Annotated in this window: 52 protein-coding genes and 1 tRNA gene; 30 read left to right on the forward strand and 23 right to left on the reverse strand. The window is 70.1% G+C overall.

The window, feature by feature from the left end; genetic code table 11:
- From CQ047_RS14755 to CQ047_RS14775, 5 genes are all read left to right on the forward strand, one after another.
- The coding region (locus tag CQ047_RS14755) for an ABC transporter ATP-binding protein (protein WP_105676498.1) at positions 1-748 on the forward strand (748 nt) is incomplete at its 5' end.
- Positions 745-1590 carry an ABC transporter ATP-binding protein gene (locus CQ047_RS14760; protein WP_105676499.1) on the forward strand — a complete coding sequence of 282 codons (846 nt, stop codon included), beginning with the start codon at positions 745-747 and terminating at the stop codon, positions 1588-1590. The genes CQ047_RS14755 and CQ047_RS14760, both read left to right, overlap by 4 nt.
- Positions 1591-1678: 88 nt before the next feature.
- Positions 1679-2824 (forward strand): ROK family transcriptional regulator, encoded by a 1146-nt coding sequence (locus CQ047_RS14765; RefSeq protein WP_105676500.1) that lies wholly within the window; start codon positions 1679-1681, stop codon positions 2822-2824.
- Positions 2825-2862: 38 nt separating this feature from the next.
- Complete coding sequence (locus CQ047_RS14770) at positions 2863-4119, forward strand: 6-phospho-beta-glucosidase (RefSeq protein WP_105676501.1); 1257 nt, start codon at positions 2863-2865, stop codon at positions 4117-4119.
- The gene (locus CQ047_RS14775) at positions 4116-5138 is read left to right on the forward strand and encodes an N-acetylglucosamine kinase (protein ID WP_258132697.1); all 1023 of its coding nucleotides are present in this window, start codon (positions 4116-4118) and stop codon (positions 5136-5138) included. The genes CQ047_RS14770 and CQ047_RS14775 overlap by 4 nt, the downstream gene beginning before the upstream one ends.
- Positions 5139-5197: 59 nt before the next feature.
- Here the strand turns inward: CQ047_RS14775 and CQ047_RS14780 are convergent, their stop codons facing one another.
- Complete coding sequence (locus CQ047_RS14780; protein WP_105676504.1) at positions 5198-8872, reverse strand: multifunctional oxoglutarate decarboxylase/oxoglutarate dehydrogenase thiamine pyrophosphate-binding subunit/dihydrolipoyllysine-residue succinyltransferase subunit; 3675 nt, start codon at positions 8870-8872, stop codon at positions 5198-5200.
- 161 nt (positions 8873-9033) lie between these two features.
- On the opposite strand from CQ047_RS14780, the gene CQ047_RS14785 reads away from it, so the two are divergent.
- The 3 genes from CQ047_RS14785 to CQ047_RS14795 all read left to right on the forward strand — a co-directional run bounded on the left by CQ047_RS14785 (position 9034) and on the right by CQ047_RS14795 (position 13058).
- Positions 9034-10488: a GuaB1 family IMP dehydrogenase-related protein gene (locus CQ047_RS14785; RefSeq protein WP_105676506.1), complete on the forward strand. Its 1455-nt coding sequence runs from the start codon at positions 9034-9036 to the stop codon at positions 10486-10488.
- Positions 10489-10683: 195 nt separating this feature from the next.
- Entirely contained in the window at positions 10684-12000 is a 1317-nt protein-coding gene (locus CQ047_RS14790; protein WP_105676507.1) for a hemolysin family protein, read from the forward strand.
- The gene (locus CQ047_RS14795) at positions 11997-13058 is read left to right on the forward strand and encodes a hemolysin family protein (RefSeq protein ID WP_105676509.1); all 1062 of its coding nucleotides are present in this window, start codon (positions 11997-11999) and stop codon (positions 13056-13058) included. The genes CQ047_RS14790 and CQ047_RS14795 overlap by 4 nt, the downstream gene beginning before the upstream one ends.
- A gap of 18 nt (positions 13059-13076) precedes the next feature.
- On the opposite strand, the gene CQ047_RS14800 is transcribed toward CQ047_RS14795, so the two are convergent.
- Positions 13077-14144 (reverse strand): NADH:flavin oxidoreductase/NADH oxidase, encoded by a 1068-nt coding sequence (locus CQ047_RS14800; RefSeq protein ID WP_105676511.1) that lies wholly within the window; start codon positions 14142-14144, stop codon positions 13077-13079.
- Between the two features lie 57 nt (positions 14145-14201).
- On the opposite strand from CQ047_RS14800, the gene CQ047_RS14805 reads away from it, so the two are divergent.
- Genes CQ047_RS14805 through CQ047_RS14815 form a run of 3 tightly spaced genes read left to right on the forward strand, consistent with a single transcriptional unit; the run spans position 14202 to position 16611 of the window.
- Entirely contained in the window at positions 14202-15044 is an 843-nt protein-coding gene (locus CQ047_RS14805; RefSeq protein WP_105676512.1) for an NAD(P)H-hydrate dehydratase, read from the forward strand.
- On the forward strand, positions 15041-16279 hold the full coding sequence (locus tag CQ047_RS14810; protein WP_223586668.1) for a hypothetical protein: 1239 nt from the start codon (positions 15041-15043) through the stop codon (positions 16277-16279). Before CQ047_RS14805 ends, CQ047_RS14810 begins: the two co-directional genes overlap by 4 nt.
- A 2-nt stretch (positions 16280-16281) precedes the next feature.
- The gene (locus tag CQ047_RS14815) at positions 16282-16611 is read left to right on the forward strand and encodes a thiamine-binding protein (protein WP_105676514.1); all 330 of its coding nucleotides are present in this window, start codon (positions 16282-16284) and stop codon (positions 16609-16611) included.
- Between the two features lie 39 nt (positions 16612-16650).
- Here the strand turns inward: CQ047_RS14815 and CQ047_RS14820 are convergent, their stop codons facing one another.
- Positions 16651-17673: a S9 family peptidase gene (locus CQ047_RS14820; protein WP_258132698.1), complete on the reverse strand. Its 1023-nt coding sequence runs from the start codon at positions 17671-17673 to the stop codon at positions 16651-16653.
- 29 nt (positions 17674-17702) lie between these two features.
- Between CQ047_RS14820 and CQ047_RS14825 the strand changes: the two genes are divergently transcribed.
- From CQ047_RS14825 to CQ047_RS14840, 4 genes are read left to right on the forward strand one after another with little or no spacing between them, the layout of a single operon-like run.
- Positions 17703-18293: a GNAT family N-acetyltransferase gene (locus CQ047_RS14825; RefSeq protein WP_105676516.1), complete on the forward strand. Its 591-nt coding sequence runs from the start codon at positions 17703-17705 to the stop codon at positions 18291-18293.
- On the forward strand, positions 18290-19078 hold the full coding sequence (locus tag CQ047_RS14830; protein ID WP_105676517.1) for a PaaX family transcriptional regulator: 789 nt from the start codon (positions 18290-18292) through the stop codon (positions 19076-19078). The genes CQ047_RS14825 and CQ047_RS14830 overlap by 4 nt, the downstream gene beginning before the upstream one ends.
- Before the next feature lie 26 nt (positions 19079-19104).
- On the forward strand, positions 19105-20325 hold the full coding sequence (locus CQ047_RS14835; RefSeq protein WP_105676518.1) for an MFS transporter: 1221 nt from the start codon (positions 19105-19107) through the stop codon (positions 20323-20325).
- A gap of 9 nt (positions 20326-20334) precedes the next feature.
- Positions 20335-20937: an NUDIX domain-containing protein gene (locus CQ047_RS14840; protein WP_105676519.1), complete on the forward strand. Its 603-nt coding sequence runs from the start codon at positions 20335-20337 to the stop codon at positions 20935-20937.
- Here CQ047_RS14840 and CQ047_RS14845 read toward each other — a convergent pair.
- The 3 genes from CQ047_RS14845 to CQ047_RS14855 form a co-directional block, all read right to left on the reverse strand.
- Positions 20914-22122 (reverse strand): homoserine O-acetyltransferase, encoded by a 1209-nt coding sequence (locus CQ047_RS14845; RefSeq protein WP_105676521.1) that lies wholly within the window; start codon positions 22120-22122, stop codon positions 20914-20916. The two genes, CQ047_RS14840 and CQ047_RS14845, sit on opposite strands and share 24 nt — an antisense overlap.
- A 59-nt stretch (positions 22123-22181) precedes the next feature.
- A complete protein-coding gene (locus CQ047_RS14850; protein WP_105676522.1) occupies positions 22182-23111 on the reverse strand; it encodes an endonuclease/exonuclease/phosphatase family protein in 930 nt (309 codons plus the stop codon).
- 135 nt (positions 23112-23246) lie between these two features.
- Complete coding sequence (locus CQ047_RS14855) at positions 23247-24569, reverse strand: bifunctional o-acetylhomoserine/o-acetylserine sulfhydrylase (RefSeq protein WP_105676523.1); 1323 nt, start codon at positions 24567-24569, stop codon at positions 23247-23249.
- A gap of 276 nt (positions 24570-24845) precedes the next feature.
- On the opposite strand from CQ047_RS14855, the gene CQ047_RS14860 reads away from it, so the two are divergent.
- Genes CQ047_RS14860 through CQ047_RS14870 form a run of 3 tightly spaced genes read left to right on the forward strand, consistent with a single transcriptional unit; the run spans position 24846 to position 26948 of the window.
- Complete coding sequence (locus CQ047_RS14860; protein ID WP_181155960.1) at positions 24846-25628, forward strand: SDR family oxidoreductase; 783 nt, start codon at positions 24846-24848, stop codon at positions 25626-25628.
- Positions 25628-26338 (forward strand): uracil-DNA glycosylase, encoded by a 711-nt coding sequence (locus CQ047_RS14865; protein WP_105676525.1) that lies wholly within the window; start codon positions 25628-25630, stop codon positions 26336-26338. The genes CQ047_RS14860 and CQ047_RS14865 overlap by 1 nt, the downstream gene beginning before the upstream one ends.
- Positions 26339-26342: 4 nt before the next feature.
- Positions 26343-26948, forward strand: a complete 606-nt coding sequence (locus CQ047_RS14870; RefSeq protein WP_105676526.1) for a GNAT family N-acetyltransferase — start codon at positions 26343-26345, stop codon at positions 26946-26948.
- A gap of 15 nt (positions 26949-26963) precedes the next feature.
- Here the strand turns inward: CQ047_RS14870 and CQ047_RS14875 are convergent, their stop codons facing one another.
- From CQ047_RS14875 to CQ047_RS14900, 6 genes are all read right to left on the reverse strand, one after another.
- Positions 26964-27758, reverse strand: coding sequence for an ABC transporter ATP-binding protein (locus tag CQ047_RS14875; protein ID WP_105676527.1), 795 nt, complete (start codon positions 27756-27758; stop codon positions 26964-26966).
- Positions 27755-28546: an ABC transporter ATP-binding protein gene (locus tag CQ047_RS14880; protein ID WP_105676528.1), complete on the reverse strand. Its 792-nt coding sequence runs from the start codon at positions 28544-28546 to the stop codon at positions 27755-27757. Before CQ047_RS14880 ends, CQ047_RS14875 begins: the two co-directional genes overlap by 4 nt.
- Entirely contained in the window at positions 28543-29412 is an 870-nt protein-coding gene (locus CQ047_RS14885; protein ID WP_105676530.1) for an ABC transporter permease, read from the reverse strand. The genes CQ047_RS14880 and CQ047_RS14885 overlap by 4 nt, the downstream gene beginning before the upstream one ends.
- The gene (locus CQ047_RS14890; RefSeq protein ID WP_105676531.1) at positions 29409-30359 is read right to left on the reverse strand and encodes an ABC transporter permease; all 951 of its coding nucleotides are present in this window, start codon (positions 30357-30359) and stop codon (positions 29409-29411) included. Before CQ047_RS14890 ends, CQ047_RS14885 begins: the two co-directional genes overlap by 4 nt.
- 16 nt (positions 30360-30375) lie before the next feature.
- On the reverse strand, positions 30376-31896 hold the full coding sequence (locus tag CQ047_RS14895; protein ID WP_105676532.1) for an ABC transporter substrate-binding protein: 1521 nt from the start codon (positions 31894-31896) through the stop codon (positions 30376-30378).
- 92 nt (positions 31897-31988) lie between these two features.
- Positions 31989-32900, reverse strand: coding sequence for an alpha/beta fold hydrolase (locus CQ047_RS14900; RefSeq protein WP_105676534.1), 912 nt, complete (start codon positions 32898-32900; stop codon positions 31989-31991).
- A 170-nt stretch (positions 32901-33070) separates the two neighbouring features.
- On the opposite strand from CQ047_RS14900, the gene CQ047_RS14905 reads away from it, so the two are divergent.
- From CQ047_RS14905 to CQ047_RS14915, 3 genes are read left to right on the forward strand one after another with little or no spacing between them, the layout of a single operon-like run.
- On the forward strand, positions 33071-33547 hold the full coding sequence (locus CQ047_RS14905) for a carboxymuconolactone decarboxylase family protein (RefSeq protein ID WP_105676535.1): 477 nt from the start codon (positions 33071-33073) through the stop codon (positions 33545-33547).
- A complete protein-coding gene (locus CQ047_RS14910) occupies positions 33544-34263 on the forward strand; it encodes a tyrosine-protein phosphatase (protein WP_105676537.1) in 720 nt (239 codons plus the stop codon). Before CQ047_RS14905 ends, CQ047_RS14910 begins: the two co-directional genes overlap by 4 nt.
- A gap of 34 nt (positions 34264-34297) precedes the next feature.
- Complete coding sequence (locus CQ047_RS14915) at positions 34298-34768, forward strand: SIP domain-containing protein (RefSeq protein WP_105676538.1); 471 nt, start codon at positions 34298-34300, stop codon at positions 34766-34768.
- Positions 34769-34831: 63 nt separating this feature from the next.
- Here CQ047_RS14915 and CQ047_RS14920 read toward each other — a convergent pair whose 3' ends face one another.
- The 4 genes from CQ047_RS14920 to CQ047_RS14935 all read right to left on the reverse strand — a co-directional run bounded on the left by CQ047_RS14920 (position 34832) and on the right by CQ047_RS14935 (position 39009).
- Positions 34832-35311, reverse strand: coding sequence for a Fe-S oxidoreductase (locus CQ047_RS14920; RefSeq protein WP_223586661.1), 480 nt, complete (start codon positions 35309-35311; stop codon positions 34832-34834).
- Positions 35308-36111: an arginase family protein gene (locus CQ047_RS14925; protein WP_105676540.1), complete on the reverse strand. Its 804-nt coding sequence runs from the start codon at positions 36109-36111 to the stop codon at positions 35308-35310. The genes CQ047_RS14920 and CQ047_RS14925 overlap by 4 nt, the downstream gene beginning before the upstream one ends.
- Positions 36112-36178: 67 nt before the next feature.
- The gene (locus tag CQ047_RS14930) at positions 36179-36922 is read right to left on the reverse strand and encodes a PspA/IM30 family protein (RefSeq protein WP_105676542.1); all 744 of its coding nucleotides are present in this window, start codon (positions 36920-36922) and stop codon (positions 36179-36181) included.
- Positions 36923-36978: 56 nt separating this feature from the next.
- Positions 36979-39009 carry a TPM domain-containing protein gene (locus CQ047_RS14935; RefSeq protein ID WP_105676543.1) on the reverse strand — a complete coding sequence of 677 codons (2031 nt, stop codon included), beginning with the start codon at positions 39007-39009 and terminating at the stop codon, positions 36979-36981.
- A 122-nt stretch (positions 39010-39131) separates the two neighbouring features.
- Between CQ047_RS14935 and CQ047_RS14940 the strand changes: the two genes are divergently transcribed.
- Genes CQ047_RS14940 through CQ047_RS14960 form a run of 5 tightly spaced genes read left to right on the forward strand, consistent with a single transcriptional unit; the run spans position 39132 to position 43197 of the window.
- Positions 39132-39974: a DUF3097 domain-containing protein gene (locus tag CQ047_RS14940; protein ID WP_105676544.1), complete on the forward strand. Its 843-nt coding sequence runs from the start codon at positions 39132-39134 to the stop codon at positions 39972-39974.
- A 49-nt stretch (positions 39975-40023) separates the two neighbouring features.
- Positions 40024-40749 (forward strand): tRNA (guanosine(46)-N7)-methyltransferase TrmB, encoded by a 726-nt coding sequence (gene trmB / locus CQ047_RS14945; RefSeq protein ID WP_105676546.1) that lies wholly within the window; start codon positions 40024-40026, stop codon positions 40747-40749.
- Entirely contained in the window at positions 40746-41636 is an 891-nt protein-coding gene (locus CQ047_RS14950) for a CPBP family intramembrane glutamic endopeptidase (protein WP_105676547.1), read from the forward strand. Before trmB ends, CQ047_RS14950 begins: the two co-directional genes overlap by 4 nt.
- Positions 41637-41673: 37 nt before the next feature.
- The gene (locus tag CQ047_RS14955; protein ID WP_105676549.1) at positions 41674-42066 is read left to right on the forward strand and encodes a DUF1304 domain-containing protein; all 393 of its coding nucleotides are present in this window, start codon (positions 41674-41676) and stop codon (positions 42064-42066) included.
- Positions 42067-42120: 54 nt separating this feature from the next.
- Positions 42121-43197 carry a DNA polymerase IV gene (locus CQ047_RS14960; protein WP_181155961.1) on the forward strand — a complete coding sequence of 359 codons (1077 nt, stop codon included), beginning with the start codon at positions 42121-42123 and terminating at the stop codon, positions 43195-43197.
- Between the two features lie 27 nt (positions 43198-43224).
- On the opposite strand, the gene CQ047_RS14965 is transcribed toward CQ047_RS14960, so the two are convergent.
- The 4 genes from CQ047_RS14965 to CQ047_RS14980 all read right to left on the reverse strand — a co-directional run bounded on the left by CQ047_RS14965 (position 43225) and on the right by CQ047_RS14980 (position 45597).
- Positions 43225-43629, reverse strand: coding sequence for a RidA family protein (locus tag CQ047_RS14965; RefSeq protein WP_105676550.1), 405 nt, complete (start codon positions 43627-43629; stop codon positions 43225-43227).
- Positions 43630-43718: 89 nt separating this feature from the next.
- Entirely contained in the window at positions 43719-44696 is a 978-nt protein-coding gene (locus tag CQ047_RS14970; protein ID WP_105676552.1) for a zinc-binding dehydrogenase, read from the reverse strand.
- A gap of 21 nt (positions 44697-44717) precedes the next feature.
- The gene (locus CQ047_RS14975) at positions 44718-45140 is read right to left on the reverse strand and encodes an organic hydroperoxide resistance protein (protein WP_105676554.1); all 423 of its coding nucleotides are present in this window, start codon (positions 45138-45140) and stop codon (positions 44718-44720) included.
- A 22-nt stretch (positions 45141-45162) separates the two neighbouring features.
- Positions 45163-45597, reverse strand: coding sequence for a MarR family winged helix-turn-helix transcriptional regulator (locus tag CQ047_RS14980; RefSeq protein WP_181155962.1), 435 nt, complete (start codon positions 45595-45597; stop codon positions 45163-45165).
- Between the two features lie 82 nt (positions 45598-45679).
- Here CQ047_RS14980 and CQ047_RS14985 point away from each other — a divergent pair, with 82 nt between their 5' ends.
- Positions 45680-46051 carry a hypothetical protein gene (locus CQ047_RS14985; RefSeq protein WP_105676556.1) on the forward strand — a complete coding sequence of 124 codons (372 nt, stop codon included), beginning with the start codon at positions 45680-45682 and terminating at the stop codon, positions 46049-46051.
- A gap of 143 nt (positions 46052-46194) precedes the next feature.
- Positions 46195-47022: a CPBP family intramembrane glutamic endopeptidase gene (locus tag CQ047_RS14990; RefSeq protein ID WP_105676557.1), complete on the forward strand. Its 828-nt coding sequence runs from the start codon at positions 46195-46197 to the stop codon at positions 47020-47022.
- Positions 47023-47114: 92 nt separating this feature from the next.
- On the opposite strand, the gene CQ047_RS14995 is transcribed toward CQ047_RS14990, so the two are convergent.
- Positions 47115-47187: transfer RNA gene (locus CQ047_RS14995), tRNA-Arg, on the reverse strand.
- A gap of 16 nt (positions 47188-47203) precedes the next feature.
- Entirely contained in the window at positions 47204-48010 is an 807-nt protein-coding gene (locus tag CQ047_RS15000) for an SGNH/GDSL hydrolase family protein (protein ID WP_105676567.1), read from the reverse strand.
- Between the two features lie 71 nt (positions 48011-48081).
- Here CQ047_RS15000 and argS point away from each other — a divergent pair, with 71 nt between their 5' ends.
- Both argS and CQ047_RS15010 read left to right on the forward strand, forming a co-directional pair.
- Entirely contained in the window at positions 48082-49746 is a 1665-nt protein-coding gene (gene argS, locus CQ047_RS15005; protein WP_105676559.1) for an arginine--tRNA ligase, read from the forward strand.
- A 26-nt stretch (positions 49747-49772) separates the two neighbouring features.
- Positions 49773-50621, forward strand: a complete 849-nt coding sequence (locus CQ047_RS15010) for a DUF2993 domain-containing protein (protein WP_105676560.1) — start codon at positions 49773-49775, stop codon at positions 50619-50621.
- A gap of 24 nt (positions 50622-50645) precedes the next feature.
- On the opposite strand, the gene CQ047_RS15015 is transcribed toward CQ047_RS15010, so the two are convergent.
- Complete coding sequence (locus CQ047_RS15015) at positions 50646-51641, reverse strand: YihY/virulence factor BrkB family protein (RefSeq protein WP_258132700.1); 996 nt, start codon at positions 51639-51641, stop codon at positions 50646-50648.
- Positions 51642-51676: the final 35 nt, after the last annotated feature.

Here is a 51676-nt window from a genome sequence, read left to right on the forward strand (position 1 = left end):
GATCCTGGGGCTCGCGGGGGAGTCGGGGTGCGGCAAGACCACTCTCGCGTACGGACTGAACCGGCTGCTGAAGGCTCCGGCGCTGATGACGAGCGGCGAGATCGTGTTCCACGACCGCGACGGTCGGGACATCGACATCGTGGCGCTCGACGGCGAGGGCCTCAGGGCGTTCCGGTGGGACAAGATCTCGATGGTGTTCCAGGGCGCGATGAACTCCCTGAACCCGGTGATCGACGTGCGGGCGCAGATCTTCGACATCTTCGATACGCATCGCCCGGGGATGGCGCGGCGGGACAAGCAGGCGCGCGCGGAGGAGCTGCTCACCCTGGTGGGTGTGGATCCGGCGCGTCTGACCTCCTTCCCTCACGAGCTGAGCGGCGGCATGCGGCAGCGCATGATGATCGCGATGGCTCTGGCGCTGGACCCGCAGGTGATGATCATGGACGAGCCGACGACGGCGCTGGACGTGGTCGTGCAGCGGGGCATCATCCGGGAGATCATGCGGCTGCGCGAGCGGCTGGGGTTCGCGGTGATCTTCATCACGCACGACCTGCCGATGCTGATCGAGATCAGCGATCGGATCGCGGTGATGCTGCAGGGGCAGATCGTGGAGGAGGGGACCGCGGAGGACATCTACCGGTCTCCGCAGCACGAGTACACGAAGCGGCTGCTGTCGAGCTTCCCGTCGCTGACGGGTGAGCGCGGGGACTTCGTGCGCACAGGCGCGAGCCAGGAGGGTGTCCGATGAGCGCGGAAGCGGTGGCGTCGCTGGAGGCGCGGAATCTCAGCAAGGACTTCCATCTGCGATCGGGGTTCCGCTCGACCGTCCTCCATGCGGTGAAGGACGTGTCGTTCACCGTCGAGGCCGGGCGGACCGTCGCTCTGGTGGGGGAGTCCGGATCGGGGAAGTCCACGATCGCGCGGATGCTGATGAAGCTGGAGACGCCGACGTCGGGGAGCATCCTGATCGACGGGGTCGAGACGCCCACCAGGGGACGGGCTCTGGCCGCGTACCGGTCGGACGTGCAGATGGTGTTCCAGGATCCGTTCGCGTCGTTGAACCCGTTCCACACGATCGGTCACCACCTGGAGCGGCCGATACGCCTGCACCACCCCGGTCTGTCGTCGGCGCAGGTGCGGGAGCGTGTGCTCGGGCTGCTGGATCGCGTGCGCCTGTCGCCCGCCGCGGACTACGTGGACCGGCGTCCGCACGAGCTGTCGGGCGGGCAGCGGCAGCGCGTCGCGATCGCCCGCGCCCTCGCCCCCGGCGCCCGGTTCATCGTCGCGGATGAGCCGGTGAGCATGCTGGACGTGTCGATCCGGCTCGGAGTCCTCAATCTGCTCGCGGATCTGCAGCGGGAGGAGAACCTCGGCGTGCTGTACATCACGCACGACCTCGCGACGGCCCGCCACTTCAGCGACGAGATCATGGTGCTCTACAAGGGGGATGTCGTGGAACGCGGTCCCGCGGACGACGTGATCCTGCACCCTCAGCACGAGTACACCCGCACCCTCCTCGCCGCCGCCCCCGAACCCGACAACCTCGGCCGGCTCCGCGACGAGGTCCGCGCCGAGCTCGGCATCCACTGACACCGTTCGCACGGCCCGCCACCCCGCACGAGCGGGGAGGCGGATCCGGCGACCCGAACGACCATCCCGATCAGCGAAAGGAGCATCCATGTCACAGATCGACCCGGGCACCTCGTCCTGGTTGCGCACCAGGAACGACCGCGAAGCCCTTCGCCTGTTCCTCGAGCACGGCGCGCTCACGCGCACGCGCCTCGGAGAGCTCTCGGGGATGTCGAAGCCGACGGCGACGCAGATGATCGCCCGTCTGGAGCGCGCCGACCTCGTCGCCCCGGTCGGCGAGGTCGCCGGCAGCAGAGGTCCGAGCGCCGTGAGCTGGGGCGTCCGCAACGACCGGATCAACGGAGTCGCCGTCAACATGCTCGACGACGGCATCCAGGCGGTTCTCGTCGATGCTCTCGGCACACCGCATCCGATCATCGAGCTGCCGGTCCACGACGTGGAGCGGTCGCCGGAGAGCGATGTCGGCCGGGCCATCGAGGCGGCGTGCGCGGCATCCGGTGCCGAACGGAGCACGGTCGAGGCCGTGACCGTCGGACTGCAGGCCGCCGTCAGCAGCGGCTCCGACACGCTGTCCCTGACCGACACGCTCCCCGGCTGGCCGTCGGAGGGTTCCCGAGAACGGATCGAATCGAGCCTCGGTGTGTCGGCGACCCTGGAGAACGACGTCAATCTCGCCACCATGGCCGAGCGGGCCTTCGGGGTCGCTCAGGATGCCGGCAGCTTCGCTCTCCTCTGGATCGGCGTCGGACTCGGCATCGGGGTCGACCTCGGCGGCTCCATCCATCGGGGCGCTCATGGCGGAGCCGGTGAGATCGGCTACCTGACCGTGGCCGGCAGACCGGGGGAGCCGGGTGCCGTGACCACCGCCCTGCTCGGCTCCGCGTACGTCATGAACCTCGCCGGAGCGCCGTCGACGGCACGCTATCCGCAGGGCGTCGCCGCGATCGCAGGGGACGAGCGCGCGCTGCGGGAGATCGCCGGGCGCATAGCCGTGACCATCGAGCCCGTGCTCGCTGTGCTCGATCCGCAGCTCGTCGTGCTCGGCGGTCCGACCTCGCTCGCGGGCGGGGATCGCCTCGCCGAGCTCGTCGGCGAGATCGTCCTCAGCGAGGAGCGGCCGACTCCCTCCGTCCGACTCAGCACGACCGGCGACAGCGCCGTTCTCGCCGGTGCCCGGCGTCTGCTCGTGGAGCAGATCCGCGGCCGGCTCGAAGACCGAATCCCCACACAGTGACCCGCACGGGCGCACAGAAGAAAGCACAAGGAGAGCAGATGAAACTCGCCATCGTCGGCGGTGGATCGACTTACACCCCGGAGCTGATCGACGGCTTCATCCGACTTCAGAGGGAACTTCCCATCGAGGAGCTCGTGCTCGTCGACACCGACCGCACGAGGCTCGAGCTCGTCGGAGGCATGTCACGTCGCATGCTGCTGCGAGGAGAGCACCCTGCCCGCCTCACGACGACGGACGACCTCGTCGCCGGCGTCTCCGACGCGGATGCCGTGCTGATCCAGCTGCGCGTCGGGGGGCAGGATGCCCGTGAGCAGGACGAGTCCTGGCCGCACGACGTGGACTGCATCGGTCAGGAGACCACAGGCCCCGGGGGACTCGCGAAGGCGCTGCGCACGGTTCCGATCGTGCTGCGGATCGCCGAGGTGGTCCGCGCGCACGCGAAGCCCGACGCCTGGATCGTCGACTTCACGAACCCGGTGGGCATCGTCACCCGTGCGCTGCTCCAGGCGGGGCACCGCGCCGTCGGTCTGTGCAACGTCGCCATCGGCTTCCAGCGCCGGTTCGCCTCGGAGGCCGGAGTCGCCCCCGACCGTGTCGCGCTCGCGCACGTCGGGCTGAACCACCTCACCTGGGAGCGCGGAGTGTTCGTCGACGGCGTCGACATGCTGCCGAATGCGCTCGAGACGCGTCTGGGCGAGCTCGCAGAGGACGTCGAGCTCGCACCCGCGCTGCTCTCGCAGCTCGGTGTCATCCCCTCGTACTATCTGCGCTACTACTACGCGCACGACGAGGTGCTGCACGAGCAGCTGCACGCATCCACCAGGGCGCAGGAGGTGCGCGCGATCGAGCAGGAGCTGCTGGGCATCTACGCCGACGACGCCATCGACACCAAGCCCGAGATCCTGGAGAAGCGCGGCGGCGCGTTCTACTCGGAGGCGGCGATCGAGCTGCTCATCGCGATCCGCGGTGGCACCGAGCTGCCCAGGGTCGTCAACCTCCGGAACGACGGCGTGCTGCCCTTCCTCCCCGACGACCATGTGATCGAGGTGCCGGCCAGGCACATCGACGGACGGTTCGTCGCCGAGCCGGTCGCCCCTCTTCCCGACGACATCAGCGGACTGATCAGCGCCGTCGCCGGGTACGAGCGCCTCGCCCTCGACGCCGCGGTCCACGGGGGCCGCGATCGAGTGCTCCGCGCGATGCGCGCGCACCCGCTGGTCCTGCAGCACGACAGAGCGGAGAAGCTCACCGATCTGCTGCTGGCGGCGAACTCCCGGTTCCTGGAGTGGGCGTGACCGCGGCATCCGATGTCGTCCTCGCCGTCGACGGAGGCGGCTCCAAGACGGATGTCGTGCTGCTCGACGTGTCCGGCGCCGTGATCGCCTGGGAGCGCGGCCACGGCTCGAGTCCGCAGCTCGAAGGCCTCCACGAGTCCGTGAGGATCATCGACGAGCTCGTCGTGAAGGCACTCGGCGATCGAGATCCGCGGCGGCTCGTCCATGTCGGCCTGTACCTCTCCGGGCTCGACCTGACCGATGAGATCGAGGCCTTCCGGTCGGCGATCGCCCCTCTGCCCTGGGCGGCGGGCTCGGTCATCGCCGAGAACGACCTGCACGCCCTGTTGAGGGCGGGCACCGATTCGGGCGACGCGGTCGCGGTGATCTGCGGGACGGGCATGAACGCGATCGGGGTACGCGCGGACGGCGCCGCGGTGCGGTTCCCCGCGCTGGGTCCGCTGTCCGGCGACTGGGGCGGCGGGAGCGAGCTGGGCGACGCCGTGGTGTGGCATGCGGCACGCGCCGAAGACGGACGGGGGCCAGCGACCGCGCTGCGTCCGCTGCTGCTCGACGCGATCGATGCGCCGAGCGTGAGCGCGCTGATCGAGGACGTCCACCTCGGCCGCCGGGCCGACGAGGGCTTCGCCCGACTGGCGCCGCTCATCTTCCAGGCCGCTCACGCCGGCGACGCCGTGGCCCGCTCCGTCGTGCAGCGTCAGGCGGAGGAGGTCGTCGCGTACGTGGCCGCGTGCATCGACCGGCTCGGACTCCTCGATGCCGACGTCCCCGTCGTCTTCGGCGGAGGCGTCGCGAGAGCGCGCGACCCGCTCCTGCTGGCGGGCATCACTGAGGGGCTCGCCGCGCGGGTCCCGTTCGCGAGACTGTCGATCGTCGACGCCCCGCCGGTGCTCGGAGCCGCCCTGCTCGCGCTCGGCGACGCGGGAGCGGATGCCGAAGCACTCGCGCGGGCGAGCACGGGGCTCAGCACGGACGAGCGCTTCGCCCAGCGGATGCCGGCCACGGCATCCCTCCGCTGAATCAGGAGAGATACGCGAAAGGGCGCCCCGACCGACGTCGGGGCGCCCTTTTCACATGCTCAGACGGTGAGCGCCTCGCGGATCAGCGTCGCCTGCTCGGCCGCGTGGACCTTCGACGAGCCGGTCGCGGGGGAGGCCGACGCCGCGCGGGCGACCGGGCGGAACGTGCGGTCTCCGGGGACGTCGGCGAAGGCCAGAGCCAGGAACGGCCAGGCGCCCTGGTTCTCCGGCTCCTCCTGCACCCACACCAGCTCGGCGTTCGGGTAGGAGTCGGTGATCGCCTTCAGCTCGTCGATCGGGGTCGGGTACAGCTGCTCGAGACGGACGAGCGCGACCTCCGGGTTCGGGTTCTTCTCGAGATCGGCGCGGAGGTCCCAGTGGACCTTGCCCGAGTGCACGAGCACCCGCTTGACAGCGCTGCGGTCGAGACCGCGGTCGTCGTCGATGACCGGCTCGAAGCGCCCGCTGGTGAACGCCTCGACGGGGCTGGTGGCGCCGCGCAGACGCAGCATCGCCTTCGGCGTGAACACGATCAGCGGCTTGCGCGGACGTGCGTAGGCCTGACGGCGCAGCAGGTGGAAGTGCGAGGCGGGGGTCGACGGGCGGGCCACGATCATGTTCTCCTGCGCGCACAGCTGCAGGAAGCGCTCGATGCGCGCCGACGAGTGGTCGGGTCCCTGGCCCTCGTAGCCGTGCGGGAGCAGCAGGGTCACGCTGGACTGCTGGCCCCACTTCTGCTCCGCGGCGGAGATGTACTCGTCGATGACGGACTGGGCGCCGTTGACGAAGTCGCCGAACTGCGCCTCCCACAGCACGAGCGCCTCGGGCGCCTCGACGGAGTAGCCGTACTCGAAGCCGAGGGCGGCGTACTCGCTGAGCAGCGAGTCGTAGACGAAGAAGCGACCCTGGGCGTCGGAGAGGTTCGACAGCGGCAGCCACTCCTGGCCGTTCGCGCGGTCGTGCAGGGTCGCGTGGCGCTGCACGAAAGTGCCGCGACGGGAGTCCTGACCGGCGAGACGCACCGGAGTGCCCTCCACGAGCAGGGAGCCGAAGGCGAGCAGCTCGCCGAAGCCCCAGTCGATGCCGCCGTTGCGGCTCATGTCGAGGCGCTTGTCGAGCAGCTGCTGGATCTTCGGGTGCACCGTGAAGCCCTCGGGCTTGTTCACGAAGGCATCGCCGATGAGCTGGATGACCTCCTTCGCGACGCCGGTGACCTCGGGCGCGCCGATCTGCTCGTCGACGGGCAGCAGGTCGGGGGCGATCGGGGTCGCACCGGTCTCGGCGGCGTGCGTCTCGGCGAACGCGATCTCCAGACGGTTCTGGAAGTCGGCCTTCGCCTGGTCGTACTCCTCCTCGGTGATGTCGCCGCGCCCAACGAGGGACTCGGTGTAGAGCTTGCGCACCGAGCGCTTCGCCTGGATGAGGTCTGTCATCAGCGGCTGCGTCATCGAGGGGTCGTCTCCCTCGTTGTGACCGCGGCGGCGGTAGCAGACCAGGTCGATGACGACGTCGCGGTGGAACCGCTCGCGGTACTCGAACGCCAGCTGTGCGACGTGGATGACGGCCTCGGGGTCATCGCCGTTCACGTGGAAGACCGGCGCCTGGATCGTCTTGGCGACGTCGGTGGAGTACACCGACGTGCGGCCGTCGTTCGGGGTCGTGGTGAAGCCGACCTGGTTGTTCACGACGACATGGATGGTGCCGCCCGTGCGGTAGCCGCGCAGCTGCGACATCTGCAGCGTCTCGACGACGACGCCCTGTCCGGCGAACGCGGCGTCGCCGTGCACGAGGATCGGCAGCCAGGTGAAGGTGCCGATGGGCTTGCGGTCCTGCTTCGCGCGCACGATGCCCTCGAGCACTCCGTCCACGGTCTCCAGGTGCGAGGGGTTCGCCGCGAGGTAGACGGGCAGCTGAGCGCCGTCCTCGGCGATGAAGGTGCCCTCGGTGCCGAGGTGGTACTTCACGTCGCCGGAGCCGCGCTGGTTGCCCGGGGTCTGGTGTCCCTCGAACTCCTGGAACACCTGGCCGTAGGTCTTGCCGGCGATGTTGGTGAGGACGTTCAGGCGGCCGCGGTGGGCCATGCCGATCGCCGCGCCCTCGAGCCCTGCGTTCGCGGCGCCCTGGAGGATCTCGTCGAGCAGGGGGACGAGGGACTCGCCGCCCTCGAGGGAGAAGCGCTTCTGGCCGACGAACTTGGTCTGCAGGAAGGTCTCGAACGCCTCGGCCTCGTTGAGTTTGCGGAGGACGCGGAGCTGCTCGTCGTGACCGGGCTTCTGGTACTTGACCTCCACCTTCTCCTGGAACCAGCGGCGCTGCTCCGGGTCCTGGATGTGCATGTACTCGATGCCCAGCGTGCGGCAGTACGAGTCGCGCAGCACGCCGAGGATGTCGCGCAGCTTCGCGATGCGACGTCCGCCGAATCCGCCGGTGACGAACTCGCGGTCGAGGTCCCAGAAGGTGAGGCCGTGGTTCTCGATCTCGAGGTCGGGGTGCGAGCGCTGCACGTACTCGAGGGGGTCGATGTCGGCCATCAGGTGTCCGCGGACGCGGAACGAGTTGATGAGCTCCTGCACGCGAGCCTGCTTGTCGACGCGCTCGGCGAGGTCCACCGCGATGTCGGCGTTCCAGCGGATCGGCGCGTACGGGATGCGCAGGGCGGCGAAGATGTCGTCGTAGAAGCCGCGCTGCCCGATGAGCAGCTCGTGCACCTTCTTCAGGAACTCGCCGGATCCGGCGCCCTGGATGACGCGGTGGTCGTAGGTGCTGGTGAGGGTGATCGTCTTGCCGATCGCCAGCTCGTTCAGCGTCTTGTCGCTCGCGCCCTGGAACTCGGCCGGGTACTCGAGCGCGCCGGCGCCGATGATGCAGCCCTGGCCCTTCATCAGACGCGGCACGGAGTGCACGGTGCCGATGCCGCCGGGGTTCGTGAGCGAGACCGTGGTGCCCTGGAAGTCGGCGGCGGTGAGCTTGTTGTTGCGAGCGCGGGTGACGAGGTCCTCGTACGCGACGAGGTACTCGCTGAACGTCATCGTGTCGGCGCGCTTGATGCTCGGCACCATGAGGGCGCGGGTGCCGTCGGGCTTGGGAAGGTCGATCGCGATGCCGAGGTTGACGTGCGCGGGGGCGACGACCGAGGGCTTGCCGTCGATCTCGGCGTAGAAGACGTTCTGGCTGCGGAACTCGTCGAGCGTGCGGATGAGCGCCCAGCCGATGAGGTGCGTGAAGCTGATCTTGCCGCCGCGGGTGCGAGCCATGTGGTTGTTGATGACGATGCGGTTGTCGATCATCAGCTTCGCGGGAACGGTGCGGACGCTGGTGGCGGTCGGAACCGTCAGCGACTCGTCCATGTTCGCGGCGAGGGTCTTGGGCAGACCGCGCAGCGGGGTGACCTTGTCCTCTTCGGCCGCGTCGACTGCCGCATCCTTCGCCTCGGGCTTCGGCGCCTGGGCGGGGATCGGGGCGGCTGCTGCGGGCTTGGCCGTGGTGCGTGCGACGGGCTGCGCGCCGATGACGGGGATCGGAGCCGTCACAGGGTGCGCGGGCTGAGCGGGAGCGGGAGATGCGGCTGCGGCGGTGCCGGTCGCGGCATCCGACTGGTACTTCTCCAGGATCGGCCACCACTCCTTGTCGACGGAGTCGCGGTTCACCTTGAACTGCTCGTAGAGCTCTTCGACGAGCCAGGAATTGGCTCCGAACCCCCCGTCGCCCCCGACGCCGGTCACCTGGTTCGACACGCTCGATCGCCCTCTTTCATCGCTGAATCTCAACGTGTGCTCACAAGGACGCAGGATGCGCCCGGGTCTGCACACTCTCGACCCACAAGCCTAACGTGTTTCCCCGGGGGATTCGTCGTCGCGGCACGCCAAGATGCCGATGATCTCGGTACCGTGGAGTCATGGAGTTCGCAGGCAAGCAGCCCACCGTCGATCTGACCTATTCGGACGTGTTCCTCGTGCCGCGCCGATCCGGCGTGACGAGCCGTCTGCAGGTCGATCTCGCCCCGAACGACGGCACCCCGGCGACGCTGCCGCTGGTCGCCTCGAACATGAACTCCGTGACGGGGCCGCGGCTCGCCGCCGTGCTCGCGCGACGCGGTGGGCTCGGGGTGCTTCCGCAGGACATGCCGCTGCAGGATCTGGATGCCGCGATCCGCGACGTCAAGGACCAGCCGGTGCTCTGGGACACGCCCCTCGTGCTCCCGCCGACGGCATCCGTCTCCGAGGCGCTCCGGCTGCTCCCCGCGACCGCGGGGCACGGCATCGTCGTGGCGAAGGGGACGGCCCCCTACACGGTCGAGCAGATCCTCGGCATCCTGCCCGCCGCACGCCTTGCGACCGCGCTGATGGACGCTCAGCTCGGGGATCTCGTGCACACGGGCACGCCCTCGCTCGACGCGGACGACATCGGCTCCGAGCGGCACGCGTTCGACGTGATCACCGACGCCGGTGTCGAGATGGTGACGATCGTCCGCCACGGACACCTGGTCGGCACCCTCAGCGCTCGCAGCGCGCTGCGAGCGACCCTGTACCGCCCCGCCCTCGACGCGGACGGCCGTCTCGCGGTCGCCGCGGCTGTCGGCATCAACGGCGACGTGGCGTCCAAGGCCCGTGCGCTGGCCGCCGCCGGTGTGGACGTGCTCGTCGTCGACACCGCGCACGGGCACCAGGAGGGGATGCTGCGCGCGCTGCGCGAGGTGTCGTCGCTCGACCTCGGGCTGCCGATCGTCGCCGGCAACATCGTCACCGCCGACGGCGTGCGCGACCTGGTCGACGCCGGAGCGACGATCCTGAAGGTCGGGGTCGGCCCCGGCGCGATGTGCACGACGCGCATGATGACCGCCGTCGGGCGTCCGCAGTTCTCCGCCGTGCTCGAGACCGCGGAAGCAGCGCGGTCGCTCGGCGCCCACGTCTGGGCCGACGGGGGAGTGCGCTACCCGCGCGACGTGGCGCTGGCGCTCGCCGCGGGGGCCGCGTCGGTCATGGTCGGCTCCTGGTTCGCCGGCACGATCGAGGCGCCGGGCGAGCTGCAGCGCGATGCCGACGGGCGGATCTTCAAGGAGTCCTGGGGCATGGCGTCGACCAAGGCCGTCCAGGCCCGATTCGGTCGGCTGGACGCCTATGAGCGCGCGCGCAAGGAGCTCTTCGCCGAGGGCATCTCCTCGTCGAAGATCTACCTCGACCCGCTGCGTCCGGGCGTCGAGGATCTGCTCGACATGATCACCTCCGGTGTCCGCTCCTCGTTCACCTACGCCGGTGCGTCGTCTGTGCCGGAGTTCCACGACCGCGCACTCGTGGGTCTTCAGTCGGCGGCGGGCTACGAAGAGGGCAAGGCCCTGCCCGTCAGCTGGTAGGCGCGCCGCGAGAACCCCGTCGCGCGGGGTGCTGCGCCCGAGCGGACGTCGGCGCGAGAGCCTCAGGCACGAGGGTCGTCACGGGCGCGCCTGACCCTCAGCCGGATTCTGTACAATCGTGCTCACCATGGACGACCCTCCCAGTTGCAGTACATCGCCCCACCGCCCGCCTCTCGATAGCGAGAGGAATCTCTGATGGATTACATCCTGTTGGGCGTGGGGCTCCTGCTCACAGTCGGGACCGGCCTGTTCGTCGCGAGCGAGTTTGCGCTGGTCAACCTCGACCGTGCCGAACTCGAGGCGCGTCAGGCTCGCGGCGAGACCCGGCTCTCCCTCACGATCCGTGCGCTCAGGCACACGTCGACGCACCTGTCGGCGGCGCAGCTCGGCATCACGCTGACGACGCTCCTCACCGGATACACGATGGAGCCCGCGCTGTCGAACCTCCTGCGCCCGACCTTCGTCGCGTGGAGCATCCCCGAGGCGGCGATCGCGCCGATCTCGACCGTCGTGGCGATGGTCGTGGCGACCTCGCTGTCGATGATCCTCGGCGAGCTCGTCCCCAAGAACTTCGCCCTCGCGCTGCCGCTGGCGACGGCGAAGATGGTCATCCCCTTCCAGGTGGCGTTCACGACCGTGTTCAAACCGGCCGTGGTCGTGCTCAACGGGAGCGCGAACGGCGTGCTGCGCAGCATGGGCGTCGAGCCCAAGGAGGAGCTCTCCGGCGCCAGGACCGCCGAGGAGCTCTCCTCGCTCGTCCGCCGTTCCGCCATGGCCGGCCTGCTCGAAGAGGACACCGCGACGCTGCTCGACCGCACTTTGACCTTCGCACGGCTCACCGCCGCCGACGTCATGACGGCACGACCCAGCATGCACGCGATCGCCGCGGGTGATTCGGCCGATGACGTCATCCAGCTCGCTCGGCGCACCGGGCACAGCCGCTTCCCCGTGTACGACGACGACCTCGACGACATCACCGGCGTGGTCCATCTGAAGGCCGCCATCTCGGTGCCGCGCGACCGTCGCTCCGAGGTGCCGGTGGGCGCGCTCGCCACCGAGCCGCTGCGCGTGCCGGAGACGGTGCACATCGACGGACTCATCTCCGAGCTGCGGGCCCGCGGCTATCAGCTCGCCGTCGTCGTCGACGAGTACGGCGGCACCGCGGGTCTGGTCACCCTCGAGGACCTCATCGAGGAGATCGTCGGCGAGGTGTCCGACGAGCACGACCGCACCCGCGCGGGCGTCATCGTCGGTCGCGACGGCGTGACCTTCCCCGGCGAGCTGCGACCGGACGAGCTGCGCAGCCGTGCGGGCGTCGAGGTGCCCGAGGGCGATGTCTACGACACCGTCGCCGGCTACGTCATGAGCGTCCTCGAGCGCGTGCCCGCGGTGGGCGACGAGGTGCCTCTCGAATCGGGTGTGCTCCAGGTCGTGCGCATGGACGGCCGACGGGTCGACCGCATCCGCTACGTCCCGAGATCAGAGGACGCGGATGAGGAGGTGACCCGATGAGCGATTGGGCGGGAATCGTCTGGCTCGTGGTGCTGCTCATCGGCAACGCCTTCTTCGTCGGCGCCGAGTTCGCCGTCATCTCGGCTCGTCGTTCGCAGATCGAGCCGCGCGCGGAGCAGGGCTCCCGCTCGGCCAAGACGGCGCTGTACGCGATGGAGCACGCGACGCTCATGCTCGCGACCTCGCAGCTGGGCATCACGATCTGCTCGCTGCTGATCCTGAACGTCTCCGAGCCGGCGATCCACCATCTGCTCGCCGCTCCGCTGCATGCGTTCGGGTGGACGGATGCCGTCGTCGACGCCGTGTCCTTCACGATCACGCTGCTGATCGTGTCGTTCCTGCACGTGGTGTTCGGCGAGATGGTGCCGAAGAACCTCGCGTTCTCGCTGCCGGACCGCGCCGTGCTGCTGCTCGCCCCGCCGCTGGTCTGGGTGTCGAAGGTCTTCATGCCGGTCATCTGGGTGCTCAACGCCGCCGCGAACGGCGTGCTGCGGCTGTTCCGCGTGGAGCCGAAGAACGAAGCAGCGTCGACGTTCACCCTGGGCGAGGTGGCGACGATCGTCGACCAGTCCCGCCGCGAGGGCGTGCTGGCCGACTCGGCGGGCACCGTGGCGGCCGCCGTCGAGTTCACCGACAAGAAGGCGCGCGACGTCGCCGTGCCGCTGAGCGATCTGGTGACGCTGCCGCAGTCGACGACGCCCGACGACATCGAGAAGGCGGTCGCCCGCTACGGGTTCTCCCGCTACGTGATCGTCGACGCCGAGGACACCCCGATCGGGTACGTCCACCTCAAGGACATCCTGCGCGCCTCCGAGGGGCCGAACGCCGAGGTGAGGATGGCCGAGCCGCTGCCGGCGAAGCGCATCCACCACATGGTGCCGGTGCAGGAGGACACGGACCTCGAGGATGCGCTCGCCGTGATGCGCCGCGCCGGACGCCACCTGGCGAAGGTGCGGAACGCGGAGGGCGAGACCACCGCCGTGCTGTTCCTCGAGGACATCCTCGAGGAGCTCGTCGGCGAGGTCCAGGACGCGACCAGGAGGGTGCGCGGTCACTGACCGCGCGCCCTCCGGGGCTCAGCGCCAGCGGGCGCGCTCGTACTGGGGAGGCCAGGTCGTCTGCGCGTCGAGCTCGTGCGCGGCGCGGAGCCCGAAGTGCGGATCGCGCAGCCACTCCCGGCCGGCGAAGATCGCATCGGCCGCACCGTCGACGAGCACCTGCTCCGCCTGCTCGGCCGCGGTGATCAGTCCGACCGCCGAGACGGGGACCCTCCCGCCTCGGCGCACGGTCTCGGCCAGCGCGACCTGGTAGCCGGGGAAGACGTCGATCCGCTGATGAGCGACGAGCCCGCCGCTGGACACGTCGATGAGGTCGGCGCCGTGCTCGGAGGACCACGTGCCGACAGTCGTCGCCTCCTCGGCTGTGAAGCCTCCGTCGGCGTGGTCGGTCGCCGAGATCCGCACGAACACGGGCACGTCGGCCCCCGCCTCGGCGCGGACGGCGTCGATGACACGGAGCAGCAGCCTCGCCCGGTTCTCCAGCGAGCCACCGTACTCGTCCTCCCGGAGGTTCGACAGGGGGGAGAGGAACTGGTGCAGCAGGTAGCCGTGCGCGCCGTGGATCTCGAGCACGTCGAACCCGGCGTCGAGCGCGCGACGAGCGGATGCCGCGAAGGCCTCGACCACCGCGTCGATCCCGGCGCCATCCAGAGCGCGGGGCTCGGCGAAGCCGTCGAAGGCCACGGCGGAGGGCGCGAGAGTGGTCCAGCCACCCTCTGCGGCGGGCACCGAACCGCGCTCCGCCGCCCACGGCCACCACGTCGACGCCTTGCGCCCGGCGTGGGCGAGCTGGATTCCGGCGGCGGCGCCGCGGTCGTGGATCGCCTGCACGATCGGCGCCCACGCATCGCGCTGCTCGTCGTTCCACAGGCCGGCGTCGCGCGGCGAGATCCGCCCCTCGGGGACGACCGACGTCGCCTCGGCGATGATGAGCCCGGCCCCGCCGGACGCGAACTGGGCGAGGTGCGTGTGGTGCCACTCCTGCACGACGCCGTCGACCGCGCTGTACATGCACATGGGTGAGACCCAGAGCCGGTTGCGGAGGGTGACGGATCGGACGCTCAGGGGAGAGAAGAGGATGCTCACTCCTCCGACGCTAGCCGCTGCGGGAGGTACCGAGGGTCGTCGCACTAACGTGGAGTCATGGTCGATGTCCGAGAGTGGTCGCGGAGCGATACCGCGCGCTTCCTGAGAGCGCCCTCGGACGCCGTTGACAAGTATTCGCGCGGCGTCGTCGCCCTGCGCACAGGGTCGGACGCCTACCCGGGCGCGGCCGTGCTGGGCGTCGAGGCTGCGTGGCGGGCGGGGGCCGGCTTCGTGCGGTACGTCGGGCCGGGCCGGGCAGCGGATGCCGTGCTCGCGCGCCGCCCTGAGACGGTGATCGCCCAGGATGCCGGTCGTTCGCGCGTGGGCGCGTGGGTGATCGGGTCCGGCACCGATGCCGCTCTGCGTACCGAGGAGGAGACGACCGCGCTGCGGGAGGTCCTCGCGGACGCCGCGCCCGTCGTGGTCGACGCGGGTGCTCTCGATCTCGCTCTCGGCGCGGCGGCGCCGTTCGTGGTCACCCCGCACGCGGGGGAGTTCGCGCGTCTTCGGGAGAGTCTGCGGCTGCGCCCTGCAGATCAGAGCCCTGAATCGGCGGTCGCCGAGGTCGCTGCAGCGCTCGGCGGCACCGTGCTGCTCAAAGGCGCCCGCACGCTCGTCGCCGATCGCGACGGGGTCGTCCTGAGCGTCCGAGAGAGCACCGGCTGGCTCGCCACGGCGGGCACCGGCGACGTCCTCGCGGGGGTCATCGGCGCACTGCTCGCGGCGTGCCCTGAGGCTCCGATCGCGGAGATCGCCGCCGCCGGCGCCTGGCTTCACGGCCGCGCGGGCAGGCTCGCCGCGGGAGTCATCGGCACGGAGGCGACCGGTCAGGGGCATCCGATCGTCGCCCTGGACGTCGCCGCCGCGCTTCCCCGTGCGATCGGGGACCTGCTCTCGTGAATCGCTCCGGCGACGTCCGACTGGTCGGGCTCTGGACGGCCTTCCTGCTCGTGCACCTGTTCACGGTCGTCGTGGGCTGGGTGTACCCGAGCCAGCCCATGGGCGACGTGGTGCTCGTGTACGAGCCGTGGGCGGCATCCGCCCTGTCGGGTGGACCGATCGTGGGTGTCACGGAGACCTGGGTGTATCCGCAGCTCGCCCTCCTGCCCATGCTGCTGGCCAAGGCGATGTCGCTGCCGCTCATCCCGGCTCTCGGCGCATCGAGCGCCTATCTCCTCGCGTGGGCGGCGATGGTGACGGCCCTCGACGCGATCGCCTTCGGCGTGCTGCTCGGGCGCTCTCCGGCACGACCGCGACGTGTCGCCGCATGGTTCTGGATCGTGGCCCTGCTCCTTCTCGGCCCCATCGCGCTGTACCGCATCGATGCCGTGACCGTGCCGCTCGTGGTGATCGCCGGGCTCTGGCTCACCCGTCGCCCCGCGCTCGCCGCCGCGCTGCTCACGGTCGGCGCGTGGATCAAGATCTGGCCGGGAGCCCTGCTGCTCGCGGCCGTCGTGGCGTTCAAGGCGCGGGTGCGAATGCTCCTCGCCGCCGCATCCGTCACCGCCGCGGTGATCGTCGCGCTGTACCTGCTGGGGGCCCGGCAGGAGATCCTCGGGTTCCTCTCCGAGCAGACCGGCCGCGGCCTGCAGATCGAGGCGGTGGCGGCGACGCCGTTCCTCTGGCTCGCCGTCGCCGGTTCGGCGCGCATCGAGTACAGCTACGACATCCTCACCTTCCAGATCTCGGCGCAGGGGGCGGATGCTGTCGGCGCCGCGCTCACCCCGCTGATGGCGCTCGTCGTCCTCGTCATCGCCGTGATCGGCGCCGTCAAGGCCATACGCGGGGCGGATTTCTCCCGGCTGTTCCCGCCGCTCGCGCTGTCGCTGGCGACGACGCTCATCGTGATGAACAAGGTGGGGTCTCCGCAGTTCCAGACCTGGCTGCTCGCGCCGGTCATCCTCTGGCTCGTGCTCGATCGCGTCAGAGCGAAGGCACCCGCAGGGGTCGTGCTGGCTCTCGCGCTGCTGACCTGCCTCGTGTATCCGCTGAACTACGACGCCCTGCTGCGCGCAGAGCTGCTGCCCGTCATCGTGCTGTCGCTGCGCAATGTCCTCCTCGTCGTCCTCTTCATCCTCGGCATCCGCGCGCTGCTGCGGGTGCCAGCCCGCCCCACATCGAACACCAGGGAGTGAACATGCTCATCGCCTTCTCCGTCGCCCCGAGCGGCACACCGTCCGGAGGATCCGAACGCGACGACGCGTCGGTGCACGACGCGGTCGCCGCCGCCGTCCGCGTCGTCCGCGAGTCGGGACTCCCGCACCGCACCACGAGCATGTTCACCGAGATCGAGGGCCCGGACTGGGACTCCGTGATGGATGTCGTGAAGCGCGCCACCGAGGCGGTGATGCCGTTCGGCTCCCGCGTCTCGCTCGTGCTGAAGGCGGACATCCGCCCCGGCTACTCCGGCGAGCTCGACGCCAAGATCGAGCGCCTGGAGGCGGCGATCGACGAGTCCGCCGAATAGCGCCGCGCCAGACGAACTGCCCCGAAGGGTCTCGGAGTCTCAGTCGATGGCGCGGAGAGAGCCCGTGTAGGCGTCGATCACGCCCGGAGCGAGGAGAGCTCTCGGCCACACCGTGCCGATCAGTGTTCCGACGAACGCGTTGTCTTCGACGACCGGACGCGCCAGGGAGTGCGCCGAGTCGACCCGACGCACGCTCAGCGCCGAGCCGAAGACGTCGCGGTAGACGCGCTCGGTCTCATCGACGTCGACGTTGCGGTCGTGCTCGCCGATGAGGAGGAGGACCGGGATCTCCCGCACCGCGGAGGCGCGGAGGTCCGCGGTGGCGTCGGCGTGCATGTTGCGGGCGACGAACGCCCATCGCTCGGCGGTCATCGGCGGATCGTCGGTGGTGATCTCGCGATACTCCTCGTACGAGGCGCCGCGGTCGAGGAGCCCGCGCACGGCGTCGCTCTCGGCGATGGCCTGCGCGCGGGCGGCTTCGGTCGCGTTCTCGTGGTCGAGGTCGGCGAGGAGATTGAATCGACCCTGCGTGAGCCAGTTGATCGCCGTCCCCGCCGCGACCACGCCGTCGATGTCGTCGCGCTCGGCGACGACCTTCGGCATGACCCACCCCGCCTGGCTGGCTCCCCACAGGACGATCCGCTCGGTCGGGATGCCGGTCTGTCCCAGGGCCCAGTCGATGGCGACGCTCACCTCGGCGGCGCGATCGTCCATCGACTGGTCCAGCCAGTCGCCGGTCGATCCGCCGACTCCCGGCTTGCTCCAGGAGAGCGTTGCGAATCCCGCGTCGGCCGCGCCCTCGAACCAGGGGGAGTACAGGCCGTCCTGCGTCGCATCCACGGCGCTGTCGCCGTGCACCATGACGACGAGGCCTCGGGGCGAGTCGGTGCGCGGCATGGTGAGCACGCCGTCGAGTCGACCGTCGGGGGTCGGGATCTGCACCGCGGTCTGGGTGAAACGGTAGTCGTTTCCGAGGAGCACCACGCCCGCGGCGGCGAGCACCACGGCGAGGACGATGCCGGCGATGATGACGGGCTTTCGCCAAGGGTTTGAATTGCGCACGAACGTAGCCTATCTGATAGAAATGAACCATGAACGCTGTGCAGATCGACCTCGGATTCGACGAGTCCGAGCGGGAGGGCATCGGCGCGCTGTACTGGGAGGCGTTCCGGAGGAAGCTGCGTCCCGCCTTCGGCGACGATGCCGTGGGGCTCCGCGTGATCCGTGCGGCGATGCGCTCGGATCGGATGCTCGTCGCGCGATCCGAGGGAGGCGTCGTCGGCGTGTGCGGCTTCCACGCGGATGGCACCGGCGCCGTGGAGCTGAGCATGAAGTCCCTGCGCAGCCACCTCTCGATCGGGGGAGCGCTGCGCGCGGCACTCGTCCTCAGCGTGCTCGCTCGCGAAGAGCATCCCGGCTCGCTCGTGCTCGACGGGATCTGCGTCGACGCCGACCAGCGCGGTGCAGGCATCGGCACCTCGCTTCTCGATGTCGCAGAGCGTCTTGCCCGGAACAGGGGTGCGACGTCCGTGCGGTTGTCGGTGGTCGACAGCAACCCCCGCGCCCGCGCGCTGTACATGCGTCGCGGCTTCGTGCCGATCGAGTCGGGCGCTCTGGGTCTCCTGGGGTTCGTGTACGGTTTCGATCGATACACGGTGCTGACCAAGGAGCTGTCTTCATGACCGACCAGATCTCGCCGCGCACCCTGATCGAAGCGCACCTGCCGTTCGCCGGCGAGGTCGACCTCGCTCTGATCTACGCCACCGCGAACGAACTGGGGATCGAGGACCAGCCCGTGAGGCTGGCGCTCAGGCGCCTCATCTCCGCCGGTGAGCTCGAGCAGCGCGGTCGCGGACGTGCGGGAGTCGTCGAGCTCACGGAGTCCGGACGAGCACGGCTGGACATCGACCGGATCGCGGTCCGGCTGGCCTTCGCCCAGGACGCGGGGCAGGCGCCCTGGGACGGATTCTGGCGGCTCCTCGGCATCAGCGCACCGGAGTCGCACCGTGCGATCCGCGACGCGTTCCGCAGAGACATCGTGAGTCTCGGGGCCGCTCCCTTCTCGACGGGCCTGTACGTGACGCCGCACGACCTGACCGCGTTCCTTCCGGCCGGCGCCGGTCCGTATCTCGTGACAGCCGCATCCGGCGACCTCACGATGAGGGGGGTCACGGATCCGCAGGAGATCGTGGAGTCGCTGTGGCCGGCGCAGCCCACCCTCGCTGCGTACGCGGAGCTCGATCGCGCGCTCGTGGCCCTGCCTGCGGGGTTGTCGCCGGTCGCCCGCCAGCTCCGCCTGGCCGATGCGTTGGAGCTCGCGCTCCGAGACGACCCGCTGATCCCGAGCGAGCTGCGTCCCGATCCGTGGAGACCCGCAGGGACGAGGCGCCGCTGGCTGGATCTCTGGGACGCCGCTCGCGGCCACGACGGCGCGGAGCTGATCTACCGCGGCTGGCTGCCCGAGTGATCGCGCGCGACCGGTAGTCTTTACGGGTGAATCCCTCGACTGACACGAGGGGTGCGGCGAAGAGGGCGCTCCTCTCTCTCGCTATCGGCAGTTTCGGCATCGGCATGACCGAGTTCGTCGTGATGGGCCTGCTCCCTGACATCGCCGGCGACCTTCTGCCGACCCTGTGGGCGTCGAGCCCGGAGGACGCGCTGAGCCAGGCCGGCTGGCTGATCTCCCTCTACGCGCTCGGTGTGGTGGTGGGTGCGCCGACGATCGCCGGGTTCGTGGCCCGCTTCCCTCGGCACCGTGTCATGATCGGCCTCGCCCTGGCCCTCACCGTCTTCAACGCCCTCACCGTGGTGCTGCCGACGTTCGAGCTCGTCGGGGCCTCGCGCTTCCTCGCCGGCCTCCCGCACGGAGCCTATTTCGGCATCGGCGCTCTCGTGGCGGCCGACGTCATGGGCCCGGGCAACAGGGCCAAGGGCGTCGCCTTCATCCTGACCGGCCTCACGGTCGCGAACGTCGTGGGCGTGCCGCTCGGGACCTTCCTCGGCCAGCAGTGGGGCTGGCGCGCCGCGTTCGGCGTGGTCGCCCTGGTCTTCGCCCTCGCGACGCTGTGCATCTCGTTCTTCGTGCCGGAGCACCCGGGCGAGCCGGGGCGCACGATGCGCTCCGAGCTGCGGGTGTTCCGCATCCCGCAGGTGTGGTTCGCCCTCGGCGTCGGCGCCATCGGCTTCGGCGGATTCTTCGCGGTCTACAGCTACATCGCCCCTCTCGTCACGGAGGTCGCCGGTTCGCCGGAGTGGGTCGTGCCCATCGTGCTCGTCCTGATGGGGCTCGGCATGACCGGAGGCAACATCGTCGGGGGTCACCTCGCCGACATCGATCTCCGGCGCACCCTGCTGTTCGGCCTCGCGATCATGGCGGCCGTGTTCGCGCTGCTCGCCGCGCTCTCGTTCTGGATCGTGTCTCTCGCCGTGCTCGTCTTCGTCGTCGGATTCGTGTCCTCGGTCCTCGCTCCGACGATCCAGACCCGCCTGATGGACGTGGCCGAAGACAACCAGTCGATCGCCGCGGCGCTCAACCACTCGGCGCTCAACATCGGCAACAGCATGGGGGCGTTCCTCGGCGGCCTCGTGATCGCCGCGGGCTGGGGCTTCACCGCGCCGTCGTGGACCGGCGCGGCGCTCGCGGTGGCCGGACTGCTGATCGCCCTGCTCTCCTTCCGCGTGGAGTCGCGGAAGACGGCGATCGTCCGGTCGTAGAGTGTGGGGGTGGACGCCCCCGAAGACCTTCCCGTCGCCGGAACCGTCGTGCTGCTGCGCGACACCGATGCCGGTCCGGAGACGCTGCTCATGCGCCGCCCTGACCGCGGCTCGTTCGCCGGTGCGTGGGTGTTCCCCGGTGGAGCGGTCGAGGCATCCGATCGGGCACCCGGCGGGACGGAGCAGGAGGACGCGCGCAGGGCGGCCGCCCGCGAGGCGTTCGAGGAGGTCGGGGTCGTCATCGACGATCTGACGGTGCTGTCGTGCTGGACACCGCCCGCCGAGGCCCCGAAGCGCTTCCGCACCTGGTTCTTCCTCGCCACATCCCTCGACGACGAGGTGCGGCCCTCTGCCGCCGAGGTCGCAGACGTGGCCTGGGTGCGACCTGCGGACGCGCTCGCGCGGCACGGCGCGGGGGAGTGGTCGCTGTTCCCTCCGACGTGGATGACGCTCCACGGTCTGCTCGGGTTCGCACGAGCCGCGGACGCGATCACGACCGCGGAGGTCGCGTTCTACCGCACCCGCATCGACGGCTCGGCGTTCCGGTGGGACGGGCTCGCCCTCGAGACCAGGACGCTGCCCTGGACCCTAGCTGCCGAGCAGCCGTCGTAGGTGGCGGCCGACGGCATCTGTCTCGATGAGGAAGCCGTCGTGGCCGAAGTCGCTGGTGAGCACGACGGCGTCGTTTCCGTCGAGCGTGTTCGGGATGCTGCGGGCGATGCGGTGCTGCCCGTCGACGGGGAACAGCCGGTCGCTGTCGATCCCGAGGACGAGCGTCGTCGCGGTGACCGTGCGGAGCGCCTCCTCGACGCCGCCGCGGTCGCGACCGACGTCGTGCGAGTTCATGGCCTCGACGAGAGTGATGTAGCTGTTCGCGTCGAAGCGCCGCGTGAACTTGTTGCCGTGGAAGTCGAGGTACGACTCCACGGCGAAGCGTCCGCCGTGGCCGAGCGGCGACACGTCGGACTGCCACGAGCGCTGGAAACGCTGGTTGAGCTCGATCGGGCTGCGGTAGTTCAGCAGAGCCATGCGACGAGCGAGGGCGAGCCCCCTGTGCGGGCCGTCGCCGTCTGCGAGGTCGTAGTACTCACCGCCCTGGAACCGCGGATCCATCCGCACGGTCTCGAGCTGGACCGTGTTCAGGGCGATCTGGTCGGCCGTGGTGACCGGAGGAGAGGAGAGCACGGCGAGGCGATCGACGCGCTCGGGGTGGGAGATCGCCCATTCGAGCGCGTGCATGCCGCCCATCGAGCCGCCGATGACCGCGGCCCAGGTGTCGATGCCGAACGCGTCGGCGAGGCGCACCTGCGCCGCCACCTGGTCGCGGATCGTCAGGTACGGGAACCGCGAGGCCCACTCGTAGCCGTCGGGGGCGATGCTCGCCGGGCCCGTCGAGCCCTGGCATCCTCCGAGCATGTTGGGCGCGATCACGAACCACTCGTCGGTGTCGAGGGGGGCGCCGGGACCGACGATGTCCTCCCACCAGCCGGCGGTCGGATGCCCTGCCCCCGCGTCGCCGCGGAGGTGGCTGTCTCCGGTGAGGGCGTGCAGCACGAGGATCGCGTTGCTGCGCGCGGCGTTCAGCTCGCCCCAGGTCTCGAAGGCGAGTCGGATGCCGGGCAGCTCCACGCCGCTCTCCGTGCCGAACGCGCCGAAGGACGCGAACCTGCGTCCGCCGATCGTGTCGCCGTCGCGCCAGGCCCCGGTCGCCGGGGGGCGTGCGCGCAGAAGGCGGACGTCGGCCTCCGTCACCGGCGCCGACGGCACCGTGTCCTCAGAGGTCGTCTGCCAGTCCATGGTTCCATTCTCGCCCGGGCGGCGGGCCCCGCGGCGAAGGTTACGCGGAAGAGTCGCGGCTATCGGCCGAGAACGGTCTTCGTGGCGAGGTGATCGCTGTTGCCCGCCGGGAGTGTCGTGGACGAGATCGTGCTCAGCCCCCGGGTGAAGACCTGATCGATGCGGGTGAGGGGGAAGGCGGCGGGCCAGGTCAGCCCCAGGCTCGCATCGGTGGGGCGCACCCAGTCCAGCTCTCCGCGCAGGGGGTTCAGCGCGGGATCCGTCGACGCCGCGTTGAAGTCGCCGACGACGATGAGGGATTCCGCAGGGTCGGCGGCGACGGTCGCCGCCAGCCCCGACAGCATGGTGTCGCGGGCGTCCTGATGCCCGGGTCGCACGGACGCCGCGTGCAGCACGTAGACCTCGGTGGCGGCATCCGGAGCCTCGACCGTGACCCTGATCGCCCGCTTCCATCCGAGGCCGAGGGTGAGGGGCTCGGCATCCGCGAGCGGATACCTGCTCCAGATCCCCACGGTGCCCACCGCGTAGGAGTGCGGATAGCGTTCGGCGAGCGCGCCTTCGGCGACGGCGAGGCTGTCGCCGTCGAGCTCGACCAGCGCGATCACGTCGGCGCCGGTGTCGGCGAGCTCGTCGGCGGATGCCGCGGCGCCGCCGGAGTGCGCCCGGACGTTCTGGCTCACGATCGTGAGGGCGGGAGTGCCGGCGGCCCCGAAGGAGGGAAGGGCGGGCGCCATCGCCATCGCCCAGACGACGACGGGGACGAGCAGGACGAGGAGCACGCGGCGGGCGAGCAGCAGCGCCAGCACCGCCACGACGAGCAGCGCCGCGCCGAGCCACGGCAGCGCTGCGGCTCCGGCCGTGCCGATCGGCCCGGGAATCCATGTGCACACGACGGCGACGAGCAGGAGGAAGCAGGCGACGGCGAGGGTCCGCGCGGCCCGCGTCCGGGGTCTCCGGACCACGGCGGTCCGGGTGTCGGCGTCGATCATGTGCTCCTCACGGCAGGGCGGGGTCTTCCATTCTCGTGGGCCCCGCCTGTGCGCCTGCCGAGCAGAGGTCGGCGCGGCCGCACGCAGAGATGCCCCGAGCCGAAACCCGGGGCATCTCTGCGTCTGTGGAGTCGATCAGGCGCGTGCAGCCTCCGACACGCGGCGAGCCGCGGCGAGGGCCTGGTCGAGATCGGCCTTCAGATCGTCGATGTTCTCGATGCCGACCGACAGGCGCACAAGACCCGGCGTGACGCCAGCGGTGAGCTGCTGCTCGGGGGTGAGCTGCGCGTGCGTGGTCGATGCGGGGTGGATGACGAGCGAGCGCACGTCGCCGATGTTGGCGAGGTGGCTGAACAGGGACAGGCTGTTCACGAACTCGCGACCGGCCTCCACGCCGCCCTTCAGCTCGAAGGAGAGCACGGCGCCGACGCCCTTGGGGGCGTACTCGTTCGCCTTGGCGTACCAGGGCGACGACGGCAGCCCAGAGTAGTTGACGGTCGCGACGTCATCGCGGTTGTCGAGCCACTCGGCGATCTCCTGTGCGTTCTGCACGTGGCGCTCGATGCGCAGCGACAGCGTCTCGACGCCCTGGATGAGGTTCCAGGCGCTCTGCGGGGCGATGGCCGAGCCGAGGTCACGGAGCAGCTGCACGCGGGCCTTGATGATGTAGGCGAGGGCGTCGCCGACCGCGGCCGTGTAGCTTGCGCCGTGGTACGAGGGGTCGGGAACCGTGAGGCCGGGGAACTTCTCGACGTTCTTCGACCACTCGAACTTGCCGCCGTCGACGATGACGCCGCCGATGGTGGTGCCGTGGCCGCCGAGGAACTTCGTCACCGAGTGGATGACGATGTCCGCACCGTGCTCGAACGGGCGGATCAGGTACGGCGTGGCGATCGTGTTGTCGACGATGAGCGGCACTCCGCTCTCGTGCGCGATGTCGGCGACGGCGCGGATGTCGAGGATGTTGATCTGCGGGTTGCCGATCGTCTCCGCGAAGAACAGCTTGGTGTTCGGGCGGACGGCGCGACGCCACTCCTCGGGGTCGTCCTGGTTCTCGACGAAGGTGACCTCGATGCCGAGCTTGGCGAGCGTGTACTTGAAGAGGTTGTAGGTGCCGCCGTAGATCGAGCTGGAGGCGACGAAGTGGTCGCCGGCCTCGGCGATGTTCAGGATGGCGAAGGTCGACGCCGCCTGGCCGCTGGAGAGCACGAGGGCGCCGGTGCCCCCTTCGAGGGCCGCGAGGCGCTGCTCCAGGACGTCTTGGGTCGGGTTCTGGATGCGGGTGTAGATGTTGCCGAACTCGGCCAGGGCGAAGAGGTTGGCTGCGTGGTCCGCGCTGTCGAACACGTAGGACGTGGTCTGGTAGATCGGCGTGGCCCGGGCCTTGGTGACGGGGTCGGGTGCGGCGCCGGAGTGGATCTGCTTGGTCTCGAAACGCCAGGTCTCGGGTGCGGACATGTGTTCCCCCTGGAACTGTTGAAGAGGTCTGTGGCGAATGCCGTTGTTGAGACAGTACGGAATATCGGCCGTTGTCAACAAGGACGGGGAAATGTGACGTAACACCTCGGAGGCATCCTCGGATGCTGGCCGCATCCATCATCGGAGTGCCGCAGATCGGCGCGGCCGTGGAAGAGGGCAGGGGAGCGGCTCCCGCTCCCGACGCGCAGTGACGGCAGGGAGACACGGTCTGAGGGTCCTGCCGCGCGATCCGCGCGTCCCGGATACGGTGGAGGCATGACAGGCAGACGTGCAGTGGTGACGGGTGCGAGTTCGGGGATCGGCGAGGCGACGGTGCGTGTGCTCCGCGCCCGGGGCTGGGACGTCGTCGGCGTGGCGCGACGCGCTGACCGGCTGGCGGCGCTCGCCGCGGAGACCGGTGCGCAGGTGATCCCGTGCGACCTCACCGATGCGGATGCCGTGGCCGCGCTCGTCGCGGATGTCGAGGCGAGCGGCCCCGTGCACGCTCTCGTGCAGGTCGCGGGCGGCGCCAGGGGCACCGACCGCATCGAGGACGCCTCGACCGAGGACTGGCAGTGGATGTACGACGCGAACGTGCTGTCCACGCAGCGCCTGGTCAAGGGCCTGCTGCCGCTCCTACGGCGAGCCGCCGCGGTCGACGGGCACGCCGACACGGTGTTCGTCACGTCGACGGCGGCGCAGCTCGCCTACGCCGGCGGAGGCGGCTACAACGCCGCGAAGGCAGCGGAGGCGATGCTGGTGCACGCGCTGCGCCTGGAGCTGAACGGCGAGCCGATCCGTGTGTCCGAGGTGGCGCCGGGCATGGTGCAGACCGAGGAGTTCGCGCTGAACCGTCTCGGCGGTGACGCCGTCGCCGCGGAGGCCGTCTACTCCGGAGTCGTCTCGCCGCTCGCCGCGAGCGACGTCGCCGACGTGATCGCCTACGCGCTCGATGCTCCCGGGCACGTCAACCTCGACCTCATCACGATGCGCCCCGTGGCCCAGTCTGCGAACCACCTGCTCGCGCGCGGCCCGCTGCGCGTGCGCACGGACGACTGATGCCGGGGCGGACCCTCGCGCAGCTCGCGGCCGACGGCGAGATCGATCCCGGCTGGGCCGAGGCGCTGTCGCCCGCGCAGGACGTGATCACGGAGCTGGGGGAGCGGCTGCGCGCGGAGCAGGCCGCCGGCCACGGATATCTCCCCGCGGGGGCGAACGTGCTGCGCGCCTTCCGCCGCCCGCTCAGCGAGGTGCGCGTGCTCATCACGGGTCAGGACCCCTACCCGACCCCCGGGCATCCCATCGGGCTCTCCTTCGCGGTCGACCGGGACGTCCGTCCGCTGCCCAGGAGCCTCGGCAACATCTACAAGGAGCGCGAGAGCGACCTCGGCATCCCCCCGGCCCCGCACGGCGACCTCACGGCCTGGAGCGATCAGGGCGTGCTGCTGCTGAACAGGGTGCTCACCGTGCGACCGGGCCTCGCCGCATCCCATCGGGGCTGGGGCTGGGAGAAGGTCACAGAGCTCGCCATCCGCGCTCTCGTCGCCAGGGACCGCCCGCTCGTCGCGATTCTCTGGGGACGGGACGCCGCGAACCTGCAGCCGCTCCTCGGCAGCACGCCGGTGATCGCGTCGGCGCACCCGTCTCCGCTGTCGGCGAGCCGGGGCTTCTTCGGCTCCCGTCCGTTCTCCCGCGCGAACGCCCTGCTGGAGGAGCAGGGCGCGGATGCCGTCGACTGGCGCGTCGACGGAGAGCAGCCTCTAGGCTGAGCGCATGCAGTTCGAACCGGGTGACCGCCGACGTGTTCTGCCGCGCCACCTGCGTCCGACTCCCGCCCCCGAGGTGTTCTCGTACTCGATCCGCCCCGCACGCGCCTCCGATCTCCCGCACGTCAGGGAGATCTACAACCACTTCGTGAGCAACTCGGTCGTCACCCTCGACGAGCGGCGCAGCTCCATCCCGTACTGGCGCGAGAAGTTCGCCATGCTGACGAGGCTCGGGCTGCCGTTCCTCGTCGCGGTGTCGCCGTCGGGTGTGGTCCTCGGGTACGCCCTCGCTCAGCCGTGGGCGGGCAAGAACGCCTACCGCTACACCGTCGAGGACTCGATCTACCTCGGCCCCGGGGCGGGCGGCAAAGGACTCGGCGGTGTGCTCCTGCAGGCGCTGATCGACGCCTGCCAGCAGCTCGGCATCCGTGAGATGGTCGCCGTGATCAGCGACAGCAAGGCGGAGGCGTCGATCAGGCTGCACGCGAAGCTCGGCTTCGTCGAAGCCGGACGGATGGGACGGGTCGGCCACAAGTTCGGGCGCGATCTGGGCACGGTGTACATGAAGAAGGCGCTCACGCCGACGGGGCGGCGGCGTCTGTTCGGACGCTGAGCGGCGCAGCGCGGGTCAGCGGTCGGGGTGCGGGATCACCGGTATGGCCGCCAGCAGGGTCCTGGTGTAGTCCTGCGTCGGCGACAGCAGCACCTCCGCCGTGGTGCCGCGCTCGACGACGGCTCCGTCCTTCATGACGACGACCGTGTCGCACAGGTTCTGCACGACCCCGATGTCGTGCGAGACCGTGATGAGCGTCAGCGACGTCGTGCGCCGGAGCTCGACGAGGAGCTCGAGGATCTGCGCGCGCACGGTCACGTCCAGCGCCGACAGCGGCTCGTCTCCCACGAGGATGCGCGGGCGGTGGACGATCGCGCGTGCCAGGGCGATGCGCTGACGCTGGCCTCCGGAGAATTCGTGCGGGTACCGGTCGGCCATGTCGGGCTCGAGCCCCACCTGCTCCAGCACCTCGCGAACCCTCGCGCGGCGGTCGCCCTCGATGCCGAGAGCCCACAGCGGCTCGCCGATGATGCGCCCTGCGGTCATCCGCGGGTCGAGGGAGGCGTAGGGGTCCTGGAAGACGAGCCCGGTCTGTCGCCGCAGCCAGTGCAGCGAGGTGGCGGACGCCGTGGCATCCACGGTGCGTCCGTCGACGGCGACCGTGCCCGACGTGGCGCGGTCGAGGCCGAGCAGCAGGCGGATCAGGGTGGACTTGCCGGACCCGGACTCCCCGATGATGCCGACGGAGGAGCCTTCGACGACGTCGAGGTCGGTGGGCTGGAGCGCCGTCTGGGTGCGCGTGCGCTCGAACGCGGACCTCTTCGGCACCACGAAGTCGCGGCGGAGCGCGCGTGCTTCGATGAGGCTCACGATGCTGCTCCATCCGGTCGCCAGAGCGTCGCGGTCGCATCGCGCAGCAGCCCCTGCGTGATCGGCGAGCGCGGTGCGCTGAGCAGGGTCGCCACCGGGGCGGACTCCACCACGCGGCCGTGCTCGAGCACCACGCCGTCGACGGCGACCTGTGCGAGGACGGCGAGGTCGTGCGTGATGAAGACCAGCGACATGCCCTGCTCCTCGACGAGGTCGAGGAGCAGGGAGAGGATCTCGGCCTGGATGGTGACGTCCAGGGCGGTGGTGGGCTCGTCGGCGATCAGCAGACGCGGTCGGCAGGCGAGGGCCATCGCGATCGCGACGCGCTGGCGCTGCCCTCCGGAGAGCTGGTGCGGATAGCGGTCGACGATCGTCTCCGGATCGGGCAGCCGCACGCGGGCCGCCTCGGCGATCGCACGCTCCCTGGCCTCGCGACGTCCGATGCGCTCGTGAATGCGGATCGACTCGGCGATCTGCCGTCCGACGGTGCGGATGGGGTTGAGAGCGGTGCGGGGCTCCTGGAAGACGATGCCGATCTCATCCCCGCGGAGCCGTGCGAGGTCCCTGTCGGGCATCCCGATCAGCTCGACGCCGTTCCAGCGGATGCTGCCCGATGCCGTCGCCCCGTCGGGGAGCAGACCGAGGATCGCCAGGGCGGTGAGCGACTTGCCCGAGCCGGATTCGCCGATCAGCCCCAGCCGTGATCCGTCGGGGACCTCGAAGGACACGCCGTCGACGACGCGGCGACCATCGATCTCGACGACGAGGCCGTCGACGCTCAGGCTCATGCGACCACCGCCGGGGTGTGGACCTCGGCCGCGCGGTGACGCAGCGTCGGATCGGTGGCCTCGCGGAGCCCGTCGCCCAGGAGGTTCAGCGCCAGCACGGTGATGGTGATCGCGAGACCCGGCCAGATGACCGAGAGCGGATGCACGCCGATGTAGCGCTGCAGGTCGGACAGCAGGATGCCCCAGCTCGGCTCGACGACGGAGGCGCCGAAGCCGAGATACGACAGCCCCGCCTCGGCGAGCACGGCGACGGCCATCGACCACGACAGCTGCACGATGAACACGGGAGCGACGTTCGGCAGCAGGTGCCGCACGAGGTTCTGCCTCGTCGTGAGCCCGGATGCTCTGGCCGCGAGCACGAAGTCGCTCTGCTGCACACGGCGCAGCTCCGGGCGGGTGACGCGGGCGATGTTGACTCCGAAGCCGATGCCCACCGACCAGATCACGACCCACAGCGAGCCGCCCCACACCGACGAGATCATCATCGCGATCAGCAGCACGGGGAAGGCGATGAGGATGTCGACGAACACGGCGACGGTCTCGCGGAGCCAGCGCGCGGTGAGCGCGCCGAGGGCCGCGAGGGCGACGCCCACGAACGTCGCCACGAGTCCGGCGCCGACGCTCACGAACACCGTCGTGCGCGCGCCGGCCATGATCAGGCTCAGGATATCCCGCCCCGTGTCGTCCGTGCCGAGCAGGTGCGGCCAACCCGGTGGCATCCATCGGTCTCTGATCTCCGAGGCCTGGGGGTCGAAAGGCGTCCAGAACAGCGAGACGAGCGCGAGGAGCACGACGACCGCCACGACGACGAGCCCGAAGCGTCCCGTGGAGGTACTCCAGAGTCTGCGGAGCCACTGCGGGGTCATGCGGCCTCCCGCTGCCGAGGATCGATCGCGCGGTGGGCGAGGTCGACGAGGAAGCCGACGACCAGCACGAAGCCGGTGAGCACGAGCAGCTCGCTCTGCACCTTCACCAGATCCCGAGTGCCGACGTCGGCGACGAGCATCCGCCCGATCCCGGGGAGGGTGAACAGCTGCTCGATGACGACGGAGCCCACGATGATGCCGGCGACCTGCAGGCCGAGGACCGTGATGATGGAGAGGCCGACAGCGGGGATGCCGTGCTGGATCAGGGCGCGCGTGCGGGTGAGGCCCTTGGCTGCCGCGGTGCGGACGAAATCCTGCCCCGCGGCCTGGAGGGTGGCGCTGCGGACGAACCTCATGAGCATGGCGCCCTCGACGATGCCGATCGTGAGCGCGGGGAGGAGCAGCGACTCGATCGCCTTGCCCGGGGTCGACCAGCCGGTGCGGGGGAAGCCCTGAGGGGGCAGCCACCCCAGCCACACCGAGAACACGACGATGAGCATCATGCCCGCCCAGACCACGGGGACCGCGGCCAGCGCCTGCGCCCCGACGCTCAGGGCGGTGCCGCCGCGACGGCCGCGCTGCAGCGCGGAGAGCACGCCGAACGGCAGGGCGATCAGGACGGCGATGGACAGGGCCATGAGGCCGAGGGGGACCGTGACCTGTGCCTTGAGTGCCAGCTCCTCGCCCACGGAGGCGCCGGAGAGCAGCGACGTGCCGAGATCGCCGCGGAGGATGCCGCCGATCCACTCGACGTACTGGGCCGGCAGCGGGCGGTTGAGACCCAGAGACTCACGCAGGGCCTCGACCTCGGCGGGCGACGCCTGGGTGCCGGCGATGAGCTGGGCGACGTCGCCGGGGAAGACCCGCAGGGTCAGGAAGATGAGCACGCTCGACACGAGGAGCCCTGCGATGAGCAGGGCTCCTCGGACGAGCGCATAGCGGATCACGGAGCGGAGGCCGCCGTCACTTCTCGGTCGCGACGGTCACGCCGCTGAGGTCGATGCGCGAGTTGATCGAGTCCTTCGGGAAGCCCGAGACCTGCGGGCTCACGGCGGTGATGGTGGCGCCGTTGTAGAGCCAGTCGGCGGCGTGGTCCTCGGACACGATGCGAGCGGCCTGCTCGAGGAGCTTCGCGGACTTGTCGGCGTCGACCTCCTTCAGCGCCTGGGCGTAGAGCTCCTGCACCTTGGCGTTGTCGTAGCCGAAGTAGTAGTCGGGGTTCGCGAAGTTGCCGAAGTCGCGCGGCTCGACGTGCAGCACGAAGCTGAGGTCGTAGTCGTGGTTCGTGTAGACGTCCTCGAGCCAGGCGGGGAACTCGACGGAGTTCACGTCGAGGGTGACGCCGACCTTGGCGAAGTCGGAGATCAGCACCTTCGGCACGGTCGTTCCGTAGAAGTTCGGGATCGTCAGGGTGAGCTCGAGCTTCTCCTGGCCTGCCTCCTTGAGCAGGGCCTTCGCCTTCTCGGGGTCGTAGGAGATGACGTCGGAGAGGTCCTCGTAACCGGGATCGAGCTCCGGGATCGGTCCGTACAGGGTGGAGCCGGCGCCCACGGCCTCGACGAGCGCCTCGTGGTCGATGGCGAGGCGGAGGGCCTCACGCACCCGCACGTCGTCGAGCGGCGCCTTCTTGTTGTTGAAGGCGAGGGTCGCCTTGTCGGTGGTGCGACCGGTGGTGAGAGTGAAGTCGGTGCCCTCGAACTGGGAGACCAGGTTGGGATCGACCGCCGTCAGCACCTGCACGCCGCCGTCGAGAGCGGTGTTCACACCGGCGGTGAAGTCGGGGATGTAGAGGAACTCGACGGTCTTGACGCCGGCGGCTTCGCCCCAGTACGCGTCGTAGCGTCCGAAGGTGATCGAGCTGCCCTTGCTCCAGCGGGTCAGGGTGAACGGACCCGTGCCGTTCTCGGCGGTCTTGAGGTCGGTCGCATCGCCAGCCTGGAACACGAGCCCCGCGGGGCCGGTGAGCGCGAAGAGGAAGTTCTGGTTCGGCTCGGTGAGCACGATCTGCACGGTGGCGGCGTCGGGCGCCGAGATCGAGGCGACCGAGGCGAAGTCGGAGTTGCCCTGCAGGGTGGCATCCGTACGCACGGCCTCGTAGGAGGCGACGACGTCGGCGGAGGTGAGCGCCGCGCCGTTGTGGAACGTGATGCCGTCGTTCAGCGTGAACGTGTAGGTCAGGCCGTCAGCCGAGACCGTGTGCTTCGACGCCAGCCGGTCGACGATCTCGTTGTCCTGCGTGCGGCTGACCAGTCCCTCGTAGATGTTGTCGATGAGGACCTGCTCGAGGGCGGCGCCGCTGGTGTGGCGGATGTCGAGGTTGGTCGGCTCGAGGACGAGCCCGACCTGCAGGGTGGCGTCGGGGTCGGGCTTGCCGGTGGCCGTGGCGGTGGGCTCAGGGGAGCTGGTGCCGGTGCAGGCGCTGAGGATCACGGCGGTGGCCGCGATCGCGGAGATCAACGCGAGTCGTCGGGTGCGACGGAACATGGATTTTCCTCTCGGTGCGGCAGATGCTGTGTGCCGGTGGATCGAGCCTAGGGATCAGTCGGGTGGGTCAGGGTCGTCTGTGGAACGGAACGTCACAAAGCGCGGGTGAGGAACTCGGCGAGCTCCTTCGGCGCCGTCTCCTGGACGTTGTGGGTCGCGTCGATCGCGATCGCACGCGCGCCGGGCACGCGACGCTCCCACTCGTCGGCATCCGCTTCGCTGACGAAGCCCCGCGTCGCTCGGACGAGGGTGATCGGGGCGGTGACGGCGGCGAGGTCGTCCCAGCCGGTCTCGTGCAGGACGGACGGGGATGCCGCGGACCCGGGGTCGTGCGCGGCCAGGGCCTGGGCGGCGAGGTGCGCGAAGTGGTGCTTCCACTCGACGCGGCCGTCGGGGCGCACCCGTGTGTTCAGGAAGACGCCGCGCTCGGTCTCGGGACGCGTGCCGCCGAACCCGAGGGAGATGGCCTTGTCGACGAGCTCGTCCCGCGTGGCGAAGTGGGTCGGGCCGGCGTAGAACTCGCGCAGAGCCGCGGGGCCGGCGGTGACGTCGATTCCCGGTGTGATGTCCACGACGATCACCGCGGCGACGAGCTCGGGATGCGCGGCGGCGAGTGCTGCGGCGGTGAGGCCGCCGAGGGACTGGCCGACGACGAGCTGAGGGGTGTCTGTCCATGCCTGGAGCGCCGCAGCGACGTCGGCGGCGAGCGGCCGTGGCGTGTAGTCGAGGTCGTCGCGCCAGGACGAGTCGCCGTGGCCGGCGAGATCGATGGCGAGGAGAGGCTGCTGGACGGCGAGAGCCGTGGTGTCCCAGGTATGGGCGTTGAGGCCTGCGCCGTGCAGGAGCGTCACCCGGGGGGACTCCGTGCCGAAGCGGAGGGCGCTGAGCGTGCGTCCGTCGGGAAGGGAGAGGGTGAGTCGCTCGACACGGGGGAGGGGAACCCCGAGCGCTTCGGCCTGTGCGGGAAGATAGCTGAACTCGCTGATGTCGATCGCCACCTGCATATTCTGCTCCCGCTTCGGGGCTGCACGGAAACTCGGGAGCATATCGACAAGCAGAAGATGACCTTGTGTTGCATTTTCGGTCTTCATGTTGCGCTTTGATCGAGCAGTCTGCATCCGGCGACGGAATCGCCGGATGCCGCAGTCGCTCTCGCAGCGAATAGCATGGAGTCATGAGCGAGACGCGAGTGCACCTGTCCAAGACCGAGCCGACCGCGTACCGGGCGCTGGACGAGTTCTCCCGGACCGTCGGCGACATCTGCGCCGCGAACGGCATCGACGAGCGGCTCAAGGAGCTGGTGATGATCCACTGCTCCCAGCTCAACGGCTGCGGGTACTGCACGCGCATCCACGTCGACCGCGCGCTCAAGGCCGGGATCGACACCGACACGCTCATGCAGATCGCGACGTGGCGCGAGAGCGGCGTGTTCAGCGATCGGGAGCAGGCGGCGCTCGAGCTCGCGGAGGCGTTCACCTTCATCTCCGAGGAGGGCATCTCCGACGAGGTCTACGACCGCGTCGGAGGGGTCTTCACCGAGAAGGAGTACGCGGCCCTCAGCTGGGCCTGCGTCTCGATCAACGCCTTCAACCGCATCGTGATCGCCGGACGCTACCCGGTCCCGCCTCGCACGCCCCAGGCTCAGGCATGACGGTCATCGACGTCGAAGGCGTGAACAACGTCCGCGACGTGGGCGGGATGCCCGCGGCCGGAGGGAGGATCCGTTCCGGGGTGCTGCTGCGCTCAGGACAGCTGTCGACGGCGACCCCGCGCGGCGCAGTCGCGCTGAGCGAGCTGGTGGGTCACATCGTGGATCTGCGCGACGGCGAGGAGGTCGCCGCGGAGCCGACCGAGATCGCGGGACCCGACACCACGCACCTTCCGCTCTTCCTCGGCTCGGTGCGCTCGTTCTTCGAGGCGGACACGAGCCTCGACGACCTGTACCTCCACCTGCTCGAGGAGAGCGGCGAACGGCTGGTCGCGGCCGTCCGCATCATCGCCGTGGGGCACCCCACGCTCGTGTACTGCACCGTCGGCAAGGACCGCACCGGGGTGACCGTCGCCCTCGCGCTCGCCGCGGTCGACGCCGACCGCGAGGCGATCATCGCCGACTACGCGCTCACGGAGTCGCAGCTGCCGCCAGAGCGCTCGCAGCGGATCGCCGCGTATCTGCGCTCGCAGCACCCGGAGGCCGTGCACGCGGTCGCCCTCGCGACGCAGTCGCCCGCCCCTGTCATGCGCCGCCTGCTCGAGCGCGTCGACGAGCGGTGGGGGTCTGCGGCCGACTACCTGCGCGCGAACGGGTTGACGGATGCCGAACTCGACGCGCTGCGGGCTGCGCTGGTCGAACCTGCCGACCAAGGTTAGGCAAGCCTTCACTGGGTGATACGATGGAGGCACGATGAACACCTCCCTCGACACTCGCAGCACGCGCGCAGAGCGCCGCGCGGCTCGTCGGCGTTCCCACCACCTCGTGACGGCGGATGAGAACTCGCTCGCCGAGCTGGAGGTCTTCCTCACCACGCTGCCCCTGTGCGCATCGGGGCGGATCTTCATCGAGGTTCCTCAGGCCTCCGACATCGGCGTGATCGAGGCTCCCGGTCGGATGACCGTGACGTGGCTCGCCCGCGGCGACCGCAGCGGCGCACCCGGCACCGGTCGTGCATGCGCACCGGGGCAGGCGCTCGCGCGCGCCACCTGCGCCTGGGCCGACGAGATGCTCATCGACGACGAGTTCGAGACGCACGTCACCCTGCTCGGCGGATTCCTCGGCACAGCCGACATCATCGAGCACCTGACCTCGACGCTCGACGTCGAGCCGACGCAGATCCACGCGCCGGAGCGCTTCGGTCTGCTCCCGATCGAGCGCTGATCCCCGACTGCTGACCAGGGCTGCACAGCGGCCTCGCCCGTTCGCGCGTCCGGGAGGCAGAGCCTACGCGGGGGAGTGATCTGCGCTGCGCGCTGCGGTGCGCCGAGCAGGACTGCGACGCACGTAGTTGCCGTCCTCGAGACCGGCTTCGATCTCGAAGCGGTTGCGCAGCGGGTCCCGGCCTGCGAACAGGTAGAGCACGGGCATCAGGAAGCCGTACCGCAGCCATTGCGCCTTGTGCACGGCTTCGTGACGCAGCACGGCGTCGCTCGGGTCGTCATCGCCCGTGAGGAAGCAGCCGCCGACGCACACCCCGCCGCGATTGAACGTCCAGCTCGGCATCCCGCGGAACACCCAGAGCCCTGCGCGGCGTTCGACCGGCCCCGTGCTCCACAGGGATCCCCAGAGCCAGCCGACGGACGTCCCCCACCAGTAGCCGATGCGGCTGACCGGGGAGCGGAGCAGGAACGACGGGATGCGTCGATCGAATCGCCGCCCGCGCACCAGCGCCGCCTCGGCGGCGGGTCGCCAGTCGTCGATCACGCGACCGCGCCGACGAGCCGCAGCAGCGCGCCGAGGTCGTCGACGGCATCGGCTGGTGTCCGCGGCGCGAAGCCGGAGATGGTGGCGCCGGCGAGCGGCACGCTCTCACGGAGCCTCCGGATCGCCGCGCTCAGCGTGGCCGTGGCCAGGCCGAACGGCGCGGCCTCGGACACGCCGGAGAGCTCAGATGGGTCGAGAACGTCGACGTCGATGTGCACCCAGACCCGTGCGGCTCCGGTCGCCAGGACGGCGTCGGCCAGCGCGTCGGCGGATTCGAGGTCGTCGGCGGACAGGATGTTCAGCCCATCGGTCTCCGCGACCTCGGAGTCGTCGAGGTTGCGCAGGCCCACGGCCACGATGCGCTCGCGCGGGATCCCGGGGGAGAGGGCGAGCTGAGGCTCGCCGTCGCCGATCACGGCGCGCAGCGCCATACCGGAGAAGGCCCCGGACGGCGAGGTCTCGGGGGTGTGCATGTCGGGGTGCGCGTCGCACCACACGACGGCGAGGTCGTCGGTGCCTCCGGGCAGTGCCGCCAGGGCGGCGACGGTCACGCTGCAGTCGCCGCCGATGACGACCGTATCGGAGGTCATCGCATCGCGGACGAGGTCGCGGGTGCGCAGCAAGGCGCTCAGGCGCCGCACACCGGTGCCCAGCGACTCGCCGGCTTCGACCGGGACGTCGAGCACGGTGGTCGCGGCGCGGGGGAGATCACCCGCGATGGCGGTGGCGCCGTCGATGAGGAGCATCGCGCGGGCGGCGGGAGAACCCTGCCACTGCGGGACGACGAGGAAACGCACCATGGGTGCCTCCAGAGAGGAAGGAGCGGATGCTCCGGACCGGGAGGGTCCGGAGCATCCGCGGGGTGTATCAGGAGCCTTCGATGGCCGTGCGGGGGGCGGAGCCGCCCGCCTTCAGCTCGGCGAGGCGCGCCTCGACCTCGGTGAGCTCGCCGAGGTCTTCGAGGCTCTCGAACTGGGCGTCGAGGCTGGATGCCGCGAGCTCGGCCTTGCCCTGCGCAAGAGCCTCCTGGCGACGGACCTTGTCTTCGAACCGGCCCAGCTCGCTGGTGGGGTCGAGCACGTTGATCGAGCCGATCGCGTCCTGCACCTTGGTCTGCGCCTCGGCGACCTTGGCGCGGGCGAGCAGTTCGCTGCGCTTGTTCTTCAGCTCGCCGAGCTTCTCCTTCATGCCGTTGAGGCCGGTCTTGAGCTTGTCGACGATCTCGGTCTGAGCGGCGATCTGCGGCTCGGCCGCAGAGGCCTCGCGCTCCGAGCTGATCTGACGCTGGAGGGCGATCTTGGCGAGGCTGTCGAACTTGTCGGCATCCGCACCGTTTCCGGTCGAGCGCATCTCGTCGGCCTTGCGGCTCGCGGCCAGGGCCTTGTTGCCCCACTCGGTGGCCGACTGGACGTCTTCCTCGTGATCGCGTTCGAGCAGGCGCAGGTTGCCGATGGTCTCGGCGATCGCGGACTCGGCGTCGGCGATGTTGTTGGTGTAATCGCGAACGAGCTGGTCGATCATCTTCTGCGGGTCTTCTGCAGAGTCGAGGAGCGCGTTGATGTTCGCGCGGACGAGCGTCGAGATTCGTCCGAAGATGGACTGCTTGGTCATGCGGTTTTCCTTTCAGAGGGTCCTGATCGAGATCTTCACTTATGCGTCTATGAGTTTCAGAAGCGTCGTCCGCCCGAGCGTCCGGAGCGTCCGCCCCCGCTGGAACGTCCGCCGCCGCCACCGAACCCGGAGCTGCGGAAGCCGCCGCTGCCGCTGGACCGCCAGCTGCTCCGTGAGGAGCCGCCGCCGCCACCGCCGCCTCCGGACAGGAGTCCGCCGATGATGCCGCCGAGGATGTCTCCGCCGAGACCGGAGCCGCCGGAGCGGGAGCCGCCGTAGGGGCTGCCGCCCCAGCTGTCGTCTGCGACGTACGACGAGACATCCGACTGCGCGGAGGAGCTGGCCTGGCGTGCGAGCTCGACGGCGTTCTGCGCGGAGGCGAGGGCCTGCTCCGGACTGCTCGCGCGCAGGCTCAGCGCCTGAGTGAGCTCCGCCTCGGCCTGAGAGAGCCGGGTGCGCGCGGTGCTGCCCACGCTGCCGCGCCTCGTCTCGATGAAGTCCCTGGTCGCGCGGATCTGGGAGTCGGCCTGCGCGAGGGTCTGCTCGAGCATCTGCTGTGCGCGGCGCGCGCGCTCGACGGTCTCCCTGCCCTGCGCGATCGCCGCGTCGATCTGCGTGTTCGCCGCGGTGAGGGCCTCCAGAACCCGCTGAGGGCTGCGCGCGGCACCCGTGAGGTTCGCCTGGGCCTGCTGCAGCTGCTGCTGCGTCGCGGCGGCGGCCTGCGCGATCGTGCCGGAGCCGTCGGGGAGCTGCTGCGCTGTCGCGATGTCGCCCTGCAGCTCGGTGATGAGAGCCTGGGCCTGCGTCTCGATGGATGCGAGCTCGGCGCCGAGCGAGGTGATGGCCTGGACGAGCTGGGTCGCCTGGGCGACGGACTGCTCCGCCGTACGGATCGCGAACGCGGCATCGCCCGTCTTTGCCGCGGCGATGGCCGCGGCGGCAGCCTCGATGGAGTGGTCGGCCAGCGCAGCGCGCTCCTGAGCCTGCGCCGGGTTGTCCGCGACCGTGCTGAGCGCCGACGGATCATAGGCCGCGGCGAGCGAGGCGAGCGCGGGAGCGGCCCCCGCGAGCACCGGCGTCAACGCCGCGCGCTCTGCGCGCACTCTCTCGAGCTCCTGGGGAGCGTTCTGCTCCAGTTTGCGGAGCTCGTCGAACGCATCGGTGTTGGCGTCGAGGACTGCATCGATCTCGGCGCAGAGCTGGATGATGCGGATGTGCCACGCGCGACGATCGAAGACCGTGTCCTCGATCTCGTCGTCGAGCTTCTGCTTGAGGTCGAACGCCTCGGACATCTTCGCCTTCGCGGCGTCGATCACGGCCGTGAATTCGGACGTGGGGCCATCGCCGAACTGCGCGACGGCGAATCCCAGCTCCTCTTTGCTCGAGGTCAGCGCATCGTCGGCCTGGACGAGCGCCGCGCCGGCCTGGGTCTGCACCTGCTCGTCGGTGAGCGTCGAGAACGGGTCGTTCGGGTCGGGCTTCTCGGGCATTCCTCCGCGTTCGCGGATCGCGGCGGCGCGACGCGACCGCCGCACGAGGAAGATCACGAGCCAGATCAGCAGCGCGGCGGCGATGACGGCGAGGACGATGAAGAAGGTGCGCAGGGCGCCGGCGCCGCCGTCGCCCTGGATCTCGTCTGCGGCGAGGACGATCGCGCCCTCCCAGTCGTTCTGGCTCGCGAGCGGCTGGATCTTGTCTTCGACGTCATCGAGCTTGCTGTCGCTGAGCGGGCCGCCGGGGGCGGCGGAGATGTAATAGCTGCGCCCCTCCACGGCGATCGCGAGGAGGTACTGCGCGGTTCCGAGGTTGTTGTTCTCGGCGACGAGGTCCGCCCACTGCGCGTTGTCCGACGGGGAGGTGAAGTCGTCGACGAGCACGACGAAGAGGTCGGCCGACGAGTTCTCGGAGAGGGTCTGCAGCCGCGCCTCGACCGCGCTCTCCTCGTCGGCGCTGAGCACTCCCGCGGCATCGGTGACGTAGCCCTGGTCGAGCGTCAGCGGATCGGTCGCGTACGCGGCTCCAGACGAGATGAGTCCGGCGGTGGCGGCGAGCACCAGCGCACCGAACGTCAGCCAGCGAGTCTTCATGCCTGTCCCTCCGACCGGTGGCCGTGCCCCATGGGTCGAGTCTATGCATACGGGCCGACACGCGACAGCACTCGGGCGCTGATCGCCGTTCGCCCTCAGCGGAGACACATACGCTGGATGGCATGGATGACAGATACGGATCGGATGTGCTCGCCGCGGGATGGCGCGAGCGCGCGGCGAAGCCGGTGCCCGAGGTGCCAGCCGACCTCGATCTGGTCGTCGAGGTCGCCGACGACGGCTACTGCGGCGCGGTGACGAAGGTGCAGGGCGGCACCGTGGAGCTCGAGGACTGGAAGGGGCGCAAGCGTCTGTTCCCGCTCGGCGGCGGCTTCCTGATCGAGGGGCGCCCTGTGCGGCTGACGGTGCCGAAGGCGGTGGAGCAGGGACCCCGGCGCACGGCATCCGGTTCCTTCGTCGTGGTCGACCAGCGCGCCCGCGTGGCCCTGCCCAGCCGCATCCTCGTCGAGGGCAAGCACGATGCCGAGCTCGTCGAGAAGGTGTGGGGCGCCGACCTCCGCGTCGAGGGCGTCGTCGTCGAGTTCCTGCAGGGCGTCGATCTGCTCGACGAGCTGCTCGCCGCCGAGCCGCCGAGCGCGGACCGCCGCTACGGCGTGCTCGTCGATCACCTCGTGCCGGGTTCCAAGGAGTCGAGGATCGCCGACGCCGTCTCCCGCGGCCCGCACGGTCGTCACGTGAAGATCGTGGGGCACCCGTTCGTCGACGTGTGGCAGTGCGTCACCCCGCGGGCGCTCGGCATCGCGAAGTGGCCGGAGATCCCGCGAGGCACGGACTGGAAGACCGGAATCTGCCGGGCGTTCGGATGGCCGTACGAGACGCAGGCGGACACGGGCATCGCGTGGCAGCGGATCCTTTCCAAGGTGCACACCTATCGCGACCTCGAACCGGCTCTGCTCGGCAGGGTCGAAGAGCTCATCGACTTCGTGACGGCCCCCGCGCCGCGGTAGCCCGATAGGAGGAGCGGATGCCGCCGCGCCTCTCTACTACCCTGGAAGGATGCCCGAACCCCGCATCTTCCGCGACGAGCCGGTGTCCTTCGTACGCAGGAGCGGTCGGATGTCCGATGCGCAGGAGCGCGCCTTCGCAGAGCTCGCCCCGCAGTACCTGCTCGACGTCCCTCGCGACATCGCGTGGACCTCCGTCCACCCCGACGCTCGGCTCGATCCGTCGTCCGAGTACGGCCGCGAGGCCGATCTGTACATCGAGATCGGCTCAGGCCAGGGCCACGCGATCGTGGCGGCGGCATCGTCGCGCCCGGAAGACGACTTCCTCGCCGTCGAGGTCTTCCGCGCAGGCCTAGCGCGCACCATGCTCGATGCGGACCGGGAGGGCGCGCGCAACCTGCGGGTCGTCGAGGCCAACGCACCGGAGGTGCTCTCGTCGTATCTCCCCGACGCAGCCGCGGCCGAGGTGTGGATCTTCTTCCCCGACCCCTGGCACAAGAAGAAGCACACGAAGCGTCGGCTGGTGCGCCCCGGGTTCGGAGACGCAGCGGCGCGTGCGCTGCGCGATGGCGGACTGCTGCGGCTCGCCACCGACTGGGAGGATTACGCGCTGCAGATGCGCGAGGTCCTGGATGCCGAGCCGCTCTTCGAGCGGGCGTTCGAAGGGGAGTGGGCCGAGCGTTTCGACGGGCGCGTCATGACCGCCTTCGAGCGCAAGGGCATCGCCAAGGGGCGGGACATCCGTGACCTCGTGTACCGGAGGCGAGACCGCGCATGAGCGCGGAGGGGCGCGGCACGGCGGTATGGCCCGGCATCGCGCCCGCCCTTCTCGTCTGCGCGGCCGCGCCGGCGTTCTTCGTGCTCCAGATCGCGTGGCTCGGCTGGCTGCTCCTCGCGCTCGGCATCGGCACGGCCTGGTTGAGCGAACGCGGGAAGGCCGTCGACGACCAGATCGTCAGCATGGGAGCTCGGCGCGAGACGGCGCGGCAGATCGGCATCCGTCGGCAGCCCTCGCTCACGCGCGACCTTTCCCTGATCGCGATCGGACTGTTGATCGTCAGCGTCATCCCCCTCGCCGCCGAACTCGACAACCTCGCCATGCTGCGCTTCACCCTCGCCCTCGGCGGGGCGGTCGCCGTGCCCTACGTCGTGTCGCGATACCTGTTCCGCGACCGCGCGATCGGGTTCCCCTGGCGCGCGCATCGTCGCTGGGGGCGGTTGCAGTGGGGATGGCTCATCGCCGTCCTGGTGCTCGGATGGCTGATCCTGCCGTTCTACTTCATCGCCAGCGGCGTCTACCAGAACTGGCCCGTGGTGGACTCTCCCGATCTGATCGCCCGACTGTTCGTCGGCGTCGGGGCCGTCGGCATCTGGGACGAGCTGTTCTTCATCTGCACGGTCTTCGCCCTGCTGCGCCGGCACTTCCCCGATGCCGTCGCCAACGTGCTGCAGGCGATCGTGTTCGTGTCCTTCCTCTGGGAGCTCGGGTATCGCGCGTGGGGGCCCGTCCTCACGATCCCGTTCGCCCTGCTTCAGGGGTTCATCTTCGTCCGCACGCACTCGCTCGCCTACGTCGTCACGGTGCATCTGCTGTTCGACGCGGTGGTCTTCGGCGTGCTCGTGCATGCGCACAACCCTGGGCTGCTGCCGATCTTCCTCGTCTGACGACGTCTCCCGGTCCCGCCGGTGGGAGAATCGAGTCATGATCATCGCCGGACTCGTCCTCGCCGCCGCCGCGGCTGCCTTCCACGTCTTCATCTTCGCGCTGGAATCGCTGAAGTGGACGGAGCCGGAGACGAGGAAGATCTTCGGCGTCGCCAGCGAAGCGGATGCCGTCACGATGAAGCAGCTCGCCTTCAATCAGGGCTTCTACAACCTCTTCCTGGCGCTCACGGCGCTGCTCGGGGTGGGCCTGTACATCATGGGCAGCGCGACCGTCGGGCTCACTCTCGTCTTCGCCGGTACGGGCATGATGCTCGCCGCCGCGCTCGTGCTCGTCCTGTCGGACCGGTCGAAGACCCGTGCCGCGCTCATGCAGGGCACGCTGCCGCTGCTGGCCGTCGTCGCCACCGCGATCGGCGTCGCCGTCTCCTGACGTCGTCGCGTCCCCGGGGGTGACACCGCGGCTCGCAGCCGTCACACTCGTGTCATGGCCGACTGGGTGCTGCACGTGGACATGGACCAGTTCATCGCGGCCGTCGAGGTGCTGCGCCGCCCCGAGCTCGCCGGCCTCCCCATCATCGTGGGAGGGCGGGGGGACCCCACGGAGCGCGCCGTCGTGTCGACGGCGTCGTACGAGGCGAGAGCCTTCGGCATCGGTTCGGGGATGCCGCTCAAGATCGCGGCGAGGAAGGCTCCGGATGACGCCGTCTTCCTCCCCGTCGACCATGAGGCCTACGAGGCCGCCTCGCGCGAGGTGATGACCGCACTGCGTTCGCTGCCGGGCGTCGTGCTGGAGGTGATCGGCTGGGACGAGTGCTTCCTCGGGGTCGAGTCCGACGATCCGGAGCAGGTCGCACGCGATGCGCAGACGGCGGTGCGGGAGGCCACAGGGCTGCACTGCTCGGTGGGCATCGGCGACAACAAGGTGAGAGCCAAGATCGCGACGGAGTTCGGCAAGCCTCGCGGCATGTTCCGCCTCACCGCCGCGAACTGGTTCGAGGTGATGGGGGAGAAGCCCACGCGCGACCTCTGGGGCGTCGGACCCAAGGTGCAGAAGCGGCTCGCGACGCACGGGATAGACACCGTGCGCCAGCTCGCGGATGCCGATCAGCAGGAGCTCGTCGCGGAGTTCGGGCCGCGGATGGGGGTCTGGTACCGCGATCTCGGCGCGGGGAGCGGCCCCGCGATCGTCGACGACACTCCCTGGGTGGCGCGCAGCCACAGCCGCGAGACGACCTTTCAGCGGAATCTCACGACCGCGGAGGAGGTCGAGGCGGCGATCCGCGAGCTCGCCACCAGTGCCTTCGACGACTGCGCGGCCGAGGATCGTGCGGTCGTGCGGGTGCACCTGAAGGTGCGGTACGCGCCCTTCGAGACGAAGACGTTCGGACGCAAGCTGGCCGAGCCGACCCTCGACCGCGACCAGGTGGTCGCCGCTGCTCTCGAGCTGGGCGGCACACTCGATCGAGACCGCGAGGTCAGACTGCTCGGGGTCCGCGCGGAGATGACCATGCCCGATGACGCCGACACCGCGGAGCGGACGCCGGTGCGCGGCAGGATCTGACGTCGGGAGGCGAGGCCCGGCGCGCGCTCAGTCGCGGAACACCGCGGCGACGGCGCTGACCTCGATCACCGCACCGGGGACGCCGAGACCCGCGACGAGCGCCGCGGTCACGAGGGGAGGTGCGCCCTCGCGTGCCAGCTTCGACGCCACCGCGCCGTACGCGGCACGCAGATCCGCGTCCTGCTGGATCAGCACCGTCCAGCTGACCACGTCGTCGAGACCCGCCCCGGCGGCCTCGAGCGCGACGCGGGCGTTCTCCACCGCACGGAGCGACTGCTCGCCGGCGTCTGCGGAGACGACGGCGCCGGTCGCGTCGACGCCGTTCTGGCCGCCGACGTAGATCGTCGTCGCGCCGGGTGGGACGACGGCGACGTGGCTGAACGCGGGACTGACGACGAGGCCGTCCGGCTGCAGGAGAGTGATGGTGTCCATGGCCCCAGTGTGGCCCTGGGCGCGGACATTGCGTGAAGCACGAGAAGGGGCGGAGCGCTGTGCGCCCCGCCCCTCGACATCGCAAACGCTCAGAACTTCAGGAGCACCTTGCCGACTCGGCCGGGCGTGTTGCTCGCGCGGACGGCATCCGCGGCGTCGGCCGCGTCGAAGACTCCGGCGACGGGCAGGGTGAGGGTGCCGTCGGAGACGCGCTGGATCAGCTCCCCGAACAGGGCGCCGCGCGTGGCGGCATCCATCGCCTGACTGACCTTGCTTCCCCAGAAGCCCTTGACGGTGGCCTGCTTGAAGATGACGTCGCCCGAGGCGATCTCCATCACGGGCGAGCTCATCGCGCCGAAGGCGACGAGCGTGCCGTTCTCGGCGAGCAGCGAGAGCACGTGTCCCGATGCGGCTCCGCCGACGGAGTCCACGCCGGCGACGATCGGGGCGCCGCCGGTGAGCGCCGTCGCCTGCTCGCGCCAGTCGTCCTGGTCGGTCGCGACGACGTTCTCGATGCCCTGGGCGCGGAGCTCCTCCACGCCTTCGGTGCGGCGCACGAGGCCGAGCACGTTGACGCCGCGCGCAGCCCCGAGCTGCGCCAGCATCCGGCCGACTGCGCCGTTCGCGGCGTTCTGGACGATCCAGTCGCCCTCGCCGACCTCCAGGAACTGCAGCAGGCTGATCGTGCTGAACGGCATGGAGATCAGCTGTGCGGCGCTCTCGTCGGGGATCGCGTCGGACACCGGTACGAGGCCAGCGGCCGTGGTGACGATGTACTCCGCCCAGGCTCCGAAGGTTCCGCCCGTCGCCACGCGCTGGCCGACCGTGAGGTTCTCGACGCCGTCGCCGAGCGCGTCGACGATGCCGAGTGCCTCGGTGCCGGATGCCGCCGGCAGCTCGGGCTTGACGCCGTAGGTGCCGCGGATGGTCCACAGATCGTGGTTGTGGATCGGGGAGAGGAGGATGCGCAGGCGCACCTGCCCCGGACCGGGCTCCGGAAGCGGGCGGTCTTCGACCGCGAGGACCTCTTCGGGCTCGCCGAACGTGTGGTGGATGAGTGCACGCATGTCTGTTTTCTCCTTGTGGGATCAGTCGTCGGAGACGGTGATGTCGACGTCGATGTTGCCGCGGGTGGCGTTCGAGTACGGGCACACCCGGTGCGCGGCATCCGCCAACGCCACGGCCTGCTCGTGGGGAAGGTCGGGGATGACCACCTCGAGCTGCACGGCGAGCCCGAACCCGCCCTCGCCGTTCGAGCCGATCTGCACGCGCGCCCCCACCGAGGAATCGGTGATCGCGACCTTCTGCGCGCGGGCCACGGTCTGCAGTGCGGAGTGGAAGCAGGCCGCGTAGCCGGCGGCGAAAAGCTGTTCGGGGTTCGCACCGTCTCCGCTGCCGCCGAGCTCCTTGGGTACGGCGAGGTCGAAGTCGAGTCGACCCTCTGACGTGGCGACCCGGCCGTTGCGGCCTGCGCCCGTCGCCAGGGCTTCTGCGGTGTAGAGAGCGTCCATCGTGTGGATTCCTTTCGAGTGGTCAGTTCGCGGTGCTCTTCTGGAGCAGCGCGGTGAGTTCCTGAAGCTCGGCGATCAGCCGCCGGCGGCGGTCATCGTCGTGCACGCCGGCGAGATCGGCGATCTGCGCACGGATCGGGGCGACCTCGGCGCGCAGCGCGCGACCGGCTTCGGTCAGCTGCACCGTGACGACGCGCTCGTCGGCCGTGCTGCGCTGCTTCGTCACGAGGCCCGCGTGTTCGAGCCTGCGCACGAGGGGGGAGAGGGTGCCGGAGTCGAGCTGCATCGCGTCGCCGAGGGATCCGACGGTCTGCTCTCCCTCGTTCCAGAGGATCGCCAGCACGAGGTACTGCGGGTAGGTGAGCCCCCACGGAGCGAGCAGGGTGCGGTAGGCCTGTGTGGTGGCGCGCGCCGCCGAGTAGAGCGAGAAGCACACCATCTCTTCGGTGATCGGCATGATGCGAGTCTTGCACACAATTCAATTGTGCACAATTTAATGACGGCTGTCCGTCGACGTCGGAGACCTCTAAGGTGGCCCCATGAGCGCAGTCGCCGTGGATGCCCCCGTCGTATCGACGATGCCGCGATGGTGGCTGCGCCGCCGCTTCGTGCTCCTGATGAGCGTGCTCGTGCTCCCAGCGGCACTGTCTGTGCTGCTGAACAGCTATGGCGCGCTCACGGAGGAGTCCGCGATGCGCATGGCGTTCGCGACCGTGGCCGGGCAGACCGTCGCGATGCTCGGCGCGCTCGCCGCGGTGGCGCTCACGATCGTGCAGCGACGACGAGGGCTTGTCCTCTTCGTCCTGATCGGCTTCGTCGTGATCGTGTGCGCGGTGGCGGCCATGGGGACGGCGGGGGAGCTCCTCCTCTCCCGTCTCGACCTGATCGCGGAGACCGCAGCTCTGAACTGACCGTCCTCAGGGTCGGAGATCGGTGATTCCGGGTTTCCCCCGGGAGTCGTCGGGTTACCCCCGTTCCTGCCGTCGAGAGCCCACGCCTACGGTGCCAGAGGCGACGAAAGTTCGCCCGCTCCCGTCGACGAACAGAGGTCTCCATGAAGGTGTCTCCCACACGCAGCCGACCCGCCGGTCCCCTCGGCGCCGATGTCGCCTGGTTCTTCACGATCGCGATCCTGCTGTGTTTCGCGATCTCCGTGCCGATGGTCTTCCGGCTCGTCCCGACAGACCTCTACAACGTGATCACCCCGATCATGCAGATGACGCCGCTGCTCGCCGCGATCATCATGTGGCTCATCCGGAGGCCGGGGACCTTCCGATCGACCTTCGCGACCGGCTGGCGCGGAGCGTTCGGCTGGGCCGGCATCGGCATCGGCCTCATCGCGGCGATCGCGGCGATCCAGACCGCCATCGCGGTGGCCACGGGGATCTGGACGCTCAACCCTGTGGATCAGATCATCGGGACTGCGGTGTGGATACTCCCGGTGTTCGTGATGCAGTCGGTCTTCGCCATCGGCGAGGAGTTCGGCTGGCGGGGCTGGCTGGCCACACGCGCCGCATCGTGGGGCTTCTGGCCGCTGGCGGTCGTGAGCGGCCTGGTGTGGATCGTCTGGCACCTGCCCGTCCTCGCCGTCATCGGCGACCTCCCGTTCTGGGACATCGTGATCTACTTCGCGGGGATGCTGCCCTGGGCTCCGCTCCTGCTCGCGCTGCGCTGGCGGTCGGGCAGCGTGTGGCCCGCCGTCCTGACGCACGGAGCGATCAACAGCATCCGGGTGTACCTGCTGCAGTCGGTGCCGAACGCGACCGATCACCTGCTCATCGAGGTGATCGGCTGGGTGCTCACGCTCGCCGCGGCCGTCTGGCTCATGCGCAAGGGCGGTGCACCGTTCGTCCGCGACGCCGTTCGGCCGGCGCAGGCCTGAGACGACGAAGGGCCCCGCCTGATCAGGCGGGGCCCTTCCGTGTCTCTGGGTTCACATCGCGACGCTCTCGCTCGCACATTTCAACCCGTGTGTGCCCCCGGAGGGATTCGAACCCCCGACCTACGGTACCGGAAACCGGCGCTCTATCCCCTGAGCTACGGAGGCGTACCGATCGACAATATCACTGCTCGGGGGTGGTCTCCGAACCACCGGCCACCGTCACCGGCGCGCCGCTCAGTTCAGCGAGCGCGGCGGCGAGTCGCTCGGCCAGGTAGCGGTGTCCTGCGGTGGACGGATGCTTGCGTCCGAGGTCGACGTCGATCACGTCGCGGTAGTTCTGCGGAGTGATCCAGCCGTCTGCGACGGGGGAGATGTACCACCAGCCGCGCGCGCCGGCGAGCGCGGCGAGATCCCTGTCGATGCGCGCCGTCGCGGCTCCCACCGGCAGCTCGTGCGGTGCAGGGCCCAGGATGACGATCTGCGCCTCGGGGTACTTCGCCGCCATCGCGTCCCACGCCGCCGTCACCGCCTCGCGATACCCGGCTTCTCCCTGCGCCCTGTCGTTGATCGAGCCCTGGATGATGATCAGGTCCGGTGCGAGAGCGGGGTCGAGCGCGGCGATGCGCTCGCCGAAGGCGGGGCCGTCGATGCCGGGCTTGAGATAGCCGCTCCCGCGGACGCCGTTCACGATCGTCGTCCCGTGCACGAGGTCCGCCAGCAGGTAGGCGTAGCCGAGTGTGGGCTCGCTCGCGGCGGAACCGTACGTCCAGGAGTCGCCGAAGACGAGGACGGTCGGATGCTCGGGCAGCGTCAGCGGTGCAGGGGCGATCGTCACCGCATCGTCGTGTCCGGCGCCCGCCACGGCTGCGCTCGAGGGCCCAGGAGACCACGGCTTCCACACGCCGAGGACCACCGCCGCGAGGACGAGCACGGTTCCGACGGCGAGCCCCGCGAGGAGCAGACGACGACGGTCGAACACCGGATTCATGGCATGACTGTAGATCACGCCGGGTTCCGCGCAAATTCCGACCCGTCGACGCGCCGTAAACTAGGGAGCCTATGAATCCTGAAACGCTCGCCCATGCCCTCATCGCCGTCCTCGCACCGATTGCCGCCGAGCGACGTCCGGGCGAGCCGCTCGGGCTCTCGGCATCCGACATCGTGCTGGATCGCCCTCGCAACCGCGACCACGGCGACTGGGCGTCGAACATCGCCATGCGCCTCGCCAAGCCGTTCGGCACGAACCCGAGGGAGCTCGCCCAGCAGATCGCCGACGGCCTCGCGCAGGTCGAGGGCGTCGCGAGCACCGAGGTCGCCGGACCCGGGTTCATCAACATCCGCCTGGACGCTGCCGCGGCCGGAGCGCTCGCGAAGGTCATCGTCGACGCCGGCGACGCCTACGGGAGCAACGAGTCGCAGCGCGGCGTGAGCGTGAACGTCGAGTTCGTCTCGGCGAACCCGACCGGGCCGCTGCACATCGGGCACACGCGCTGGGCCGCCCTCGGCGACTCGATCGTCCGGCTGCTGCTCGCCAGCGGCGCGAATGCGGTCCGCGAGTACTACATCAACGACGCCGGGGCGCAGATGGAGCGCTTCGCGCTGTCCGTCGTCGCCGCGGCCAACGGGCGCCCGACGCCGGAGGGCGGGTATCCCGGCGAGTACATCACGACGCTCGCGGGGCGCGTGCTGGAGGCTCGTCCCGACCTGCTGGGGCTGCCCGAGGACGAGCAGCTCGTCGTGGCGCGGGACCTGGCCTATGCGTTCCAGCTCGCCGAGATCCAGGCATCCCTCGGCCGCTTCAACGTGCCGTTCGACGTCTGGTTCTCGGAGCGCACGCTGCACGCGAAGGGCGAGGACGGCACCAGCCTCATCGACCAGGCGCTCGACCGTCTGCGCGAGCAGGGGCACGTCTTCGACGAGGACGGCGCGGTCTGGGTGCGCACCACCGACTTCGGCGACGACAAGGACCGCGTGATCCGCCGCTCCAACGGCGAGTACACCTACTTCGCCGCGGATGCCGCGTACTACCTGAACAAGGGCGACCGCGGCTTCGAGAACAAGATCTACCTGCTCGGCGCCGACCACCACGGCTACGTGCACCGGCTGAAGGCCGTCGCCGGGGCCGCGGGTGAGGACCCGGAGAAGAACATCCAGGTGCTGATCGGCCAGCTGGTGTCGATCCGCGGCGCCCGCCTGAGCAAGCGCGCGGGCAACATCATCGAGATGGACGACCTGCAGTCCTGGATCGGCACCGATGCGCTGCGGTACGCTCTCGAGCGCTCGCCCGCCGACTCGCCGCTCGACCTCGACCCCGAGCTGCTGCAGAAGCGCACCAACGACAACCCGGTCTTCTACGTGCAGTACGCCCACGCGCGCACGCACAATGTCGCCCGCAACGCCGCCGACTCCGGTGTCGACCGCTCCGAGTTCGCTCCGGAGACGCTCACCCACGAGTCCGAGAGCGCTCTGCTCGGCGCGCTGCAGGAGTTCCCGCGCATCGTAGGATTCGCGGCAGAGGTGCGCGAGCCGCACCGGGTCGCGCGCTACCTGGAGGAGCTCGCAGGGCTGTATCACCGCTGGTACGACAACTGCCGTGTGATCCCGCAGGGCGACGACCCGATCGAGAGCGTGCACCGCACCCGCTTGTGGCTGAACGACGCCGCAGGGCAGGTGTTCCGCAACGGCCTCGACCTCCTCGGAGTCTCCGCGCCCGAACGGATGTGACCTCCCGGGTACGGCAGGATTGGGGCATGAGCGATGAGAACCCGACCCTGCCGTATCCCGAGGCCGATGCCGAGCATCCCACCCTCGTGATCCCCGGAGGGGCGCAGACGGCGGATGCCGCCGCCCCCGCCAGGCGCAAGCGGTGGCCGTGGGTGCTGCTCATCATCGTGGTGGTGCTCGCGCTCCTCGCCGTCGCGGGGGAGCTCCTCGTCCGGGCGATCCTTCCCGGTGTTGTGCGCTCCATCGTCGTGGAGCAGCTCGACCTCCCCGCCGACCAGCAGCTCGACGTCGACGCCTACGGCATCCTGCTGCCTCAGCTCATCGGGGGCCGTCTCGACAGCCTGCACCTCTCGACGGACTCCGTGACGATCCAGGGGATCACGGGCGCCGCCGACGTCACGGCGAAGGGCGTCCCGCTGCGCGGCGGCGATCTCGCCGGAGCCTCCGGCACGATCACCGTCGACGAGAGCCAGTTCACGACGCTGCTCTCGTCCACCGACCTCCCGGTCGATCAGGTCGCTTTCGACGCACCGGACGCCACGGTCAGCGGCAGCGTGCAGGTTCTCGGACTCGCGCTCCCGGTCTCGGTCACCGTGACCCCCGGCGTCGTCGACGGCGACCTGCAGCTCACGCCGCAGGGGATCAGCGTGGGCGGCATCGTGCTCGACGCCGACCGGGTCCAGGACACGCTCGGCTCCGTCGGCGCCGCCCTCACGAAGACGCAGACGATCTGCATCGCCGATCAGCTCCCGGCGGGCATCACGATCACGGGGCTGAAGATCACGGGCACGCGTGCGGTCATCGACGTCGACGTGAACGGCGCCATCGTCACCGACGACAGCCTGCAGCAGCCGGGAACCTGCCCCCGGGGCTGACCCCGTCGGCGCCGCGGCGGTCCGTCAGGGCTTCGCGGAGGAGGCGGCGTCCTGCGCCGCACGGAGCGCCGCGGTCGCGATGGCGAGGTCGACCTCTGCGCGCTGGACCCGCCGCGCCTCGAAGGTCGTGGCGCCGTAGCGGGACCGCACCCTGTCGCCCTGCTCCTCGTGGAGGGTGACGATGTACGCGCACGCGATCAGGATGACCTGAGCCGACAGGTTGAGCCAGATCAGCAGCGCGAGCAGCGAGGCGAAGGACGCGAGGAGGGGATTGCTCCCGGCTCCGCCGACGAAGAGGCCGGACAGCTCCTGCAGCACGAGGAGACCGACGGCCCCGAGCAGGGATCCCGTCCACAGCGTCCGCCTCGAGACCCGCAGTCCCGACAGCAGTCGGAACACGGCCGCGATGAGTGCGGCGTCCATCGCGAAGACGACGAGCAGCGACACCAGCCTGACGCTCCACTCCGCGACCGCGGAGTCGGCGGGGAGGCCGAGCAGGCCGCTGATCCACGTGATGCCGACGCGGCCGGTGACGGTGAGGAAGGCGGCGAGCACGAAGGCCGCGCCGATGCCCACGGCGAGGAGCAGGTTGCGCAGCATCACCCAGATCCAGAGGATGTCGTCCTGCGCCGTGCCGGCGAGAACGCGGACCGCCGTGCGCAGCGAGCCGATCGCACCGAGGGCGGAACCGGTCAGCGCGACGATGGAGACGGCGCCCGCGATCGAGAACGAGAGGGGGCGGCGCAGCTCGGACGGCTTCACGACGGCGTCCTCGCCGATCAGGCCGGGCACGACCGCCTGCACGGCGTCGATGATCGCCTTCCACGCGACCGGGTTGCCCACGAGCCACAGCGCCGCGATCGAGAAGCCCAGCAGCACTCCGGCGAACACGCTGAAGAGCGCGCGGTAGGTGACGCTGTCTGCCAGCATCGGGCCCCGGCGCTCCACGTAGAGGAGCGCGGCGCGGACCGGGGCGAGGGTGAGCGCCCCGCGCACGACCGCGGCGACGGCGCGGGGGATCGGACCGGGGCGGGCACGAGGTCGTTCGCGTCGTC

Origin of the sequence: Microbacterium sp. MYb72 (assembly GCF_002979415.1) — a bacterium.
Lineage (GTDB): Bacteria > Actinomycetota > Actinomycetes > Actinomycetales > Microbacteriaceae > Microbacterium > Microbacterium natoriense.

Bases quoted from the DNA above. Each gene is read 5' to 3' on its own strand.
- CQ047_RS14850 (WP_105676522.1), bottom strand. From the start codon at position 23,111: ATGATCGACGCCGACACCCGGACCGCCGTGGTCCGGAGACCCCGGACG.
- CQ047_RS14900 (WP_105676534.1), bottom strand. From the start codon at position 32,900: ATGCAGGTGGCGATCGACATCAGCGAGTTCAGCTATCTTCCCGCACAG.
- CQ047_RS14980 (WP_181155962.1), bottom strand. From the start codon at position 45,597: ATGCCGATCACCGAAGAGATGGTGTGCTTCTCGCTCTACTCGGCGGCG.
- CQ047_RS14895 (WP_105676532.1), bottom strand. From the start codon at position 31,896: ATGTTCCGTCGCACCCGACGACTCGCGTTGATCTCCGCGATCGCGGCC.
- CQ047_RS14905 (WP_105676535.1), top strand. From the start codon at position 33,071: ATGAGCGAGACGCGAGTGCACCTGTCCAAGACCGAGCCGACCGCGTAC.
- CQ047_RS14805 (WP_105676512.1), top strand. From the start codon at position 14,202: ATGGTCGATGTCCGAGAGTGGTCGCGGAGCGATACCGCGCGCTTCCTG.
- CQ047_RS15000 (WP_105676567.1), bottom strand. From the start codon at position 48,010: ATGAATCCGGTGTTCGACCGTCGTCGTCTGCTCCTCGCGGGGCTCGCC.
- CQ047_RS14785 (WP_105676506.1), top strand. From the start codon at position 9,034: ATGGAGTTCGCAGGCAAGCAGCCCACCGTCGATCTGACCTATTCGGAC.
- argS (WP_105676559.1), top strand. From the start codon at position 48,082: ATGAATCCTGAAACGCTCGCCCATGCCCTCATCGCCGTCCTCGCACCG.
- CQ047_RS14930 (WP_105676542.1), bottom strand. From the start codon at position 36,922: ATGACCAAGCAGTCCATCTTCGGACGAATCTCGACGCTCGTCCGCGCG.
- CQ047_RS14760 (WP_105676499.1), top strand. From the start codon at position 745: ATGAGCGCGGAAGCGGTGGCGTCGCTGGAGGCGCGGAATCTCAGCAAG.
- CQ047_RS14950 (WP_105676547.1), top strand. From the start codon at position 40,746: ATGAGCGCGGAGGGGCGCGGCACGGCGGTATGGCCCGGCATCGCGCCC.
- CQ047_RS14935 (WP_105676543.1), bottom strand. From the start codon at position 39,009: ATGAAGACTCGCTGGCTGACGTTCGGTGCGCTGGTGCTCGCCGCCACC.
- CQ047_RS14990 (WP_105676557.1), top strand. From the start codon at position 46,195: ATGAAGGTGTCTCCCACACGCAGCCGACCCGCCGGTCCCCTCGGCGCC.
- CQ047_RS14970 (WP_105676552.1), bottom strand. From the start codon at position 44,696: ATGCGTGCACTCATCCACCACACGTTCGGCGAGCCCGAAGAGGTCCTC.
- CQ047_RS14880 (WP_105676528.1), bottom strand. From the start codon at position 28,546: ATGAGCCTGAGCGTCGACGGCCTCGTCGTCGAGATCGATGGTCGCCGC.
- CQ047_RS14845 (WP_105676521.1), bottom strand. From the start codon at position 22,122: ATGGACTGGCAGACGACCTCTGAGGACACGGTGCCGTCGGCGCCGGTG.
- CQ047_RS14830 (WP_105676517.1), top strand. From the start codon at position 18,290: ATGACCGACCAGATCTCGCCGCGCACCCTGATCGAAGCGCACCTGCCG.
- trmB (WP_105676546.1), top strand. From the start codon at position 40,024: ATGCCCGAACCCCGCATCTTCCGCGACGAGCCGGTGTCCTTCGTACGC.
- CQ047_RS14960 (WP_181155961.1), top strand. From the start codon at position 42,121: ATGGCCGACTGGGTGCTGCACGTGGACATGGACCAGTTCATCGCGGCC.
- CQ047_RS14815 (WP_105676514.1), top strand. From the start codon at position 16,282: ATGCTCATCGCCTTCTCCGTCGCCCCGAGCGGCACACCGTCCGGAGGA.
- CQ047_RS14790 (WP_105676507.1), top strand. From the start codon at position 10,684: ATGGATTACATCCTGTTGGGCGTGGGGCTCCTGCTCACAGTCGGGACC.
- CQ047_RS14985 (WP_105676556.1), top strand. From the start codon at position 45,680: ATGAGCGCAGTCGCCGTGGATGCCCCCGTCGTATCGACGATGCCGCGA.
- CQ047_RS14860 (WP_181155960.1), top strand. From the start codon at position 24,846: ATGACAGGCAGACGTGCAGTGGTGACGGGTGCGAGTTCGGGGATCGGC.
- CQ047_RS14925 (WP_105676540.1), bottom strand. From the start codon at position 36,111: ATGGTGCGTTTCCTCGTCGTCCCGCAGTGGCAGGGTTCTCCCGCCGCC.
- CQ047_RS14870 (WP_105676526.1), top strand. From the start codon at position 26,343: ATGCAGTTCGAACCGGGTGACCGCCGACGTGTTCTGCCGCGCCACCTG.
- CQ047_RS14940 (WP_105676544.1), top strand. From the start codon at position 39,132: ATGGATGACAGATACGGATCGGATGTGCTCGCCGCGGGATGGCGCGAG.
- CQ047_RS14825 (WP_105676516.1), top strand. From the start codon at position 17,703: ATGAACGCTGTGCAGATCGACCTCGGATTCGACGAGTCCGAGCGGGAG.
- CQ047_RS14975 (WP_105676554.1), bottom strand. From the start codon at position 45,140: ATGGACGCTCTCTACACCGCAGAAGCCCTGGCGACGGGCGCAGGCCGC.
- CQ047_RS14795 (WP_105676509.1), top strand. From the start codon at position 11,997: ATGAGCGATTGGGCGGGAATCGTCTGGCTCGTGGTGCTGCTCATCGGC.
- CQ047_RS14965 (WP_105676550.1), bottom strand. From the start codon at position 43,629: ATGGACACCATCACTCTCCTGCAGCCGGACGGCCTCGTCGTCAGTCCC.
- CQ047_RS14915 (WP_105676538.1), top strand. From the start codon at position 34,298: ATGAACACCTCCCTCGACACTCGCAGCACGCGCGCAGAGCGCCGCGCG.
- CQ047_RS15010 (WP_105676560.1), top strand. From the start codon at position 49,773: ATGAGCGATGAGAACCCGACCCTGCCGTATCCCGAGGCCGATGCCGAG.
- CQ047_RS14855 (WP_105676523.1), bottom strand. From the start codon at position 24,569: ATGTCCGCACCCGAGACCTGGCGTTTCGAGACCAAGCAGATCCACTCC.
- CQ047_RS14955 (WP_105676549.1), top strand. From the start codon at position 41,674: ATGATCATCGCCGGACTCGTCCTCGCCGCCGCCGCGGCTGCCTTCCAC.
- CQ047_RS14770 (WP_105676501.1), top strand. From the start codon at position 2,863: ATGAAACTCGCCATCGTCGGCGGTGGATCGACTTACACCCCGGAGCTG.
- CQ047_RS14910 (WP_105676537.1), top strand. From the start codon at position 33,544: ATGACGGTCATCGACGTCGAAGGCGTGAACAACGTCCGCGACGTGGGC.
- CQ047_RS14885 (WP_105676530.1), bottom strand. From the start codon at position 29,412: ATGACCCCGCAGTGGCTCCGCAGACTCTGGAGTACCTCCACGGGACGC.
- CQ047_RS14865 (WP_105676525.1), top strand. From the start codon at position 25,628: ATGCCGGGGCGGACCCTCGCGCAGCTCGCGGCCGACGGCGAGATCGAT.
- CQ047_RS14765 (WP_105676500.1), top strand. From the start codon at position 1,679: ATGTCACAGATCGACCCGGGCACCTCGTCCTGGTTGCGCACCAGGAAC.